We start from the raw sequence: 56877 nt of genomic DNA, 5'->3' as shown, positions 1-56877 counted from the left end.
CCTCACGCTCCATGCTGGTCAACACGGTCACGCCAATCAGCAACGGCTGCGGGCCGCTGCGCTTGTCCAGCTCTTCACGGCAGGCCGCCATCATGCGCAGACCGCCGGAGCAGTGAACGTTGACCATCCACACGCCCATCTCGGCAGCGGCCTTGACCGCCATCGCCGTGGTGTTTGGGATGTCGTGAAATTTCAGGTCGAGGAACACTTCAAAACCCTTGTCGCGCAGGGTGCCGACGATTTCCGAGGCACAGCTGGTGAACAGTTCCTTGCCCACTTTGACCCGGCACAGTTTCGGGTCCAACTGGTCGGCCAGCTTCAGTGCGGCGTCACGGGTGGGGAAATCCAGGGCGACGATGATAGGAGTCTGGCAGGCGGACATGGATGGGCTCTCAGGCAAGTCGAAATCGGCGCGCATTGTAGCGGAACCGGCGGCGGCGCGGCACCCGATGATCGGTAAATCGTCGCGCCGGACGTGATCAGCATAGCCTTGCAGGGTATTGTGTCGAAGCCGATACACAACCGACACGCCGACAACATGCGTCCGCGCTAGCCTCGCCAGCCGCAACATGTCCTTACAGCAGCCCTTCCCGCCTCACGGCCGGACGCCTATGCTGAAACCACAACCTCGCAGCCTATCTTTGTGGTTGGCGGCTTACTGGCAGATGAACAGCCTCATGCACAACTCCCAAGTCTCCGTGAATGAAGAGCAGAAAGACGACAAGCGCTGGAGCATCCGCGCCCTGATCGTCGACGATGATGTGCCGATCCGTGAACTGATGATCGACTACCTGGCCCGTTTCAACATTCACGCCAGCGGTGTCACCGACGGCGCAGCCATGCGCCAGGCGATGCAGGCCGAACATTTCGATGTGGTGGTGCTCGATCTGATGCTGCCCGGCGAAGACGGTCTGTCGCTGTGCCGCTGGCTGCGCGCCGAATCGGACATCCCGATCCTGATGCTCACCGCCCGTTGCGAGCCTACCGACCGCATCATCGGCCTGGAACTGGGTGCCGATGATTACATGGCCAAACCGTTCGAACCCCGGGAACTGGTGGCGCGGATCCAGACGATTCTGCGCAGGGTGCGCGACGACCGCACGGAACAGCGTGCGAACATTCGCTTCGACAACTGGCGCCTGAACAGCGTCCTGCGCCAGTTGATCGCCGACGATGGCCTGGTGGTGCCGCTGTCCAACGCCGAATTCCGCCTGCTCTGGGTGTTCATCGAACGACCGCGCCGGGTGCTCAGCCGCGAACAGTTGCTGGACGCTGCCCGTGGCCGCTCGATCGAAGCCTTCGACCGCAGTATCGACCTGCTGGTCTCGCGTTTGCGGCAAAAACTCGGTGACGACCCGAAAGCCCCGCAGTTGATCAAGACCGTACGCGGCGAAGGTTACCTGTTCGACGCCAGGGACATCGGCTGATGCGGGGGCGCTTCGACACGCTGTTCGGCCGCCTGTTCGGCGTGCTGTTCGTGGCGATCGTCCTGGCGCACTTGCTGGCTTTCGCCTGGTTCCACCATTACGGCCCGCCTCCGCCCCCTCCGCCGCCGGAATTTTCCCAGGGCGTCGAAGGGCAACGTCCGCCGCCGGATCCGCGCTTCGCCCATCGACCGCCGCGCCCCTGGTTCGGCGGGCCGCTGGTGCCACTGACCTTTCAGTTCATCTCGCTGATGATCGCTGCATGGTACGGCGCCAAACTCCTGAGCCGGCCGATCCAGCGTCTGAGCGACGCCGCCGAACGCCTCAGCGAAAACCTCGACAGCCCGCCGCTGGAAGAGTCCGGCCCGCGAGAGGCCCGGCAGGCGGCCCATACCTTCAACCTGATGCAGCAGCGGATTCGCGAACAGGTTCAGCAGCGCGCACGCATGCTCGGTGCCGTGTCCCATGACCTGCGCACGCCACTGTCGCGGCTGAAACTGCGCCTGGAAAAGATCGACGACGACAAACTCCAGGGCCAGATGCGTCAGGATCTGAACGACATGATCGGCATGCTCGACGCCACCCTCACCTACCTGCACGAACAACGCACCAGCGAAGCACTGCAGATGATGGACGTGCAGGCGCTGGTCGAATCCCTATGCGAGAACGCCCAGGATCAGGGCGCCGACGTGCAGGTCAGCGGCCATTGCGCACCACTGGCGGTTCAGCCGATGGCCCTGCGCTCGTGCATCAACAACCTGATGGACAACGCCTTGCGCTACGCCGGGCAAGCACACATCGAACTGCAGGATCAACGCGAACACCTGCTGATCCGCGTGATCGACCACGGCCCGGGCATCGCCGCGGACAAACGCGAAGCCGTGTTCGAGCCGTTTTTCCGCCTGGAAGGCTCGCGCAACCGCAACTCCGGCGGCGTCGGCCTGGGCATGACCATCGCCCGGGAAGCCGCGCAACGCCAGGGTGGCCAGTTGAACCTCGAAGAGACACCTGGCGGTGGCCTCACCGCCGTGATTCGCCTGCCACGACTGTAAACCCGACTGTGTACCGTCCGGTACAAAACCCACATACCTGCGACACCTCACGCCTTGAGTCTGCAAGCGCCGGTTCATGAACCGGTTTTCCATTACAAGGAGTGAGCCCATGATCGGTAGCGTCAGCAACTACACGAGCTATACCAGCACCAGCAGCACTTCCACACAAAACGCCCGCAGCCAGCAACTGCAAAAGGAACTGTTCGCCAAACTCGACAGCAACGGCGACGGCGCGGTGGATCAGGACGAACTGAACAGCGCCCTGTCGCAAAAATCCAGTGACGGGTTGCTGGTCAGCCTGAGCAAACAATTCGGCGACCTGGACAGCGACAGCAACGGCAGCCTCAGCGCCGAAGAAATGGCCGCCATGGCCCCACCGCCACCACCCGACCACAACCAGGCCCCCAACACCGACCTCGCCGACGCCCTGATCAAAGCCCTCGACACCGACGGCGACGGCGCCATCAGCGGCGACGAACTGAGCAGCGGCCTGACCAGCGCCGGCAGCACCGCCGACAGCAGCAAAATCTTCTCGGCCTTGGACAAGAACAAGGACGGCGTCGTCAGCCAGGACGAACTCACCGCCAGCCTCACCCCGCCACCGCCACCACCCCGGGTTTCCAGTGACGAACTGTTCAGCCAGCTCGATGCGGACGGTGACGGCAATGTGACGGCGACCGAGTTGAGCAGCACGCTGCAAGCCAGCGACAGCACCTCATCCTCCAACAGCGACAGCAGCGCGGCGCTGCTCAAGGTGCTGGATAGCGACAGCAGTGGTGGCGTGAGCAGTGATGAGTTGAAGGCCGCGTTACAGGCAGGACGCCAGCGTCCGAGCGATGAACAGACCGCCAGTACCACTCAAACCACGACCGAAGCGTTGAACCGGATGATTGCCAATCTGAGCAAGCAGTATTCGCTCGGTAGTACGGCGTCGGTGGGCAAGTATTTGAATGTGGCGACTTGAGATTGGGTGAGGATTTGAGGGACGACTGAGGTTGGCTGGGTGAGTGACTTGCTTTGATTTAGCGGTGTGTCATCAAAGCGGCCCTCACTAAAAGCGTGTTGGACGCTAATGGCGGACTTGTTGTGTACCTTGCCGGTGAACCCAAAAATGATGATGGTGGCCTGCTGACCTTTGATTGGACGGTAGCTAACGAGGCAAGTGCGCTTGCCTCGAATTACACACCGGCACGCCAGCTGAAGATCGTCACATCTCTCAAAGCCATGTCGGACAAGATATCCGAAGAACAGCGAATGTTCATTCGGCGACTGCAGGCTAAGAAGTTCGCTGAGATCAGCTATATCGATGATGACCTTGTGACCGGCGGCAATATCGAGGATGAGCAAGTCGAGGTGGCCCCAGCCATAATTGCCTGCGGGATTCAGGATGAAACGCCGCATCGGCGCTCTGCGAACCATATCCACTATTGGACGACGATCCGGGACAGACACGATGGCCCGGTTTCGTGTGCGATCGCTTCGCTTGGTTCGGCAGGTAATGTGAACGCGGGGTCACTACCCAGCTTTTGTCCGAGCTGAAGCCGAAAAAGCGCTGATGATGGGCATCGCTGGTGGCCTGCGAGGGAAGATGACCTTGGGTGAAGCCATCGTACCGGAACGCGTTGTGTATTACGAAAGCGCTGCCGCGTTGGCAGATAGTGTCCTGGCGGCGCAACCTGAAATGCAACGGCCTGGAATGGCGACACTTCAGGATCTCAGCACCTGCTTCTCTTCTCCTTCACTCTCCGACCGCTTGCAGGAGCGCGCAAAGGCGCTCGGTGTGAGCTTGCCGAAAGAGTTCGCAGCTGGTGAAGTCGCACCAAAATTCAAAGCTTCCACTGCAACGATCGTGTCTGGGGAAAAACTCATCAGAGACTCCGAGTTCTTCGCACGGCTGCGACAGATCCACGATAAAGCCTGCGTCGCAGAAATGGAGGCTTATGGCGTCGTGGTGCCTGCGAGAAACAAAACGTTCCGGTCTTGGTCGTCCGAGGATTCAGCGATTTCGGCGACGACAAAAAAGGATGATCTTTTCCATAACGTCGCGTCCGACGCTGCTGCCATTGTGGTCGTTGACTACATCATTCACGGCTGGAGCCGGCTTCAAGGTCACTGAATAGCCAGGTCCGAAATGTCGAACGCCCCTAGACGGGGCGCTCGGTTCGAATGTACGTCGATTGCGGATCTTCCGCCACCACCCATACCTAAGTGTCGATGGTGGCATCTGCCTCTAGTCAGGCGCCCTCAACCCTTTCGTACGAAAATGAAGGATGGAGGGGTGAATGCATCTGCGTTCTTATTGTCCCGACCTTCATACACCCACTCCCCCTCAAACGCCTGCGGGCCTGCGACGATAAGAGCATTCTCAGGATTCTTTAGAACATCGCCCATCGGGCGCGCCTCTTCAGGCATGAAGCCGACGAGTTTAGCCTCCGAGGTGTTCTCCACATGCAGCTTTCCTTCTTCTGTCAGACAGCCTCGAAGCACGCCCAGTCCGGTGTTGTGAACCAACAGTGTCTCCCACTTTACGTCCATGCATCTCTCCTTAATGTTCGTGGTGTACGTCTACCAAGGCATGTTGCCCTGCCGCCGCCCATCGCTGGAACACCATTCGTCCAAGTTAGTAGGCAACGAGACCATCCGATATTCGTTAGGTGCAAGCATGACCTTGTAGACCGGAATGTTGATGTCACGACAGATCTTCAAGATCTTGAGCGCATCATAATCCGAAATTCTCGCTCCGAGATGAACCGCCTTCAGAGGTGCCGCAACGTTAATGCCTTTACCATCACGACTGCCTGGCACAACCAAGCGCCACTCTCGCTCATATTGCCAGTCGATCGCCTTACACAACGAAGCAGCAATACCATAAAGCTTGTTATAGCCATCGCCCCGGCGCTTAGCCCTAAGGATGTGCGTGATATCAAACAATTGCTTTGAGTACGCCACAGGCCAAAGCGAGGTTGTCGACATTCTGCTTCGATTTTGCCCCGTGAAGTCGTACTCCATTGCGAATCCAGTGTGGTTGAGACCATAGTGGCTCCACATCAGTACTGAGTCGACACGTTCGCTCAAGCTGCAAATTTTGTAGCTGCTTTTAAATTCGTCGATGAGGGTAGGGAGCTGCCCAGCTTGGTGATTCGGCGCCAGAATCCTAACTTCGTGAAGCCATTGATCAACGTTCAAGAGGCATGGTTCTTGGGCCGATGCCAGTGCTACTACTGCTGCAATGGGGTCATCGGACGCAAGAGCAGTAGTGACCTGGTCATCACTGAAGCCAAGCTCATCGAGCTTTTCCCACACGGCGAGCTTTCGGTAGTCAACCCAGAAGGCTGTGTCGTAGGGGTCGTTAAATTTTTTGGCTACGCTCAGGAAAAGGGTTTTCTCAGCCAGATTCTCCAGAGGCAAGTCACTGCAGGCTCTGATTTTGAACAGCCGATTGGGCGTATTCTGATGCCGGTTATAGATCAGCTTCAGGATGTCCATCTCACCAACAGTGGCCGATGAAAGATTCCAAATCAGATCCCTTACCCATTCCCTTTCCACACGATTTCCTTTGTCTACGTGTCTCGCTTGAGCCGAAAAAATTACCACATCTAGAGCCACGTTCTCCCTCACCGCTGGCACCCCCTAGGCGAACTCGGTTTTTGAAACACATAAGTCCACTCCTACCTAAGCACCAGCACCCACTTTCGCTTTCCACCACTCAACACGATGAGCGTTAGCTCAAGTACCGCTTTTGACGTACCGGCCCCGTTGAGAGGCTGAGTGGAGGGATTTATCCGGGGGTGGGCGCGAAGCGCCGTTTGGCGAAGCCAAACACATCGAGAGGAGGTGCAGCGAAGCAAACCGGAGGCGATGCCCCCGGATGAATCCCGGAGCGAAGGGACGCCGAGCCACAGCGAGGCGCCGAACGTTGGGGCCAAGCCTTTTGGTTCCTTTTTGGCGTCTGAAAAAGGGACTCGCCGTAAGGGCGAAACCGCCAGCCGCAACACCCGAAGAAACGGATATTCACCCAAAACAACCCAAAGCCTGGCCGGCCCAAAGGCCGCCAAGGCCGCCAAGGCCCACCGTCAACGCCGATCCTCAACCCGCCCCTGACTCTTGCTCCAATCCGTCAACAAACTATAAGCCACCGCCAACAGCGTAGGCCCGATAAACAACCCGATAAACCCGAACGCAATCAACCCGCCAAACACCCCGAGCAACACAATCACCAGCGGCAGATTCCCGCCACGGCTGATCAGGTACGGCTTGAGCACGTTGTCCACGCCACTGATGATGAACGTCCCCCAGATCCCGAGAAACACCGCCATCCCGTACTCACCCTTCCAGGCCAGCCAGGCCGTGGCCGGAATCCACACCAGCGGCGGCCCCATCGGAATCAGGCTGAGCAGGAACGTCACGATCCCCAGCACCAAAGCCCCCGGCACCCCGGCAATCAGGAACCCGATCAAAGCCAGGATCGCCTGCGCCGCCGCTGTACCGATCACCCCGTTCACTACCCGCTGTACGGTGCCGGCCACCAGTTCGATGTAATACCCGGCACGATCGCCGATCAACCGCTCCAGCAGACTGTGCACGAACGCCGCCAGCCGCGGCCCGTCACGGTAGAAAAAGAACACGAAGACAATGCTCAGGGTCAGCTCGAGAATCCCGCCGCCGATCTGCGCACTGCGCGCCAGCAGCCAGTTGCCCACCTGCCCCAGATAAGGCTTGAGCGACACCATCAACGCCGCCCCCTGCTGATCGACACTGTTCCAGAAACCGACCAGCCGCTCCCCCACCAGCGGAATCGTGCCAAGCCAGGCCGGCGCTTCCGGCAGACCGTCAACCTGCACATCCTTGATGAACACCGTGGCATCGCGCACGTGATCAGCCAGGTTGAACCCCAGCCATACCAGCGGTGCCGCCACCAGCAGCATCCAGCCCAGGGTCAGGATACTTGCCGCCAGTGATTCGCGTCCGCCGAGCCAGCGCGTCAACAGACGCATCAGCGGCCAACTGGCGAACGCCAGCACCGCGCCCCAGAACAGCGCCGACCAGAACGGCGCCATCACCCAGAAACTGGCGCCGAACAACACCAGCAACAGGATCTGCACCAGCAGACGATCATTATTGGGCATGTGAAATCTCGAAAAAGTCAGTCAGGCAAAGAGTAGGCGAACACGCCGGGCGTGTCCGCCGCAGACACCTTATCGCAACAGATCGATGCGCAGGCCGGCACCTTCGACATTGCCGGTCTCCATGCGTGCGGCCCGCACACCCTGCGTGATCAACGCCTGACGCCAGACTTCGGCCTTGGGCCCGGAAACCGTCACCCGCAACGTCGTGTCGAGGTTCAGGCCACGGGACAGCAGACGCAGCCAGGTGTCGTCCGGATCGCCAGCCAGCTTCGGCAATTTCAGCTCGCCGGTGTCTTTCAACTGGCGCAACAGGGTCGCGGACGTCGGCAGCAACTCCCCCAACGGCGTGGAGGCCTCGAACTGCTCGACATGCAGATAGGCTTTGCGATTGCCGCGAGTGATGCTGTAGAGCGCCACCAGCGTGTTGTCACGAGGTGCCGCCAGTCTCAGCAGCAGATAGGCCTGTTGCTCGTCGGCACCGTACAGCTTGGCATTGCCGAACACTTCGTTGGCCCACAGGCTGCTTTCGCCGCAATCCCTGGCCTGACACCAGAACAACAGTTCGGCGTCCTGTTTTTGCAGGGCCTCGCGGGCGACGGTGAAGGCTTCATTGGCGGAATGTTCGGGCGGCAGTTCGTAGGTGACCGAGGTGGTCTGCCCACGGGCGCCGACCTGGCCGTCGAAACGCAGCTGGCCGCTGATCTTGCGGATCGAGCCCATCGGGTAGATCCGCTCCAGCGTCGCGGCCGGGCGATAGTCGACGATCTGCGCATCGGCCAGACGCGGCACGATCGGCAGATCCTGACTGCCCGGCAGGTCGGCAGCGAGCAACACGGGACTGAAACAGCACAGCGCCAGCAGACTGAAAGATCGCATGGACAGGCTCATCGGATCGGCATGGCCGGGGCGCCTTTCTGGCTATTCGGGTTCGCAGCGGTGTAGAAATCCATTGTGGTTGTCTCCCATTTCAACCCGCCCAGCCTCGACAGTTGCCCGGGGCAAGTCAAGGAATGGCGAAGAACCGATTGAAACAGTCTGCGACAAGGACCGCACCCGACTCGTCGTTCAGGTGCAGATGGTGCCCGCCCGGCAGCTGTTCCCGGCTAAAGGGTAGACGCTCCAGCAGCTCGGGGTGTTTGGCCAGCATACCGTCGGCCGCCACCACCAATTGCGTCGGACAGGCAATGCGCTGGATGAAGGCCATCGCCTGTTCCTGGGTCAGACGCAGCGGCGATGGCAGGGTCAGACGGTTGTCGGTGCGCCAGGTGTAACCCCCGGGCACCGGCATCAGGCCACGTTGCGCCAGCAGTTCGGCGGCTTCACGGCTGACCGCCACCAGACCTTTCATGCGCACTTCAATGGCCCGGTCGAGGGTCGCGTAGACCGGTTTGCGCTTTTCCCGCAAATCAAGCTGTGCCTGCAGCGCCATGCCCATGCGTTCGGCGGCGTTTTCGCCTTTATCTGTAGGAGGAATCACACCGTCGATCAATGCCAGATGGGTGATGCGCTCCGGTAACGACCCCGCCAGCACCAGCGAAACAATCGCCCCCAGCGAATGCCCGAGCAGGCCGAAGCGCTGCCAGCCCAGCTGTTCGGCGACTTGCAGCACGTCATGGGCGTAGTCCCACAGCGCGTAACCCGCGCCGACCGGACGATGCCCCGAATAACCATGACCGGCCATGTCCAGCGCAACAATGCGCAAGCCTTTGAGCTTCGGCGCCAGGCGAGCGAAGCTGTTGGCGTTATCCAGCCAGCCATGCAGTGCAATCACCGGCAACCCGTCTTCCGGGCCGAAAATGTGTGCCGCCAGCTCGATATGCGGCAGGCTCAGGCGCACTTCTTCGACCGTCGGGCTCATGCGCAATCCTTGTGCTGGCGGTTTTCCCAGCGAGTGAACAGGTTTTTCAACAACTGCGCAGTGTCCTGCGGCCGCTCAAGAGGAAACATGTGACCGCCAGGCACGGTCAGTGATTCGCCCTGTGGCAGACGGCCGACGAACCGGGTGTGATGGTTCATCACCACGCGACTCTTGTGCCCGCGCACTACCGCCAGAGGCACCTGAAGCTGTCGGGTTCGTCCGGGGCTGGTGTGCGGCACACCGCGATAAATACTGATCTCGGTGGCAGGATCGAAACGCAGGCGCAACTTGTCGCCAACCTTGTGTAAGCCATGTTGCAGGTAGGCGTCGAAGCATTCTGGATCGAATCCACGGAACAGGGTCTTGCCGGCAAAATAGCTGCGAGCGCTGTCGAGGTCGGCGAATTCTTCGCGTCGTCCCAATGTGCGACCGGCCGGAGTGAGTTTATCGATGAAGCCAAAACGCTTCGCTGCGCGGATCACCCAGCGATCGGTGCGGGTCAGCACCGGCGAATCGAGCATCACCACCCCGCGATACAGCTCAGGGCAGCGCAGTGCGGCGTGCAGGTGCAGCATTCCGCCGAAGGAATGGCCAACGCCCCACACCGGCTCGTCCTGTTGTTGCAGGTGGTGAATCAGCTCGTCGACCAGGTGGTACCAGTTGTCACCCGCCGGGAAACGCGGATCGTGGGCATGCTGCTCCAGATGCGTCACCCGGAACTCGGGCGCCAGCGCCGAGAACAGCTTGCCGTAGGTGCCGGAAGGGAAACCATTGGCGTGGGCGAAGAAGATCGGTTGCGACATACGGGCAAATCCATGGGCGGTAAACGTGGCGTTGATTGTCCGTAAGACCGCGTTCCACAGCAATGACCGTAACTGCCAGGAATGATGACAGTCCGGTCAAGGCTATGACGGATCGGTCAGCGTGCCGGCGGTTGCTCGCCCAGCGGCACCACGGCCATGGTCAGCCGCGACACGCAACTGGCCTTGCCTTCATCGCTGGTCAGGCGGATGTCCCAGACATGGGTCGTGCGACCGATGTGAATCGGCTTGGCCACCGCCGTCACCCGTCCGCTGCGCAGGCCGCGCAGGTGGTTGGCGTTGATCTCCAGCCCCACGCAATAGAACTTGCTGGCATCGATGCACAGGTAACTGGCCATCGAGCCGACGGTCTCGGCCAGCACCACCGAGGCGCCGCCGTGCAGAAGGCCGTAAGGCTGATGGGTGCGATGGTCGATGACCATGCTGGCCGTCAGCGATTCCTCGTCGAAGGACTCGAAGCGGATGTCCAGCACTTCGCCGATGGTGTTTTTCTGGATTGCGTTCAACTGCTCGATGTTCGGAGTGGTGCGCCACAAGGTCATCGCAGGCTTCCTTTGTTGTTTTGATCGACGCTCAATCCTGCCACAGCACCGCCTCGCTGCGCTCGCTCCATTCTTCGAAGCGCGCGCCGTAAGTGTCTTCGATGACGTTGCGTTTGATCTTCAGGGTCGGCGTGAGAAAGCCGTTTTCCACCGCCCAACTGTCCTTGACCACCACCAGACGGCGCAGCCGTTCGTGCTTGTCGAGGACCGCGTTGACTTCCTCCAGCAGCTTTTCCAGGCTCGAATGCAGTTGCGGCCGTGCGTCTTCATGCCCGGCTGCCGAGATCACACACAACCCCAGCGGTGCACTCAGACCATCGCCGACCACGCAGACCTGCTCGATCCTTGTATGCACGGCGAGACGGTTTTCAATTGGCGCCGGGGCGACATATTTGCCCTTGCTGGTCTTGAAGATTTCCTTGAGTCGCCCGGTCAGGCGCAAACGGCCTTCGGCATCCTGTTCGCCCTTGTCGCCGGTGCGCAGGAAACCGTCTTCGGTGAGGGTCTCGGCGGTTTTCTGCGGCTCCTTGAAATAGCCCAGCATGTTGGCCTGGCTGCGCACCTGCACTTCGCCGGACTCGTCGATTCGCACCTCGACGTCAGGACATGGCCGGCCGATCCAGCCTTCCTTGTATTGCCCCGGCAGGCAGATATGCGAATAGCCGCAGCTCTCGGTCATGCCGTAGACCTCCAGCACGTCGAGCCCGAGCTTCTGATACCAGCGCAACAGTGTCAGCGGCACCGGCGCCGCTCCGGACAGCGCTACGCGCAAGGCATCCAGCCCCAAGCCGGCCAGCACCTTGTGGCCGATCCGTTTGCCGATGAAAGGCAGACCGAGGAGGAAATACAGGCGTTTCGCCGGGATCTTGCTGTAGACGCCCATCTGGAATTTGGTCCAGATCCTCGGCACGCCGAACATCGCCGTCGGCCGCGCCCTCCTCAAATCGTCGAGAAAAGTATCGAGACTCTCGGCAAAGAACACCGTCTGCCCGGTATAGATCGACGCCAGTTCGACGAACATCCGTTCAGCCACATGACACAGCGGCAAATAGGAAAGCAGTCGGTCGTTTTCATTGAGGCCGAACAACTGCGTGCCACGGGTGGTGGCGAAACCGAGATTGGCAAAGCTGTGCATCACGCCTTTGGGCAGGCCGGTGGTGCCGGAGGTGTAGATGATGGTCGCCAGTTGCTCGGTAGCAGGTCGCGGATCGTCCTGGATCGGTGAATAGCGTTGCAGGTCGCCCCAGTTGAAATCGAACTCGCCTGGTGGGTGCAGCGGCAGGCTGATAGTCGGCAAACCCGCCGGCACACCGGTCGACATCCCCGGCCAGTCATCCAGTTTGCCGATGAACGCCAGCACGCTTTCGGAATGGCTGAGGACCTGATTGACCGAGTCGGCAGTGAGGTTGGGATAGAGCGGCACGGAAACATGCCCGGCCATCCAGATCGCCAGGTCGGCGATGATCCAGTGCGCACAGTTTTTCGAGATCAGGGCAATGTGGCTGCCCTGGGGCAACTCACGGGAGCGCAGCCAGTGCGCAGCGCAGCGGGCCTGATGGCCGACGTCGGCCCAGGTCAGCGTCTCGACCTGCCCGCCGCCAATGGGCTGCACCAGAAAGCGTTGGCGCGGGTGCCGGGCCTCGCGCTCGTAGAACACGTCCAGCGGCAATCGAAAAGCAGCAGACATGCGACTCGCTCCTTTCTTTTTGGGATGGAGCAAGCGTAGTCAACCAAGCAAGTGCTTGGTTGACTATTTCATACAAAAAATTTCACGGATGCTTGAGGCTGTTGAGCGTCATCGAACCGATCAGCAACTCGCTGTGCTCAAGCTCGGCGAGCCCGGCGGTGCTGACCTTTTCCGGCGGATAACCCGCGCCGTGTTGCAGGTAGCTGAGCAGATGCCCGACCAGCGGATTGTGGCTGACCAGCAGCACGTTGCTCACCGACACCAGTTGCTCGGCGACGCGGTCCGGATCGACTTCCGGTGTCAGCCATTCGACCGTGCGGATCTCCGGCTCGAAACCCAGCGCCTCGCGCACCAGCTGCGCAGTCTGCTGCGCACGCAAGTACGGGCTGGCGTAGATCGCCGTCAGTGGCTGGCCCATCAACCGGGCGGCGCTGCTGAGCACTTCCTTGCGGCCGTGAGCGGTAAGTTCCCGCTCCGAATCGGGGCGCGAGCCGTAGGGCTCGGCCTCACCGTGACGCAATACCCAGAGTTTCATAGCTTGGGTTCCTCATCCCGGGCCGGATGCGGTGCCGGCGCGACGACGTGTGGCGCTTCACCTTCCGGGGTACGCGGCGCCGGCCAGTCGGCGAACGGCCAGGGTTTCTGGTCGCTGTGGAAGCTGCCGAACCGGCCGATCTGGGCCAGGAACTGGCTCAGGCTGTCGCCGAAATTCATCAGACCGGCGCTCGGAGCGCCATAAATCAAACGATAGATCAACTGCACCAGCACCACCGCGCCGAGGATGAACTGCGCCACCTGCCAGACCACGATGTAGACGATCATCCACAACACCCGCAGCAGGATGGATTCGTACTTGGCTTCGGTTTTCGGATCGTTCATGTCTAGCTCCCCTGCCCTGAAACAAAAGGCAATCAGTTGAAACCACTGGTGGAAATGAAGTCGACGTCGGTCTTCGGCTCGGCGCGCATCAACAGGCCGATCACCTGTTCCAGCGTGCGCCCTTCGAACAGGATCGCGTGGAGCCCGGCGACCAGCGGCATGTACACGCCAACCTCCTGGGCTTTGGCCTTGAGCACTTTCAGGGTGTTGACCCCTTCGGCCACTTCACCGAGGCGCGATACCGCTTCGTCGAGGCTCAAACCCTGACCGAGGGCGAAACCGACCTGATAGTTGCGGCTTTTCGGCGACGAGCAGGTGACGATCAGGTCGCCGACCCCGGCCAGACCGAGGAAAGTCATCGGGTTGGCACCCTGATTCACCGCAAACCGGGTCATCTCGGCTAGGGCGCGAGTGATCAGCATGCTCTTGGTGTTTTCGCCCATCTCCAGCGCCACCGCCATGCCGGCAATGATCGCGTAGACGTTTTTCAGCGCGCCGCCCAGCTCCACGCCGAAGCGGTCGGCACTGGCGTAGACGCGGAAGGTGCGGCCATGCAGCGCGGCCTGGACCTCCTTGCACAGTTCTTCGTCCTCGCTGGCGACCACCGTGGCGGTCAGCGCGTGCTCAGCGATTTCCCGTGCCAGGTTCGGCCCGGACAGTACGCCGATGCGCGCCTGCGGGGCGATTTCTTCGAGGATCTGGCTCATCAGTTTGAAGGTGTGGGCTTCGATTCCCTTGGTCAGGCTGACCAGCATCTTGCCGCTCAGACGCTCGGCATGCGCCGCCAGTACCGTGCGCAGCGCGCTGGATGGCAATGCCACAAAACACAATTCACAGGCATCGAGGGTTTCCTGCAGGTCGGTGACGGCCGTCACGCCCGGCAGAATCTTGATGCCCTTGAGATAACGCGGGTTCTCGCGATTGACCCGGATGGCCTCGGCCTGCTCGGGGTCACGCATCCACTGCCGGACTTGATGGCCGTTCTCGGCCAACAGATTGGCCACGGCGGTACCGAAACTTCCGCCTCCCAGGACCGCAATCGGGCGCTGTTCAGTCATATGTAATCCGTTAATCCATACCAGTGGCGATGCGGGCATTATACGGAGCGGCCCCTTCTCGGACAGCCCCGGCGTCAATTACCCGCACTTGTAGGAAGAAGACCAATAAAACCGAGGAAAATGCCCGCAACGTGACTGGAAAAGTCACTGTCCTCGGTTAACATGCGCGCCAATTCTTTGCTATCAAGGCTGCGTCGTGTTTTCTGGCACTCCCTCCCCGCGTTCGTCCCTGCTGCTGGCGCTGCTGTTCAGCCCGATGTTGCTGGCGGACGACCTGTTTCTCGACAGCGAGGCCTTGCCCCAGATCCTCACGGCCACGCGCCTGAAACAGTCGCCGGCGGAAGTCCCCGGCAGCATGACCGTGATCGACAGCGAACTGATCAACGCCAGCGGCGCCCGGGACATCAGCGAACTGCTGCGCCTGGTGCCCGGGATGATGGTCGGTAACATCAGCGGCAATCAGGCGGTGGTGAACTATCACGGCACCAACGCCACCGAAGCACGGCGCATGCAGGTGCTGATCGACGGCCGCTCGGTGTACCGCGCCGGTCTGGCCACGGTGGACTGGAGCGACATCCCGGTGGCCATGGAAGATATCGAACGCATCGAAGTCTTTCGCGGGCCGAACACCGTCAGCTATGGCGCCAACGCGCTGATGGCAGTGGTCAACATCATCACCCGCAACCCGGCCGACAGCCACGGCACACGGCTGAAAATCACCCGTGGCCAACGGGGTATCAACGACTTCTATGCCAGCCAGGGAACGGGCTGGAATGGCGGCGACCTGCGTCTGTCGCTGTCCGGCCAGGAAGATGACGGTTTCGACAGCGACCGCACCGGCGCCGATTACCGTGACAGCCGCCGCTTGAACCGCTTCAGCCTCGCGGTCAGCCAGACCCTCAGCGACAACCAGAGCGTGGACTGGCAGCTCAACGCCAAGGACGGAACCAACCAGCGGCCCTATACCTACCGCCCGGTGTTCTCGGGGATTACCGCTGCCGGGAATAATTCCGACGTGATCGCCAAGGATTACGCCGGCTCGGTGCGCTGGAACCTGGACATCAACCCCGACCACAGCCTTTATGTACAAGGCTCTGCGCAACACTGGGATCGCCAGCAAACCTGGCGCGCCTGTGATGCCGAGGTGTCGTTCAGTCCGCAACTCACGGAGCTGTGGCAACTCAATCCGAACTACACCGAGCAACTGGCGCGCAACATCACCCGCTACACCGGCCCCGGTGCTGCACCCGGCACGCCAACGGAAATGGCCCTGGCCAATCAGGTGCTCGATCAATGGCGCAACGGCGCCAGCCGGACGCTGTGCGGCGACATCGACCAGAGTGCCCGGGAGTCGCGCTATGACCTGGAATTGCAGGACACCCTCAGCCTGTCCGACAGTCTGCGTCTGGTCAGCGGCCTGAACTATCGTTACGACCGGGCCGATTCCGAGACCTATTTCAACGGAACCCTGGACGACACCACGTGGCGCGCCTTTGGCCAACTGGAATGGCGCGCCAGCGAGCACTGGCTGTTGCAGGGCGGCGCCATGTTTGAAAACACTCAGTTGATCGGCAGTTCGCTGACGCCCAGGTTTGCCGTCAATTACCTGATCAACCCGCGCCACAGCCTGCGTGCGGTGTACTCGGAAGCGATCCGTTCGCCGGACATGTTCGAGAACAACGTCAACTGGAGTTATCAGGTGACCAACCTGCGCCCGTCCGCCTATGGCCAGTCTTCGGCCCGCTACTTCGTCAAGACCCGGGGCCCCGGCGATCTGGACCAGGAGCACATGCGCTCGCGGGAACTCGGCTACAACGGCTTTTTCCCGGAATGGGGCGTGGCGCTGGACGTGAAGCTGTTCTACGACGAAATCACCGGGATGATCAGCGAGCCGCTGCGCAACAATCAGTACATCGCCAGCAACGCCAACGACTCGCGCTTTCGCGGCACCGAAACCCAGTTGGACTGGCGCTTGAGTACGGCCGATCGACTGCGCCTGACTTACGCCTACGTCGACGCCGAGGCGAGCAACCCGCTGGACCAACAGTTCACCGCGCGCAACAGTGGCTCGGCCGGCTGGCTGCGCGATTGGGGCCAGGGCTGGAACAGTGCCCTCTTCTATTACGGTGACAACGCACTCAACGGCTATCGCTTCGAGCGGGTCGACACGCGCATCGCCAAACGCATCCCGCTGGGCAAGGCCCAACTGCAACTGGCCGGCGTGCTGCAACAGCGTCTGGACAATGAGCCGACCACCTTCGTCGACAACAATTACGACGAACGCCGGGTGATGTACTTCAGCGCCGAGCTGGAGTTCTAGATGCGTTACGCCATGTCACGGAAGATGCCAACGGCCGCCCAATGGCTGGCCGGACTGTGTCTGTTCCTGACAGCCTGGCTGCACGGCGTGGCGGTGCAGGCGGCCGACATTCTGCTGACCGGCGCCGAGGAAAGCCCAGGCGTGCAATCGTTCGTCCAGGCCCTGAGCGAACTGCGTCCCACCGATCGCGTACATTTCCAGCCACTGGCGAGTCTGCCGGCGCCGGGCAAGTTGCCGTCCAGTCTGCGCCTTATCCTGCTCGATCTGCCCAGCCTTGACTGGCGCATGCAGGAACCCCAAGGACCGGCGACGTTGGTCCTGCGCATCAGCCGCCTGCAGGCCCGTCAACGCTTCGGCACCGCACAACCGCCGCACTTGAGCCTGCTGTGGAGCGATCCGCCACTGAGTCGTCAGTTGCAACTGATCCGGCGGATCCTGCCCCAAGCTCAGCGGGTCGGCGTGCTGTTCGATCAGCACAGCGAATTCCTGCTCAAGGAACTGCAATCGGCCGCCCGGCCGCTGAATCTGCAAATCGTCCCGCAGCGCTGGGACAACACCCACGACAGCCGCCCCTTGCAGACCGTGCTGAAAAACAGCGATGTGTTGCTGGGCCTCGACGACCCCGACCTGTACAACCCGAGAACCGCGAAGAACCTGTTGCTCAGCAGTTATTCGCGGCAACTGGCGCTGATCGGTCCGAACGTCTCGTTCGTGCGCGCCGGCAGCCTCGCCAGTACTTACAGCGACCAGAGTGACTGGCTGACGGTGCTCGACGAATTGCTCGACCGCCCACCGGCCGCCTGGCCGAGAGCGCTCTATCCCGAGCGTTTTAAAGTATCAAGCAATGCGCAGGTGGCTCGTTCATTAGGAATTGAACCGATAAACGAAACGTCTGTTGCCGAAGAGCTGGCCGAAGGAGAGCGCCGCCCATGATTTTCCGCCGTTGGGACATCAATACCCGCACCCAGTTGATCAGCCTGGGCCCTGCGCTATTGCTGACCTTGCTGTTGATCAGTTTTTTCACCTTCGTGCGCATCCAGGATTTGCGCCAGGAGCTGAATCACACCGGCCAACTGATCGCCAACCAGCTCGCGCCCGCTACCGAGTACGGAGTGATTTCCGGCAACAACGAAGTATTGGAAAGCCTGCTGAAAGCCACACTGGCCACGCCAAATGTGCGCTTTCTCGAAATCCAGGACAGCGCCAACCGGATTCTGGCGTATGTCGAACAACCGTCGGACACCCACAAGCGCCCGCATCAGGTCGAAGTGTTCCAGTCGCCAGTGCGGCTGCAACGGATTGCCTTGCACAATGATTTCTTTCAGGACGGCAAGACCAACAATGGCGGTGCCAGCGAGGATTATCTGGGGCGGGTGATCGTCGGCCTGTCCAACGATGCGTTCAGCCAGCGCCAACAGGAAATCCTGCTCAAGGCCGGGATCCTGGCGCTGTTCGCCCTGCTCTTCACCTTCGTTCTGGCGCGGCGCCTGGCCGGCAGCCTGTCGCAGCCGATCCGCGACATTGGCAATGCGGTCAAGGCGATTCAGGACGGCGACTACAAGACGCCGTTGCCGATTGTCGATGACACCGAGCTGGGGGCCTTGTCGCAGCACATCAACAATCTGGCCCAGGCACTGGAACAGGCCAGTCGCGAACAGCACCAGGCCATGGCGCAGCTGATCCAGACCCGCGAAGAGGCGGAAAAGGCCAACAACGCCAAGTCGGACTTCCTGGCCATGATGAGCCATGAACTGCGCACGCCAATGAACGGTGTCCTGGGCATGCTGCAGTTGCTGGAAACCACCGAGATGACCGAGGAGCAGATCGAGTACGCGGCGCTGGCTTCCGAGTCCACCGAGCATTTGCTCAAGGTGATCAACGACATTCTGGATTTCTCGCGCATCGAGCGTTCGGAACTGGAGCTGGAGCACATTCCGTTCAACCTCGCCGACCTGATCGGCGCTTGTGCGCAATCGTTCCAGCACAGCGCGGCACAGCGTGGCCTGGAGTTGCAACTGCGGATTCCCGAAGACCTGCGCGGCTTGCAGGTGCAGGGCGATCCGACGCGGATCCGGCAGATTCTGGTCAATCTGGTGGGCAATGCGCTGAAATTCACCGAACAGGGGCGCGTCAGCATCGAGGCGCAGTGGCAGTCGCTGGATCACGAATTGCTGTGGTTCACCTGCTCGGTGCGCGACAGCGGCATCGGGATTTCTTCGGAAAGCCTGGAATTGATGTTCAACGCGTTCCAGCAGGCTGACAGCTCGATCTCGCGTCGTTATGGCGGGACCGGCCTTGGCCTGCCGATCGCCCGCACCCTGGCCGAACGCATGGGCGGCACCTTGCGCGCGCAAAGCGAAGAAGGTCGCGGCTCGGTATTTACCCTGGAAATTCCGCTGGCTCTATATAAGCAGGCATTGCCGATGCTGGCAGCGCCGCGCGCAATCGATGGCAATGCTCACGGCGAAGGCCGCAATGTCCTGCTGGTGGAGGACAACCCGGTCAACCAGACCGTGATCGAGGCCATGCTGCGCAGCCTGGGCTTCACTGTCAGCGTTGCCACCGATGGCATGCAGGCTGTACGCAGTGCCGGAGGCAGTCGTTACGAAGCGATCCTGATGGACTGCCGTTTGCCGATCATCGACGGTTACGAAGCGACCCGACAGATACGCCGCCTGCCCGGCTGCGGCCATGTGCCGATCATCGCCCTGACGGCCAACGCGTTGCAGGGCGACCGGGAAAACTGCCTGTCGGCGGGCATGAACGATTACCTGGCCAAGCCATTCAAACGCAATGACCTGCAGCAGATTCTGCAGCGCTGGGTGCAGTAGAGAGGCCCTTTCGAGCATCTGCGACTGGCGTGAAAAGCGAAAGTGCGGCAGTCTTAGGCACCCGAACGAGCCTCAAAAGGGGCTTGAATAAAAATTTCAGTGCACAAGTGTACATTCATGTCCTTGGTGCTGTGACTTTCACCACAACGCAATAGTCTATGAGTAGGCTGCCGGTTCGAGGCATGAACGCGTCAATCGGTCGGGAAGATTTGCCCCACCTGCCGCATGGGATTATTGAGGAGCTCGCATGACCAAACAAAACGCCTTTACTCGGGAAGACCTGCTGCGCTGCAGTCGCGGTGAGCTGTTCGGCCCAGGTAACGCGCAACTGCCCGCCCCGAACATGCTGATGGTGGATCGCATCACCCTGATCAGCGAAGAAGGCGGCAAGTACGGCAAAGGTGAATTGGTCGCCGAGCTGGATATCAACCCTGACCTGTGGTTCTTCGCTTGCCACTTCGAGGGCGATCCGGTGATGCCGGGCTGCCTGGGTCTGGACGCCATGTGGCAACTGGTCGGTTTCTTCCTGGGCTGGCAAGGCCTGCCGGGCCGCGGCCGTGCGCTGGGTTCGGGCGAAGTGAAATTCTTCGGCCAGGTCCTGCCGACCGCCAAGAAAGTCACCTACAACATTCATATCAAACGCGTCCTCAAGGGCAAGCTGAACCTGGCCATCGCCGACGGTTCGGTGACTGTCGACGGTCGCGAAATCTACACCGCCGAAGGCCTTCGCGTCGGCGTGTTCACCTCCACTGACAACTTCTAAGGGTTATTCGCATGCGCCGCGTCGTTATCACTGGTCTGGGCATCGTTTCGTGCCTGGGCAATGACAAAGAGACCGTCTCCGCTAACCTGCGTGCAAGCCGCCCTGGCATCCGGTTCAACCCGGAATACGCCGAAATGGGTCTGCGTAGCCAGGTTTCCGGCTCCATCGACCTCAACCTTGAAGAACTGATCGATCGCAAGATCTATCGTTTCGTCGGCCACGCAGCGGCTTACGCCTACCTGGCCATGAAAGACGCCATCACCGATTCCGGTCTGACCGAAGAGCAGGTGTCCAACCCGCGTACCGGTCTGATCGCAGGTTCCGGTGGTGCATCGACCCTGAACCAGATGGAAGCGCTGGACATCCTGCGCGAGAAAGGCGTCAAGCGCGTTGGCCCATACCGTGTAACGCGGACCATGAGCAGCACCGTTTCGGCGTGCCTGGCCACGCCGTTCAAGATCAAGGGCCTGAACTACTCCATCGCCTCTGCCTGCGCCACCAGTGCTCACTGCATCGGTACCGCCATGGAACAGATCCAGATGGGCAAGCAGGACATCGTGTTCGCCGGGGGCGGTGAAGAGGAGCACTGGAGCCAGTCGTTCCTGTTCGACGCAATGGGCGCCCTGTCCAGCAAGCGCAACGACACCCCGGAAAAAGCCTCCCGTGCCTACGACGCCGACCGTGACGGTTTCGTCATCGCTGGCGGTGGCGGCATGGTCGTGGTCGAGGAGCTGGAACACGCTCTGGCCCGTGGCGCGAAGATCTACGCGGAAATCGTCGGCTACGGCGCGACTTCCGACGGCTACGACATGGTGGCTCCAAGCGGCGAAGGCGCCATCCGCTGCATGCAGCAGGCGCTGTCCACCGTCGACACCCCGATCGACTACCTGAACACCCACGGTACCTCGACTCCGGTCGGCGACGTCGCGGAAATGAAAGGTGTGCGTGAAGTGTTCGGCGACAAGGCCCCGGCCATCAGCTCCACCAAGAGCCTGTCGGGTCACTCCCTGGGCGCCGCCGGCGTTCACGAAGCGATCTACTGCATGCTGATGATGGAAGGCAACTTCATTGCCGGTTCCGCCAACATCGACGAACTGGACCCTGAAGTGGCCGATCTGCCGGTGCTGACCAAGACCCGCGAGAACGCCACCATCAACACCGTGATGAGCAACAGCTTCGGCTTCGGTGGCACCAACGCCACCCTCGTGCTGAAGCGCTGGGAAGGCAAGTAATTCCCTTCCGCTGAGCCGCACATGAAAACGCCCCGACTGGTTCGGGGCGTTTTTTTTCGTCTGGAGAAAAGCGCTTTTCAGCCGCGACAAGATGAAACTTCTGTCATGCAACTTACCGCCCTGCGACTGAATGTCGCGTATTCAAAGGGCTCCAGCGCTGTTGCAGATTTCGCAAGAATACATTGCACAAATCGAGCGTTTACTTAGCAGGCTAACAAATTTTATAAAAGAGTCCTGCACACGCCTTGCTGCAGATAACAGAGATTGGAGCTAGCAGATGACTGTAAAAGTAACTGAACGCGACGATTCACACATGTCCCATGAAGGCGTAGCCGCCGGCGTACGGATCTGGGATGTGCATCAACAAGACTTGCTGGTCGGCATGTTCCACAACGAGATCGACGCCCACAACTACAAGGCCGAACTGGAACTGCAAGAACGGCAGCGGGATCTGAAATCCGCCTGAACCGAAACCACAGCATTAAAAACGACAAACCCCGCCATTGGCGGGGTTTGTCGTTATGGGGTGTTTCAGGGCCGCTTCGCAGCCCGGCGGGACCCGCTTACCACATCAGATCGTCAGGGATCACATACGCCGCGTACGGATCATCCTCAGTACTGACCTCTTCGACCTTCTCGTTGAGCTGCACGATGCGCTGTGGATCGCGCTCCTGAATCTTCAGGGCCGCTTCACGAGGAATCACTTCATAGCCGCCGGCATGGTGCACGATTGCCAGCGAGCCGCTGCTGAGCTTGTTGCGCATCAGCGTGTTGACGGAGATGCGCTTGACCTTCTTGTCGTCGACGAAGTTGTAGTAGTCCTCGGTGGTCAGCTTCGGCAGACGCGAGACTTCGATCAACTGCTTGACCTGCGCCGCGCGGGCCTTGGCCTCGGCCTTCTCCTGCTGCTGACGGTTCAGCTCCTGGTCGCGCTTGACCTTCTCGGCCATGGCTTCCTGGGCAGCACGCTGCTGGGAGTCATCCAGTTCGATCTGGCCTTTGTGGGCCAGGCGCTGTTGCTTCTGTTTGTCTTTGCTGACCTGTTTGGCCTGCTTTTGGTTGACCAGTCCTGCCTTGAGCAACTGGTCGCGAAGGGAAAGGCTCATTGATGCTTACTCACTTGGGCAACGGCTCAGCCGCAGCTGGGCAAATTCTTTTCCTGACGTTTGGCTTCACCCCACAGGGCGTCCAACTCTTCGAGGGTGCAATCTTCCATGGGGCGGTGGGTGTCGCGCAATGCCTGTTCGATAAAACGGAAGCGTCGTTCGAACTTGCCATTGGCGCCACGCAGTGCGGTTTCCGGATCGACCTTCAGATGCCGGGCCAGATTGACCACGGAAAACAGCAGGTCACCGATCTCGTCCGCCACCGCTTGCGGGTCATTTTCGGACATGGCTTCGAGCACTTCATCGAGCTCTTCGCGCACCTTGTCCAGCACCGGCAAGGCGTCCGGCCAGTCGAAACCGACCTGCCCGGCGCGCTTCTGCAATTTGGCCGAGCGGGACAAGGCCGGCAATGCAGCCGGCACATCGTCGAGCAGTGACAGTTGCTGCGGATCGGCGGATTTCTCGGCGCGTTCTTCGGCCTTGATCTCCTCCCAGCGCTGCTTGACCTGCTCTTCGCTCAGACGCGGCACATCCAGCGGTGCATAAAGATCGCCGGTCGGGAAGACATGCGGGTGACGACGAATCAGCTTGCGGGTAATGCTGTCGATCACACCGGCAAATTCGAACCGCCCTTCTTCCCGGGCCAGCTGGCTGTAATACACCACCTGAAACAACAGATCGCCCAACTCGCCCTGCAAGTGATCGAAGTCGCCGCGCTCGATGGCGTCGGCGACTTCGTAGGCCTCCTCGAGGGTGTGCGGGACGATGGTCGCGTAAGTCTGCTTGATGTCCCACGGGCAACCGTACTGCGGATCCCGCAGACGGTTCATCAGGTGCAACAGGTCTTCAAGGCTGTAGGTCGGTTTCATGGAGTCCGGTTACGCCGCGTCTCGATGATGTTCGGCAACTGGGAAATCCGCCCCAGCAACCGGCCCAGTGCGTCCAGCCCCGGAATCTCGATGGTCAGGGACATCAGCGCCGTGTTGTCCTCCTTGTTCGAACGGGTGTTGACCGCCAGCACGTTGATCCGCTCGTTGAGCAGCACCTGCGAAACGTCACGCAGCAGACCGGAACGGTCGTAGGCGCGGATGACGATGTCCACCGGATAGGTGAGCACCGGCACCGGGCCCCAGCTGACCTGGATGATCCGCTCCGGCTCGCGCCCGGCCAGTTGCAGCACCGAGGCGCAGTCCTGACGGTGAATGCTCACGCCACGCCCTTGAGTGATGTAACCGACGATCGCATCCCCCGGCAACGGCTGGCAGCAGCCGGCCATCTGGGTCATCAGGTTGCCGACGCCCTGGATCTGGATGTCGCCGCGCTTGCCCGGCTTGTAGCCGGTGGCCTTGCGTGGAATCAGTTCCAGCTGTTCGTTGCCGCGTTCCGGCTCGACCAGTTGCTGCGCCAGGTTGACCAGTTGCGCCAGACGCAGGTCGCCGGCCCCGAGGGCGGCGAACATGTCTTCGGCGGTTTTCATGTTGGCCTTCTCGGCCAGCTTGTCGAAATCCACCGCCGGCAGACCGAGGCGATTGAGCTCGCGTTCGATCAGGGTCTTGCCCGCCGCGACGTTCTGATCGCGAGCCTGCAGCTTGAACCAGTGAACGATCTTCGCCCGCGCCCGGGATGTGGTGACGTAACCGAGGTTCGGGTTCAGCCAGTCGCGGCTCGGCGTGCCGTGCTTGCTGGTGATGATCTCGACCTGCTCGCCGGTCTGCAGGCTGTAGTTGAGCGGCACGATGCGCCCGTTGATCTTCGCACCACGGCAGTTGTGACCGATTTCGGTGTGCACGCGGTAGGCGAAGTCCAGCGGCGTCGCGCCCTTCGGCAAGTCGATGGCGTGACCGTCCGGGGTGAAGATGTAGACCCGGTCCGGTTCGATATCGACCCGCAGCTGTTCTGCGAGGCCACCGATATCGCCCAGTTCTTCGTGCCACTCGAGCACCTGACGCAGCCAGGAGATTTTCTCTTCGTAGTGGTTCGAGCCGGATTTGACGTCGGTGCCCTTGTAGCGCCAGTGCGCGCAGACGCCGAGTTCGGCCTCTTCGTGCATCGAATGGGTACGGATCTGGACTTCCAGCACCTTGCCTTCCGGACCGATCACCGCCGTGTGCAGCGAGCGGTAGCCGTTCTCTTTCGGGTTGGCGATGTAGTCGTCGAACTCTTTCGGGATGTGCCGCCACAGGGTGTGGACGATGCCGAGCGCGGTGTAGCAGTCGCGCATTTCCGGCACCAGCACGCGCACCGCACGCACGTCGTAGATCTGGCTGAATTCCAGACCCTTGCGCTGCATTTTGCGCCAGATCGAATAGATGTGCTTGGCCCGGCCGCTGATGTCGGCGTCGACGCCGGTGGCCTGCAATTCGTCCTTGAGCTGGGTCATCACATCGGCGATGAAGCGCTCGCGGTCGAGCCGCCGCTCGTGCAGCAACTTGGCGATCTGTTTGTACTGGTCGGGTTCCAGGTAACGGAAGGACAAGTCCTCCAGTTCCCATTTGATATGACCGATGCCGAGACGGTGGGCGAGCGGCGCATAGATGTCGAAGACTTCCCGGGCGACCCGGTTGCGCTTCTCGTCATCGGCGGTTTTCACCGCACGGATCGCGCAGGTGCGTTCGGCGAGTTTGATCAGCGCGACGCGTACGTCGTCGACCATCGCCACCAGCATCTTGCGCAGGTTTTCCACCTGGCCCTGGGTGCCCATCACCATCGACTGGCGCGGGCTGAGACTGGCACTGATCGCGGCCATGCGCTGCACGCCGTCAATCAGTTTGGCGACCACCGGGCCGAAGCGCTGGCTGACTGCTGCCAGTTCGATCTGGCCTTCGCGCACGCCACGGTAAAGCACCGCCGCGACCAGCGAATCCTGATCGAGCTTGAGGTCGGCGAGAATCTCCGCGATCTCGAGGCCGGTGCTGAAACTGCCGCTGCCTTCGGACCAGAGATTCTTCGCCGCGTTGGACTGTTGCTCGGCCTGTCGAGCGTACTCACAGGCCTCCTTCAAGGCTTCGCGATCCAGTGCCAGATCGACACTGACCGCATGATCGAGCCAAGCCTCGAGATTGATACTGCCGTCGGTGTTGATCGGCTGGTGTGCTCTCACCTGTACCATCTTGCTTTACCTTCCCTACGACGCAGACTCAATGCGTCAAATCACTGACCTTGATTGCCCGTCCGCACTCGCGGGGCTAAGACGAGTGCTGCACAGGCGGACCAGTCGGATCAGACGAGCCATCCTAGCTCGCTTCAAATAACGCCATGGCCTCGACATGTGCCGTCTGAGGAAACATATCGAGAATCCCGGCACGTTTTAACCGGTAGCCCTGCTTGATCAATTCGACCGTATCGCGCGCCAGAGTTGCAGGGTTGCACGACACATACACCAACCGCTCGGCACCCAGGGTCGCGAGCTTGCGCACCACCTCGAAAGCACCGTCACGCGGTGGGTCCAAGAGTACCGCAGAAAAGCCGTTTCCGATCCATTCGGCATCGGTCAAAGGCTGAGATAAATCGGCCTGAAAAAACTTTGTGTTATGCAAATTGTTACTGGCAGCGTTGGCGGCGGCGCGATCGACCATGGTCTGCACACCTTCGACCGCCACCACTTCGCGCACGGTTTTGGCCAGCGGCAAGGCAAAGTTGCCGAGACCGCAGAACAGGTCGAGCACGCGCTCATCAGCGGTCGGTTTCAGCCACTCCAGCGCCTGGGCGACCATCGCTTCGTTGACCCCGGCATTGACCTGGATGAAATCCCCCGGCCGCCAGGCCAGTTCCAGATCCCACTGTTCCAGGCGATAGCCCAGCGACTGCGTGGCATCGACCGGCTGTGGTTCACCTTCGCCGTGCAGCCACAACTGCGCTTCATGGAATGCGCAGAAATCCTTGAGGATCGTCAGATCAGCCTCGGACAACGGCGCCATGTGACGCAGCAGAATGGCCAGGGACGAGCCACTGAACAACTCCACATGCCCCAACGCCTGAGGTTTGCTCAGGCGACGGAGCATCTCCGGCAAGCGGGTCATGATCGGCTGCAAGGGCTGTACCAGCACCGGGCATTCGTTGATCGCCACGATGTCCTGACTGCCGGCAGCGCGGAAACCGACTTCAAGGGTTTTGGCCTTGCTGTCCCAACGCACGGCAATACGGGCGCGGCGACGATAGCCGAATTCCGGACCGCTCAAGGGTGCGGCCCATTCCTCGGGCTCGACGCCGGCAACTCGTGAAAGCTGTTCGGCGAGCATGCGCTGTTTCAGGGCAAGCTGTTCGCCGTGGGGCAAATGCTGAACGCTGCAACCGCCGCAGCGACCGGCGTGCTGACAAGCTGCCGGGCGACGCAATTCGCTGGCGGTGAACACACGCTCGGTGCGCGCCTCGACCACTTTGCCGTGGGCGCCAAGCACCCGCGCTTCGACTTCTTCACCCGCCAGGGCGCCGAGAACGAACCAGGTTTTGCCTTCAAAAAACGCGATGCCGCGACCGTCATTGGCCAGCCGCTCGATCTTCAAGCGCTGCTTTTTGCCGGTCGGGAGTTGCGGGGCCTTGCTGCCGCCGGTGGGCTGGAAGCGCAGGCCTCTCTCGTGCTTGGCCATCAGTTGGCCGCGTCGAAAATGCCGGTCGACAGGTATCGGTCGCCACGGTCACAGATGATCGCGACGATCACCGCGTTTTCAACTTCTTTGGACAGGCGCAGCATCGCTGCTACCGCACCGCCCGAGGACACGCCACAGAAGATGCCTTCTTCCCGGGCCAGACGACGGGTGACGTCTTCGGCTTCGCTTTGCGCCATGTCGACGATGCGGTCGACACGATCAGCCTGATAAATCTTCGGCAGGTATTCCTGCGGCCAGCGGCGGATGCCGGGAATGGCCGAGCCTTCCATCGGTTGCAGGCCGATGATCTGCACGCTGTCGCTCTGCTCTTTCAGATAGCGCGACACGCCCATGATGGTCCCGGTGGTCCCCATGGAGCTGACGAAATGGGTAATGGTGCCCTGGGTCTGACGCCAGATTTCCGGGCCGGTGGTGGTGTAGTGCGCTTCGGGGTTGTCACCGTTGGCGAACTGATCCAGCACCTTGCCACGGCCTTCGGCTTCCATCCGCTGGGCCAGATCGCGAGCGCCTTCCATGCCCTCTTCCTGGCTGACCAGAATCAGCTCCGCGCCATAGGCAGTCATCGCCGCCTTGCGCTCGGCGCTGGAGTTGTCCGGCATGATCAGGATCATCTTGTAACCCTTGATCGCGGCAGCCATCGCCAGGGCGATCCCGGTGTTGCCCGAGGTCGCTTCGATCAGCGTATCGCCGGCGTGGATCTGCCCGCGCAACTCGGCACGGGTGATCATCGACAGCGCCGGACGATCCTTCACCGAACCCGCAGGGTTGTTCCCTTCGAGCTTGAGCAATAGGGTGTTGCTGGTGACACCGGGCAGGCGCTGCAAACGCACCAGCGGCGTGTTGCCGACGCAATCGGCGATGGTTGGGTACTGCAAGGTCATGGCGTTTTTCGCAATCCGGACAGCGGGGGCGCCTATCATACCGGCAAACCTGCGCGGCCCATATCACGCAAAGTGCGGTGCTTATGGTTTCTTGGAATAAGCAGCAAAAGTCGCGACGGTGGTACAACTTTTACTGCTCACACAATTCGCGGGTGACTCATGTCCACTGTGGGAGCTGGCTTGCCAGCGAAGGCGCCGGAATGGGCGGCGCTGTCATCCGCCACCAACCGCAGATTCAATCGCAATCCCGACTGGCCATTCTCGGCCCATAAAGTCCCGCCCTGGCGCTGCACCGCATTCCTCGCGATGCTCAACCCCAGACCGAAACCACCATCCCCCGGCCGCGAGCCGTCGAGTCGGGTGAACGGCGAGAAGATTCGCTCCAGATCCGCCTCGGCCACGCCGCCGCCCTCATCCTCCAGCCATAGATGCCAGTAATCCCCGTCACGCCTTCCATCCAGCCGCACGATGCCGCCGCTGGGCGAATGACGGATCGCATTGCGCAGGATGTTTTCCAGCGCCTGGGCCAGGGTATTGAGATTGCCGCGCACCCAGCACGATGCATCCACCGCACATTGCAACTGCCCTGTCGGACAGCAACTTTCGTAACAGGCGTTTTCCGTGAGCATTTCCCACAGGGCCTGGATCTGGATCGCTTCATCCGGCAACGGAGCACGCTCGGTTTCGAGCCAGGCCAGTTGCAGGGTGTCTTCGACCAGCCGCTGCATGCCATCGACTTCGCGGCCGATGCGTTCGCGCAACGGCAACAGTTCTTGCTCGCTTTCGCTGGCCACCCGCAGGCGGCTCAGGGGGGTGCGCAGTTCATGGGACAGGTCGCGCAGCAATTGCTGTTGCAGGGCAACGGTCGATTGCAGGCGTTCGGACATCGAATCGAAGGCCCGGGCCAGCTCGCCGAGTTCGTCCGGGCGCTGGGTGATGCCGCTCGACAGACGCACATTCAGTTGATCGGCGCGCCACGCGTTGGCCTGTTCGCGCAGGTTGTTCAACGGCACCACCAGCAAGCGATACAGGCCCACGCACAGCAACAGGGTGAACAGACCGGGAATCACGCCGTTGGTGATCACTCGCCAGAACACTCGGTACTTGCCCGGCAGGAAGCGTTCAGGCAGTTCGATGACCAGGCTGCCGGCGGCCGGTTCTGTGGGGAATGGCACGCGCAGCCACGGCCGACCTTTCTTGTGAATCGGCCAGTCGAGACCGCGCAGAAAGGTCAGGTGCTGGATTTCCTGTGCGTTCAGCGGATCACTGCTCAGCGACTGCAGGTTGCCGCCGATCACGCCAACCCAACCGGCCTCGCGCAATTCCATGCTTTGCAACCAGCGGTCAATGCCAACACGCTGATCGCGCTGCCACGCCTCCTCGGCTTCGGCGGCATAACGCGCCAATGTGCCGCGCGCCTCGTCGGAGAGGAACTGGTTGCGCTCCTCCATATAGCGGCCCCAGGACCAGCTCAACCAGATCATCAGCAGACAGAACGCCACCAGCAGACACGCCAGTTTCCAGAACAGCGAATGCCGGCCCGGCAGGTCAGACACCTTCATCGACGGCGCTCAGAACATAGCCCTTGCCCCACACTGTGCGCACTTCCCGCTCGGTGTAGCCAATCGATTTGAGTTTGCGGCGGATCTGGCTGATGTGCATGTCGAGGCTGCGGTCGTGGGCTGCGTAGCCGCGCTGGAGCACGTGCTGATAAAGGAAGGCCTTGCTCAGCACCTCGTCATCATTGCGATTGAGGGTTTCGAGCAAGCGATATTCACTGCGGGTCAGGCCGGCGGGCTGATTGAGGTAGGACACCTCGCACTGCTCATCGTCGAAGTGCAGACCGCCCGCCGCTACGGGCTCAGCGCTGATTGCCGGTCGCCGATCGAGGGCGACCCGCCGCAGGATCGCTTCGATCCGCACATGCAGCTCGGCCATGCTGAACGGCTTGGGCAGATAGTCGTCGGCCCCCAGACGGAAACCGCTGATGCGATCGGCTTCGGCCCCCAGCGCGGACATCAGCAGCACCGGCGTGGAATGACTCTGACGCAGTTGCGTCAGCACATTCAGGCCGTCGAGCCCCGGCAGCAGAATGTCCATCAACACCACATCGAACGGCTGGCGCCGGGCGATGCTCAGGCCTTCGCTGCCGCTCTGGCACCAGGTGACCTGGAAGCCGCTGCGCCCCAGTTGCTCGTGAACATAGGCACCGAGTACGGGATCGTCCTCGATGGAAAGAATGCGTGGCTGGCCAACAGAGACAGGAGTCATGACTATCTGCAAATAATTCTCAGTTGGGCGATTATTCAAGATTGCCCGCCGCCCGGCAACCCAAGGTTGACCTGCCGGACAAATGACCGGCATCGAAACGACCGATCACGACATGATTTTTCCCGGGAATGCCCGCAAGCAAATCGCTACACTGCGCCCATGCCGCGTGCCGGAAGCACGCAAGAGTCAATGATCAGCGGGATGCAGGAGATAGGCGTGCTCAAGAAACTGGGAATCAAAGGTCGCGTGTTGCTGCTGACCCTGTTGCCGACCAGCCTGATGGCGCTGGTGCTGGGCGGCTATTTCACCTGGACGCAGCAGTCCGACCTGCAGGCCCAATTGATGCAGCGCGGCGAAATGATCGCCGAGCAACTCGCTCCGCTGGTGGCGCCGGCCATGGGCCACGGCGATGCCGAACTGCTTGAGCGCATCGCCACCCAGTCCCTTGAACAGCCGGACGTGCGCGCGGTGACCTTCCTCGCGCCCGACCGCTCGCCGCTGGCCCACGCCGGCCCGACCATGCTCAACCAGGCCCCCAGCGGCGACAGCACACAATTGCTGCGGCGCAGCGGCAACGACGCCACCCGCTATCTGATGCCGGTCTTCGGCAAGCATCGCAACCTTGCCGGCGAACTGATCCCTGAAGAGTCCGACCGCCTGCTCGGCTGGGTCGAGCTGGAACTCTCACACAACGGCATGTTGCTGCGCGGTTACCGCAGCCTGTTCGCCAGCCTGCTGCTGATTGCGGCGGGACTGGCCGGCGCCGCATTGCTGGCGCTGCGCATGGGCCGCACGATCAATCGCCCGATCAGCCAGATCAAACAGGCAGTCGCGCAACTCAAGGACGGTCATCTGGAAACCCGCTTGCCGCCCCTCGGCAGTCAGGAGCTGGATGAACTGGCATCCGGCATCAACCGCATGGCCGGCACCCTGCAGAACGCCCGGGAAGAATTGCAGCACAGCGTCGATCAGGCCACCGAAGACGTGCGCCAGAACCTGGAGACCATCGAGATCCAGAACATCGAGCTGGACCTGGCCCGCAAAGAAGCCCTGGAAGCGAGCCGGATCAAGTCCGAGTTCCTCGCCAACATGAGCCACGAAATCCGCACGCCGCTCAACGGCATTCTCGGTTTCACCCACCTGTTGCAGAAAAGCGAGCTGACCCCGCGCCAGCTCGACTATCTGGGCACCATCGAAAAATCCGCCGACAGCCTGCTGGGGATCATCAACGAAATTCTCGACTTCTCGAAGATCGAGGCCGGCAAACTGGTGCTCGACCATATCCCGTTCAACCTGCGCGATCTGTTGCAGGACACCCTGACCATCCTCGCCCCTGCCGCCCACGCCAAGCAGCTGGAACTGGTGAGCCTGGTCTATCGCGACACGCCGCTGTCGCTGGTCGGTGATCCGCTGCGGCTCAAGCAGATCCTCACTAACCTGGTGAGCAACGCGATCAAGTTCACCCGCGAGGGCACCATCGTCGCCCGTGCCATGCTCGAAGAAGAACACGAAGACAGCGTGCAATTGCGCATCAGTATTCAGGACACCGGCATCGGCCTGTCGAACCAGGACGTGCGCGCGTTGTTCCAGGCGTTCAGCCAGGCTGACAACTCGCTGTCGCGCCAGCCCGGCGGCACCGGTCTCGGTCTGGTGATTTCCAAGCGTCTGATCGAACAGATGGGCGGCGAGATCGGCGTCGACAGCACCCCGGGCGAAGGCTCGGAATTCTGGATCAGCCTGAGCCTGCCCAAGACCCGCGACGATGCCGAAGACCTGCCCGCCGCGCCATTGCTCGGGCGCCGGGTGGCGGTGCTGGAAAACCACGAACTGGCGCGTCAGGCCTTGCAGCATCAACTGGAAGACTGCGGACTCGACGTCACGCCGTTCAATACCCTGGAAAGCCTGACCAATGGCGTCACCGGCGCCCATCAGACCGATCAGGCCATCGATCTGGCGGTGCTCGGCATCACCAGCAACGACATGCCGCCGGAACGCCTCAACCAGCACATCTGGGATCTCGAACACCTCGGCTGCCGGGTACTGGTGCTGTGCCCGACCACCGAACTGACACTGTTCCATCTCTCGGTGCCCAACCCGCACAGCCAGCTCCAGTCCAAACCGGCCTGCACCCGCAAGCTGCGCCGGGCACTGTCGGACATGGTCAACCCGCGCCAGACGCGCAGCGAACCCGGCGAACCGCTGTCGAGCCGCGCGCCGAAAGTGCTGTGTGTCGACGACAACCCGGCCAACCTGCTGCTGGTGCAGACATTGCTCGAAGACATGGGCGCCAAGGTGCTCGCCGTCGAAAGCGGTTACGCCGCGGTCAAGGCTGTGCAGAGCGAAGCCTTCGATCTGGTGCTGATGGACGTGCAGATGCCGGGCATGGACGGGCGCCAGAGCACCGAGACGATCCGCCAGTGGGAAAGCGAGCGCCATTGCACGCCGCTGCCGATCGTCGCCCTCACCGCCCACGCCATGGCCAACGAAAAACGCGCACTGCTGCAAAGCGGCATGGACGACTACCTGACCAAACCGATCAGCGAGCGGCAACTGGCGCAAGTAGTACTGAAGTGGACCGGCCTTGCGCTGCGCAATCAGGCACCGGACCGTGGCGGTGAAAGCCTGGTGGGGCATCAGGACCTGCCGGTACTGGATCACGAGGAAGGCTTGCGCCTGGCCGCCGGCAAGGCGGATCTGGCGGCGGACATGCTGGCCATGTTGCTGGCTTCGCTCGAGGCCGACCGTGAAGCCATTCGCACGGCCCGCGACAATCAGGATCAGAACGGCCTGCTCGAACGGGTACATCGCCTGCACGGCGCCACCCGCTATTGCGGCGTTCCACAATTGCGTGCCGCCTGCCAGCGCAGCGAAACCCTGCTCAAGCAGGAAGATCCCAAGGCCTCAACCGCACTGGATGAACTGGAGCGGGCGATCAATCGTCTGGCGGCGCAGGCGAAGATCAGCGCCTGATCCACGGCAATGCGGGTTAACGCCGACGCGGCTAAAGTGGTCGCGGGTGATTCGCGCCCGCGTCGATGCTTCAGGAGGATTGCATGCGCACGATCGTTTTCAGCAGCCAGACCTACGACCGCGACAGTTTCCTTGCCGTCGATTGCCCGGCCGGCATCGAACTGCACTTTCAACCGGCCCGACTGAGTCTCGACACGGCGCCACTGGCCGACCGGCACGAGGTGGTCTGCGCCTTCATCAACGACGACCTCAGCGCTCCCGTGCTGGAACGTCTGGCAGCCGGCGGAACCCGACTCATTGCCCTGCGCTCGGCGGGTTACAACCATGTCGACCTGAACGCCGCCAAACGCCTGGGGCTGGTGGTCGTGCGCGTTCCGGCCTACTCGCCCCACGCGGTGGCCGAACATGCAGTGGCACTGATTCTTGCGCTCAACCGCCGCCTGCACCGGGCCTACAACCGCACCCGTGAAGGCGATTTCAGCCTGCACGGCCTCACCGGTTTCGATCTGGTGGGCAAGACCGTCGGCATTGTCGGCACCGGCCAGATCGGCGCCACATTCGCGAAAATCATGCACGGTTTCGGCTGCGAGCTATTGGCCTTCGACCCATATCCGAACCCGGCCGTCGAAGCCCTGGGCGCGCGCTATCTCAGTCTGCCGCAACTGCTGGAACAATCGCAGATCATCAGCCTGCACTGCCCGCTCAACGAGCAAAGCAAGCACCTGATCAACCGTGATTCGCTGGCGCACATGCAGCCAGGCGCGATGCTGATCAACACCGGCCGCGGTGGCCTGGTGGACACGCCGGCGCTGATCGACGCCCTGAAGGACGGTCAGCTGGGTTATCTGGGGCTGGATGTTTACGAAGAAGAGGCGCAGCTGTTTTTCGAAGACCGCTCCGACCTGCCGTTACAGGACGACGTACTGGCGCGGCTGCTGACCTTCCCCAACGTGATCATTACCGCGCATCAGGCGTTCCTGACCCGCGAAGCATTGGGCGCGATTGCCGCTACCACCCTGCATAACATCGCGACCTGGGCGGCGGGATCACCGCAGAACCAGGTCGAGGGCTGAACGATCAGGCGTCAGGCAGGAGGCGGCGTCGGAGAAATCGCCACACACAGAATCAACAGACCGAGCCAGCCGAAGCCGATCAGTCGCTGCTGGAAGGAATGCCCCCGGCGCAGCAGGAACCAGACAAAGATCATCGGCATCAGGAACGCCATGATCTTCAACCAGCCTTCGACCGGACGCACGCCGTCGGCATTCAACCGAGGTTCGGCCGCTCGCTCGGCCTGTTGCCGGCGCCGGCGTCCGGCAGCGGCGGGCATGACTTTGGGTTCCGGGGCAGGCGCGGGGGCTGCGACGAAAGCTTCGGGAACCGCCTTGTTCCGGGGCAGACTGCCAAAAGAAATCGTTGATGCAACGGAGTTCGCCTTTGCCGGTACCTGCGCGCCCGCCATCGGAGCCCCGCAATGAACGCACGTCTTCGCTTCGGGACTGATGCTCCGCTTGCATTCATAACATTCGATCAGCGCCATGTTCCGTTCCTTAGAGATGAAGGCGGCAGTTTGCCACGACTGCGGTGTCGATTTGAACCGGATCGAAGGTCGCACGTGCGCGTTATTCTGCAATCAAGCCCGTGCTAGCATGTCGCGCATATTTGGAGGACCCATGGTCGAACACGATTTCCGCTACACCCTGATGAACCCGCAACACACCCTCACCGAATGTCGCGCCCTGGTACCGGGCCGTTATCAGGTCACCGGCAACGGTGGCTCGATCCGTATCGGTGACGTGCTGGTCGTGACCCTCAAAGGCAGCAAGGACTTGTCCATGCGCCTGACCGTCGACACCGTCCGCCATCTGATCAACCCGCCAGGTCAATGGACCGCGATGACCACCGGCCCGGTGTTCGGCGAACTGGCGATCCATACCTGGCAAGTCAACTGCGACAGCTGCGCCAAGGAGCTGAGCTTCGAATTCGCCGTGGACGCCAAGCTCGGCAAACCGGCAGAGAAACCGGCCGCCACGGCGCGCATCGCCGAGCTGGGCTGGAAAGCCGTCGGTGACAAGCACCTGTGCCCGAAATGCCAGGAGCCTGCATGATGAAACACCTGGCCCTGACCGCCGCTGTCGGCGCCGGCCTGATGGGCTGCGCCGCGGAGCCCGTGCAACTGCAACAGAACCGCAGCTACATTCTGGAATGGATCGGCGAGCGGCCACTGATGGATTACAGCCACCTGACCGTGACCCTCGGCGATGATGGCCGGGCCTATGGCAATGGTGGCTGCAACCACTGGTTCGCGCCCTACACCCTGGAAGGCGACCAGCTCAGCTTCGGCAAGATCGGCAAGACCCGCAAACTCTGCGCTCCAGCGCTGATGGAACAGGAACAGCGTTTCCTGCAGGCCCTGGAGAAAGTCGAGCGCTGGGACGTTTCGCCCATCGAGCAGATGCGCTTCTGGCCTGCCGAAGGCAAGCCATTGCGTTGGTGGCTGGAAGAAGGCTGAGCCTTCTGATCGTTCCCGCGCATCGCGTGGGAACGATCCTCAATTGCTCGCCTTCAACGCCTCAAGCTTCGCCATCACCCCCGCCGCCGTCTGCTCGCCCATCAACTGTTCCCGCACCTTGCCCTTGTTGTCGATGATGTAGGTCACCGGCAAGGCTTCGCTGCGCGGCAGTTCGAACAGATCCGCCGGATCCTGCGCCAGCACGGTGAACTTGATGCCGAGCTTCTCGCTGGCACCTTTCAGCTCTTCGCCCTGCACATTGTCGAAGTTGACCCCGAACACCCCGATCTTCTTGCCCTTGAGCTCTTCGGCCAGATGATTGAGTTCCGGGATTTCCGTGCGGCACGGACCGCACCATTCGGCCCAGTAATTGAGTACCACCCATTGCTTGTCCAGGCGCTCGGACGCGACTTTCTGCCCGTTCTGATCGATGCCGTAGTCGTTACCGCAGCCCCCCAGCATCAACGCCCCGATGATCGTCAATGCCGCTGCCAGTCGCCGTGTCATGTCATGTTCCTTGTGAAAAATTGAATGCGCCTGCGACCCATCGCCTCCCAAGGTTCTGGATTGCGCGCTGCACAGTTAGAATAGCCGCCACTCTACGCAAGAAGCGACCCGCCCATGACCGATCTGACGCTTTATCACAACCCGCGCTGCTCGAAATCCCGCGGTGCGCTCGAACTGCTCGAAGCCCGTGGCCTGACGCCAAACGTCGTGCGCTACCTCGAAACGCCGCTGGACGCCGCGCAAATCAAGGCCCTGCTCGACAAGCTGGGGATCAGCGCCCGGCAACTGCTGCGCACCGGCGAAGACGAATACAAGACCCTTAATCTGGCCGATGCCAGTCTCACCGAGAAACAATTGATTGAAGCCATCGCGGCGCATCCGAAGCTGATGGAGCGACCGATTCTCGAAGCCGGCGACAAGGCCGTCATCGGCCGCCCACCGGAGCAGATCCTGGAGCTGTTGCCGTGAGTGCGCCGTACATTCTGGTTCTGTATTACAGCCGCAGCGGTTCGACCAACGAGATGGCCCGGCAGATTGCCCGGGGTGTCGAGCAGGCCGGCCTCGAAGCGCGCCTGCGCACCGTGCCGGCGATCTCCACCGAGTGCGAAGCGGTATCGCCGGACATTCCGGATGAAGGCGCGCTGTACGCCACGCTGGATGACCTGAAGAACTGCGCCGGCCTGGCCCTCGGCAGCCCGACCCGTTTCGGCAACATGGCGGCGCCGCTCAAGTACTTCCTCGATGGCACCAGCAACCTGTGGCTGACCGGCGCGCTGGTCGGCAAACCGGCCGGCGTGTTCACGTCCACCGCCAGCCTGCATGGCGGCCAGGAAACCACCCTGCTGTCGATGATGCTGCCGCTGCTGCACCATGGCATGTTGATCACCGGCCTGCCCTACAGCGAATCGGCGCTGCTCGAAACCCAGGGCGGCGGCACGCCGTACGGCGCCAGCCATCACGCCGGGGCTGACGGCAAAAGCGGTCTCGATCAGCACGAAGTGGCGCTGTGCCGCGCACTGGGCGCACGTCTGGCCAAAACGGCCCAGAAGCTGGGGAACTGAGATGGCCCGAAAGCCGAAAGTCCTGCCTGCCGTCGAATGGCTGGAGCCACGGGTGCGGGCAATGCGGGTGATCAGTCTGCTGTGCTTTTTCGGCCTGGCCGGACTGCTCGCCGCGTATTACCTGGTGTTCGCCGACCTGCATGGCGCACGGCCGTGGGTGATTCTGCTGATCGAGCTGATCCCTTGGCTGGTGCTGGCACCGGGCATGATCATGGGCAGCGCACGGGCGCATTCATGGATGTGCTTTGTGGTGAACCTGTATTTCATCAAGGGCGCACTGGCGGCGTATGACCCGAGCCGCCAGCTGTTCGGCGTGCTGGAGATGATCGCCAGTCTGGCGGTGTTCTGCTCGGCGCTGCTGTATGTGCGCTGGCGGTATCAGTTGAACCGCAAGCTGGCCGGCGAAGGCGAAGTCTCCGTCGCCTGACAGCTGTCCCGAGATCGTTCCCACGTTTTGCGCGGGAACGATCACTCGGTCTCAATGGTTAACGGTGTAAGCCAGCATCATCGAAATCTGGCTCATCGGCCGCCCGCCACTCTCTTCATGCCACTGGTTGAACGCGTTCTGCACCGTGGCCAGATCCCGCAGACTGCTCGGCGCCTTGTCGACGATCTTCTGTGCATTCAACGCCGCGACCACATCGTAGCTCGGCACGAACGTGTCCTTGCCGACCATGCGCAGGAAGCGTGGCGCCGACAGGCCGCCCAATTGATGGCCGTGCTTTTTCAGGTAGGTCCACAGGCCGACGATATCGGTCACCGGCCAGTCGGCCAGCAACGCGCCGAAACTGCCCTTCTCTTTCTCGACATCCAGAATGAACTGCGCATTGCGCGGCACGCTTTTCAGTTTGCCCAGGTGACGGATGATCCGCGCGTCCTGCATCAACCGCTCAAGGTGCTCGGCGCTCATCAGCACCACTTTTTCCGGGTCGAACTTGAAGAACACTTCTTCGAAGGCCGGCCACTTGGCGTCCACCAGGCTGTGTTTGAGCCCGGCACGAAACACCCGCAGGGCCATGGTCGAGAGATAACGGTCGTCGCTGATCTGGCGCAATTGCGCCGGGGTCTTGGGAACGGGCAGATGGGCTTCCAGTTCAGCCGCCGAACCGAAGCGGTTCAGACAGTATTCGTGCAGCCACTTGTAGTCGCGCATGCCCTCTCCTAAAAAACGAATTGAAAACGGCGCCCGCGAGCGCCGTTTTTTTTTCAAGCGATCGGATCGCTTACAGGTTCACCACGTTAACGAATCGCGAAGCGGCGGTTTCATCAATCTTCAGGCTGGTGAAATCGAACAGGTTACGGTCGGCCAGTTGCGACGGGATCACGTTCTGCAGGCTGCGGAAAATGCTCTCGGTACGCCCCGGGGTCTTGCGCTCCCAGTCCACCAGCATTTCCTTGACCACCTGACGCTGCAGGTTTTCCTGGGAGCCGCAGAGGTTGCACGGGATGATCGGGAATTGCTTGAAGTCCGAGTAGGCCTGGATGTCTTTCTCGTTGCAGTAGGCCAGCGGACGGATCACCACATTGCGGCCGTCGTCGGCGCGCAGCTTCGGCGGCATCGCCTTGAGGGAGCCGTTGAAGAACATGTTGAGGAAGAACGTCTCGACGATGTCATCGCGGTGATGACCGAGGGCCATTTTGGTCGCACCGATTTCGTCGGCGAAGGTGTACAGCGTGCCGCGACGAAGGCGCGAGCACAGCGAACAGGTGGTCTTGCCTTCAGGAATCAGCTCCTTGACCACCGAGTACGTGTCTTTCTCGACGATGTGGTACTCGATGCCCAGCTCTTTCAGGTAGGCCGGCAGCACGTGCTCGGGGAAGCCCGGCTGCTTCTGGTCCATGTTCACGGCGACGATCTCGAACTTGATCGGTGCAACCTTCTGCAGGTGCATCAGCACGTCGAGCATGGTGTAGCTGTCCTTGCCTCCGGACAGGCAGACCATGACCTTGTCGCCGTCTTCGATCATGTTGAAGTCGGTGACTGCTTCGCCGGCCAGGCGGCGCAGGCGCTTTTGCAGTTTGTTCTGGTTGACCGTAAGAGTGCCCATGACGCGAAATCCGTGAGGTGTGACGAAAGGCGGGCATTTTACGCAAAAACACCGGGGTTGTGGCCACAGGTTGTCGCCCCCTCGAATGCCCGCTCGCACAGACCCCGACGCGATTACCCCGCCGGTTTACAGCGCGATTTGCTCTAAGACCCCAATACCTGTGCGGTTAAGACCTTCCTATACTGCGACATAAGGTCGCACGCAATCTGAAGACCTGTATTTGCTCGGCCACATTGGCCCGTAGGCGCTCCGCTGGGGGGCGATGGCAATAACGAGAGGAGTGACTGGCATGATCCATCACGTAGTGGGACTTTTTACCCACCCCGATCAGGAATGGAAGGAAATCCGTGGCGACCAAGAGGAAAGCATCAGCCACATGTACCTGACGCACACGTTGATTCTGGCGGCGATCCCCGCTATTTCGGCGTTTATCGGCACGACTCAGGTCGGCTGGGTCATCGGCAGCCGCGCCCCGGTGATGCTCACCGTCGAAAGCGCGTTGTGGATGACCATCATGTCGTACCTGGCGATGCTCGGCGGAGTCGCGGTCATGGGTGCCTTCGTGCACTGGATGGCCCGCACCTATGACGCCAACCCGAGCCTGGCCCGTTGCGTCGCGTTTGCCACCTACACCGCAACGCCGCTGTTCGTCGGCGGCCTGGCGGCGCTCTATCCGCATATGTGGCTGGGGATGATCGTCGGTACGGCGGCCATCTGCTACACGGTGTACCTGCTGTATGTGGGGTTGCCGACCTTCATGAACATTCCGTCTGACGAGGGTTTTCTGTTTTCCAGCTCGGTACTGGCGGTAGGTCTGGTGGTGCTGGTGGCTATCATGGCGTTTACCGTGATTGTCTGGGGACTGGGCGTGGGGCCTGTCTACACAAATTAGAGAGCCACCAATCAACTGGCTGCACCGCCGAGAAGAACAAGATCCGCCAACACAGGCCGCCGCAAGGCGGCCTTCTCATGCCAGGGAAAAGCGCCACGACCATTCGGCAGTTCGGCGATACGCAAGGCCGGACGGTTGCGGCATACTCCGACTCTCTGGAGATCCATCAAGCATGCCCGAGCAACTCAATACCCGCGTCGAAGACTGTTTCCAACTCGCTGAATCCTTTTTCAAACGTCCTTTCAAACGCCCCGTGGTGAGCCTCAAGCTGCGCGGGCAAAAAGCCGGGGTCGCACATCTGCACGAGAACCTGCTGCGCTTCAACCCGCAGCTGTACCGGGAGAACACCGAGCATTTCCTCAAGCAGACCGTGGCCCACGAAGTCGCGCACCTGATCGCCCATCAACTGTTCGGCGACCGCATCCAGCCCCATGGCGAGGAGTGGCAACTGATCATGCGCGGCGTCTACGAGCTGCCGCCGGACCGCTGCCACACCTACGAAGTCAAACGCCGCAGCGTGACCCGCTATATCTACAAATGCCCGTGTGCCGACAGTGATTTTCCGTTTTCGGCGCAGCGCCATAGTCTGGTCAGGCAAGGCCGGCGGTATTTGTGCCGCCGATGCCGGAACACATTGGTGTTCAGTGGCGAGATGCGGGTCGAGTGAGTCAGGCGATCACCTTGGCTCGCCGCAATTCGGCAATGCGCTCAACACTCAAGCCCAACTCCCCCAACACCTGATCCGTATGCTGCCCCAGCGCCGCGCCGACATGTCGCGGCGCCGGCAAGGCTTCGGAGAACTTCAGCGGGCAAGCGATCTGCGCCTGCGTCGAGCCATCCCCACGGGGCACCTGCGTCACCAGCTCCCGCACCTGCAACTGCGGATGCTGCACCGCCTCGCCCAGATTCAATACCGGTTCGACACAGGCATCAATCCCGGCGAACAGCTCGCACAGTTCGGCAAAGTCATGCTTCTCGAACTCGACCTTCAAGGCATCCTTGAGTGCGCGTTGCTGCTCAGGCTTGGGTGACAAGCCCTGCGCCGCCAGTTCCGGCCGCCCCAGCGCCGCACACAGTTGCTGCATGAACGCCGGCTCCAGACTGCCCACCGACATCCAGCGCCCGTCGCGGGAGCGGTAACAGTCGTAGAAGCTGCCGCCATTGAGCATCTGATCCTCCCAGCCCGGCTCCTCGCCGCAGGCCAGATACCCGGCACCGGCCATGGCATTCAGGCTGAAGGCGCAGTCGGTCATGCTCACGTCCAGGTGTGTGCCCTGCCCCGTCTGTTGGCGAGATATCACCGCAGCCAGCAGGCCGATCACCCCGTGCAGCGAGCCACCCGCGATATCCGCCACCTGCATGCCCAGCGGCAACGGCCCGCTGTCGGCTCGCCCGGTGTAACTGGAGAGCCCGGCCAGCGCCAGATAGTTGATGTCGTGGCCGGCGCGATCCTTGTACGGCCCGGTCTGGCCGTAACCGGTGATCGACACATAAATCAGCTTCGGATTAATCGCCTTCAGCGCCTCGTAGCCCAGCCCCAGCCGCTCCATCACGCCGGGGCGGAACTGCTCCAGCACGATGTCGTAATCCGCCAGCAACTGCTTCACCAGCTCCAGCGCCTCGGGCTGCTTGAGATCCAGCGCCAGGCTGCGCTTGTTGCGGTTCAGATAAGCGTGGCTGGCCGAGACGCCTTGATCGTGAGGCGGCAACACCCGCAGCAGATCGAGGCGGGTCGGCGATTCGATGCGCAGCACCTCGGCGCCCATGTCCGCCAGCAGCAGCGAGGCGAACGGTCCCGGCAGCAGGGTCGAGAAATCCAGAATCTTCAGTGAGGCCAGCGGTGCAGACATGGGCGATCTCCATCAACGATGCATGCAGCCTAGGCAGCCATGAACGATGGGGCAATTACCGGATGCGTCAGTTACGCTGACCGTTGTGCTCAAATCGTGCACTTAAATCGCAGACATGAAAAAACCCGCCGAAGCGGGTTTTTCCATTCAAGCGATGCTTACTTCACATTGCTCGGGGTCGGGCCTTCGGCCACACCCAGGTCGTCTTCGTGACGCTGGTCGACGATACCGCGACCGCCCGAGGCCAGCTCGGCGTCCAGTACGTCGGTGTCCAGTTCCTTGACCCACTTGGCCACAACGATGGTCGCAACGGCGTTGCCGACCAGGTTGGTCAGGGCGCGGGCTTCGGACATGAAGCGGTCGATACCCAGGATCAGTGCCAGACCGGCCACCGGCAGGTGACCTACCGCCGACAGGGTGGCGGCCAGCACGATGAAGCCCGAACCGGTCACACCGGCGGCGCCTTTGGAGGACAGCAGCAACACCACCAGCAGGGTGATCTGGTGAGTGATGTCCATGTGGGTGTCGGTCGCCTGAGCGATGAACACGGCCGCCATGGTCAGGTAGATCGCGGTACCGTCGAGGTTGAACGAGTAACCGGTCGGGATCACCAGACCCACTACCGATTTCTTCGCGCCCAGACGCTCCATCTTGATCAGCATGCGTGGCAGTACCGATTCCGACGAGGAAGTGCCGAGTACGATCAGCAGTTCTTCACGGATGTAGCGGATCATCTTCAGCACGCTGAAGCCGTGCATGCGGGCGATGGCACCCAGCACGATCAGGATGAACGCCAGGCAAGTGATGTAGAAGCAAGCCATCAGTTGACCCAGCTGCACCAGCGAGCCGACACCGTAGGCACCGATGGTGAAGGCCATCGCACCGAAGGCACCGATCGGCGCAAGCTTCATGATCATGTTGATGATGTTGAACATCACGTGGGCGAAACGATCGATGAAGTCCAGGATCGGCTTGCCGTAGGCACCCAGGCGGTGCAGGGCGAAACCGAAGATCACCGAGAACATCAGCACTTGCAGGATGTCACCGGTGGCGAACGCGCCGACGATGGTGGTCGGGATCACGTTGAGCAGGAAGCCGACAACGCTCTGGTCAGCGCCTTGTTGCACGTAGGTGGCGACTTTCGAGGCGTCGAGGGTGGCGACGTCGATGTGCATGCCGTTGCCCGGCTGCACGATGTTGACCACGATCAGGCCGACCAGCAGGGCGATGGTCGAAACGATTTCGAAGTACAGGAGTGCGTAACCGCCGGTCTTGCCGACCGACTTCATGCTCTGCATGCCGGCGATGCCGCTGACCACGGTGCAGAAGATGATCGGGGCGATGATCATTTTGATCAGTTTGATGAACCCGTCACCCAGTGGCTTAACGGCCACGCCGAACTGCGGGTAGTAGTGGCCGAGCGCAATACCGATACAGATTGCGACGATCACCTGGAAATACAGGGATTTGTACAGTGGCTGACGAGTCGTCATTGCAAAGTTCCTCAAGAGTCCCGCGTGGCAACATCCATCTGTTGAACGCGACACTTGAATTGCGAACCCTCCTGCACTGGAGGGATTTGTTGTGTCGAACGACGCTTTCCGGACCGGCTCGGCGCACGCTTCTGTCGCTCTTATCGCAAACGTCGTGCCACTTTGGTGCAAATCGCTGCAAGCCTTTTGATATCAGGGGATGCAGGTTTTTCTGTGTCACCATCTGGTTACTCAAGTGTGGCGGATTTCCGCCAACGCACCCGCTCTCGTCCTACAATTTGGCGGAAATCCGCCTTGTTGCCGATCAGAGCCGCCGGCTACCATCGGTCGCCAGAGGAAGGATTTGCCGCTTATGCGCGAACGCACCATCGCCAGTCACTTCGCCCGTGCCGCCCTCGTCGGCGCACGCCGTCGCGGATTCGATTATTCGGGCCTGCTGCTGCAACTGGGCATCAGTTCCGAACTGCTCGACGAGCCCCGTGCGCGGATCGCCCCGGAACTGTTCACCCAACTGATCCAGAACCTGTGGCTGGCCCTGGACGACGAATGCCTGGGTTTCGGCAACGCGCCCAGCAAGACCGGCAGTTTCGCCATGATGTGCCACGCCATCATCCATTGCCGCAGCCTGGAAAAGGCTCTGCAACGCGGCTTATTGTTTTATAGCCTATTCCCCGAGGCCCCGCGCCTGAGCCTGACCCATGAAGACGAATGGGTGCGTCTGAGCCTCGACGATTCGCAATTGTGGGACCCGGATCACTTTCTCTCCGAGAGCCTGCTGGTGATCTGGCACCGCCTCGGCAGCTGGCTGATCGGCCAGCGGATTCGCCTGGAACAGGCAACATTCAGCTACCCGAAACCGGCGCACGGGGCGGAGTACGATTTGCTGTTCTCGTGCCCGCTGGCGTTTTCGGCGCCGCAAAGCAGTCTGGTGTTTCACAGTCGCTATCTGCACATGCCGCTGTTGCAGGACGAACGTACGCTCAAGCATTTCCTCGAACGCTCCCCCGCCGACCTGCTGTCTCGCCCGGACGACGGCAACAGCCTCAGCAGCCGATTGCGCCGCCTGCTCAGCCATGACAGTGCACGCTGGCCGGACCTGGAAGCCGTGGCGGCGCATCTGCACATCAGCCCGCAAACCCTGCGCCGGCATTTGCGCGAGGAAGGCACCAGTTTTCAGGAGTTGAAGGATCAGTTGCGCCGGGACATTGCGATCTACCACCTGGGGCGGGCCGATCTGTCGTTGCAACAGATCGCCGAACAGCTCGGGTTCTCCGAGCCGTCGGCGTTTCATCGAGCGTTCAAGAAGTGGACGGGGCTGACGCCGGGGGCGTATCGGGCGCAGGAACAGTAGGCGATCACACCGCCGGAAAATGAATCCTGAACACCGCCCCGCCCATCGGCGAATCGCCCAGGGTCAATTTGGCGTTGTAGCTCTCGATGATGTCCTTGACCACCGCCAGACCGATCCCCTGCCCCGGGTGCTGGCGATCCAGTCGTTCGCCACGCTCAAGAATCCGCGCCCGCTGATGTTGCGGGACGCCGGGACCGTCGTCTTCGATGCACAACTCGATCCCGGCCAGGGTTTCACGCACGCTGATGCGCACTTCGCCCAGGCACAGGCGATAGGCGTTTTCCAGCAGGTTGCCCAGCATTTCCAGCAAGGCGCCCTGCTCGATTGGCAGGTAGCAATGTTCCGGCAGGTCGAATGCTACGCGCACGCGCTTGTCGCGGTAGACCTTGTCCAGGGTGTCGCACAGGCTTTTGAGCACCGGGCGCAGGCGCACCTGATGGCGCACCAGGCCGCTTTTGCGCAGGCTGGCGCGCTGCAGTTGATAGCTGATCTGCTGGCTCATGCGTTCGATCTGGGTTTGCAGCACCCAGGCCTGATCGCGATCTTCAGGGCGCTGGGCCATGTCTTCGCTGACGCCTTGCAAGACCGCGAGCGGCGTTTTCAGGCTGTGGGCCAGATCGTCGAGGGAGTCGCGGTAACGGCTGCGCTGCTGGCGCTCGCTGTGCAACAAGCGGTTGAGCGAGCCGGTCAGGCGCAACAGTTCACGGGGGTGCTGTTCGGTGAGACTTTCGCGGGTGCCGCTTTCGATTTCGTCCAGTTCCTGACTGAGCCTGCGCAAGGCTTTCAGGCCCCAGGTCAGGCCGATCCACAGCAACGAAAGCAAGACCAGCAACGCAGCGCCGAAGCCGAGGTAGAGGTTTTCCCGCAGGCCTTCGAGGGTGGTTTCGTATTCACGCACCGGTTGCAGCGCGACGATGCTGAACGCCGCGTTCTTGCCGCCGAGCAGTTTGACTTCGACGTCGTAGACGAAGAACTCCTGACCGCTGGCTTCGCGAATCCGCGCAAACTCGCTGCCCATTCCGTCGTAACGCGGTTTGTAGTTGATCTGTTCTTCCTGGGTCGCTTTCGAGCGCCAGACCAGATGACCTTCGCGGTCGTAGATGTAGCCGAGCAAACGGAAGTCGGCGAGGTTGAAACGCTCGTCCGGCAACTGCATCGGCATCACCAGCCGACCGTTTTCAATCCGTGCAGCAGAAATCAGTGTGGTGACATCCGAGGCCAGGCGCTGCTCGATGGAATCCTGCAGCGCCAGGCTGAACGCCCCTTGCATCGCCGGAAGCAAGGCGAGCATAAAGAACACCGCCAGCGTCGTGGCGGCCAACATCAAGCGAACACGAAGCGAACGGATCAAGTGCAGCGCTCATTGAACAGGTAGCCGAGCCCGCGCACCGTGTCGATCGGCTTGAACCCGGCCGGGCCTTCGAGCTTGCGCCGCAGACGTCCGACCAGCACTTCGATCACGTTCGGATCACGCTCGTCGTCGTCCGGGTACAGCTGTTCCATCAGGCGATCCTTGGGCACCACTTGCTGGTGGTGACGCATCAGGTACTCGAGAATCCGGTATTCGTAGGCGGTCAGCGCCAGCGGCTGTTCATCGAGGGTCGCCTGCTTGCGATTGAGGTCAAGCAGCAGCGGCCCGGCAACGATGGACGACTGGGTGAAGCCGCTGGAGCGACGCAGCAGCGCATTGAGCCGTGCTTCCAGCTCTTCGAACTGGAACGGCTTGACCAGATAATCGTCGGCGCCGGCGGCCAGGCCTTCGACCTTGTCCTGCCAGTTGCCACGGGCGGTGAGGATCAGGATCGGAAAGCTCTTGCCGTCCTGGCGCAGCTGGCGGATCAGATCGAGCCCGCCCATGCCCGGCAGGCCGAGGTCGATCACCGCCAGGTCAAAATTGAATTGCCCGGTCTGGTACAGCGCCTCTTCGGCATTGGCCACGGACTCGACCACGTGACCGCTTTCCGTCAGGCGGGTTTGCAGGTGATGGCGCAACAGCGCTTCATCTTCGACGACCAACAGTTTCATGACACTCTCCCGGGCCAATCAGCATCTCCAACAGCATACCTGCGACAACGGTGTACTGCCGCTTTTGAGGGTCCTGTTCATTACATCCCTCGGACGTGGTTCAAGATTACTGAACCCGGCCTGTACCTGCCCTGAACGCACCCTGAACCCGGGCGCAATCAAATGAACTAGGCTGTCTTGACCTTTTATTGTCAGGAGACCCGATCATGCGCCTGTTCCTTGCCCTCACCCTGCTCGCCTTCAGCAGCCTCAGCGCGGCTGCGATCAAAACCGAGGAAATACCTTACCAGAGCGCCGACGGCACGAAACTGATCGGTTATTACGCCTATGACGACGCGATCAAGGGAACTCGCCCCGGTGTGGTGGTGGTCCATGAATGGTGGGGGCTGAACGACTACGCCAAGCGCCGCGCCCGGGATCTCGCCGGGCTTGGCTACAGCGCTTTGGCCATCGACATGTACGGTGACGGCAAGAACACCGAACACCCGAAAGATGCGATGGCGTTCATGCAGGCGGCCACGCAGAACGCCGATGCCGCCAGCAAACGCTTCGAGGCCGGCCTCGACCTGCTGAAAAAACAGCCACAAACCGACACCGGCAAACTGGCCGCCATCGGTTATTGCTTTGGCGGCGGTGTGGTGTTGAATGCCGCTCGCCAAGGCGTACCACTGGCTGGCGTGGTGAGCTTCCACGGCGCACTCGCCACCAAGACCCCGGCGACGCCCGGCAGCGTCAAGGCGAAAATCCTCGTCGAGCACGGCGCGCTGGACAGCATGGTCACCGCCGACAACGTCACGGCGTTTAAGTCTGAAATGGACAAGGCCGGCGCCGACTACAAGTTCGTCAACCTCGACGGCGCCAAGCACGGTTTCACCAACCCCGATGCGGATCGCCTGAGCCACGGCGATCACGGTGGCCCGGACATCGGCTACAACAAGGCTGCGGATGAAAAATCCTGGGCGGACATGCAGACCTTCTTCAAGAAAATCTTTGGCTGAACCCACTCGTTCCCGCGCCCTGCGCGGGAACGTTCCACACCTGCGCACTATCCAGCCACAAAGCAACCCGGCAAAATGCCCGCCATGAATTCCAGCCCTCTCCTCCCCGCCTGCTGTACCCCGCTCGATGCCCACTGGCCATTGCCGACCGTGCTGCCGGACACCGTGCTGCTGAGCACCCACTTCGATCCGTCGCAACTGCTTGGCAATGACTTCCGCCGCAGCGCCATCGAGCCACCGCCGAGCATCCAGCGTTCGGTGGCCAAGCGTCAGGCGGAGTTTCTCGCCGGGCGGGTCTGCGCCCGGGCTGCGTTAGAGCAGCTGGAAGGCTCAAGCAGTGTTCCGGCCATTGGCGAAGATCGCGCACCGGTGTGGCCGGCACATATTTGTGGCTCGATCACCCACAGCACCGGCCGGGCAGCCGCGATTGTCGCCAACAAACGACACTGGCGTGGGCTGGGCATGGATATGGAAAACCTGCTCAACGCCGAACGGGCCGAACGGCTGGCCGGGGAGATTCTGACGCCAGCGGAGTTGAAGCGCATGGCGGCTGGTTCCCGCGATCAATTGGCGTTGTGGGTGACACTGACGTTTTCGGTGAAAGAAAGCCTGTTCAAGGCGCTGTACCCGATCGTCCAGAAGCGTTTCTATTTCGAGCACGCCGAAGTGCTCGAGTGGACCGAGCAAGGTCATGTAAGACTGCGCCTGCTGACGGACCTGTCCAGCGAATGGCGCAACGGGACCGAACTGGATGCACAGTTCGGGGTGCACGACGGGCAGTTGTTGAGCCTGGTCAGCATCCAGGCTTGAACGCTTTCAGCGCCGCTCCTGATTCCGCGGCCAGCTCAGACTGAAACACGCCCCGCCCAGACTCTTGCTCTTGCCGATCAGCGCCCGGCCGTCATGCCAGTGGATGATCCGCCGCACAATCGACAAGCCCAGGCCGTGCCCACCGGACGCCCGGGTACGGCTGTCGTCCAGCCGTAGAAAGGGCGTGAAGATTTTCTCCCAGGCACTCTCCGGCACACCCGGGCCGTCGTCCTCGACATCCACCCGGCAACGCATCTGCCCGACCTGATAACTGACCGTGACCTTCGAGCGCGCATGGCGCATGGCGTTGCCCACCAGATTCTGCAAGGCGCGATGCAGATATCGCGGCTCGGCCTCGACCCAGGCATCGTCGCAATCAGCCGCCGACAGGCACAAGCCGCGTTGCACCGTGACGTCGGCGCGCAGTGGCGCCAGTTCTTCGATCACCTGATTGACCAGTGCATCGAGGTCGATGCGCTGGAAGGTCAGCGCCGGCGAGCCCTGCTCCAGCCGCGCATAGGTGAGCATTTCGTCCACCAATTTATCGAGGTCCTCGATGTCGTGGTCCATGCCCTCGCGGTACTTTTCCAGTGCTTGCGGGGTGGTGGCCGAGCCGATCATTTCCAGACCGAATCGCAGCCGCGCCACCGGCGTGCGCAACTCATGGGACACCGCACGTACCAGCTCACGCTGGATCGCCAGCAACTGTTGCAGGTGCTCGGCCATGCCGTTGAACGCCGCCGCCAGTTTGCCCACCGAGTCGGCACCGCGTGCCGGAACACGGGTTTCCAGGCTGCCCTTGGCGATGCGCGTGGCCGCTGCTTCGAGACCGCGCAAACGCCGTTCGAGCTGACGCACCAATAAATAGACGATGAGGCCGATCAGGGTCAGACCCAATGCGGCGATCAGCACCAGCCATTGCGGCGGGTACGGATTCATTTGATAGAGCGGACCGATTTCCAGCACCCACGGCGTGCCGACCATTCCGGCAAACACCCGGATCGAATCGCCGCCCTTGCCCAGCGCCATCACCGTATCGCCTTCCGAGACGCGACGACTCTGGTCTTCATCCATGTCGGCCTCGTCCACGGTGACCAGTCGCAGGTCGAAGCCGAAGCCTTTCTCTTCCTTTAGTTGCGCGAGGCGTTTGGGCTGCTCGCCCACCGGCACCCGCACCAGTTCATCGGCCAGCAGGTAGATGGTCGCCCGGGCCAGTTGCTCGCTGATCTGTTGCACCTCGCCGACCAGCACCAACTGCTCCTTGTCGCTGACCAGGCGGTAGACCTTTGCCGCGTGCGGCCCGGTCTGCTCCACCAGGGCCTGGCCGCGCTGCACGCGGGTACGCTGGGTCAGATCGAGATCGGTCTGGGTGAACGTCTGCAACGTCAGCGGAATCCCCAGCAACCGCTCCCACACCAGCAAGGCGCGGTGACGCTCGGTCTCGTTCATCGGTTGCAGGTTGTCGGCCATCAACGAAAACGTGCCGTGGGCCAGACGTTCGCGGTATTGCTCGCTGCGCACCTGGTTGAGCAGGTGCAGCGCCAGCACGCCGAGAACCGCCACCAGGATCAGCGCCGCGCACATGCCGCCATAGATGCGCAGGAAGATCGAATTCACAGCGGCAGTTCTACGCAAGCTTCAGGCACGAACAGATAACCTTTACTGCGCACGGTCTTGATCAGGCGCGGGTGATCGGGGTCATCGCCGATCTTCGGGCGGATGCGCGAGATGCGCACATCGATCGAACGGTCCTGGCCGTCGTAGCCGATGCCGCGCAACGCGGTGAAGATTTCTTCCCGCGACAGGATCCGTCCGGCGTTGGACACCAGCAGCCACAGCAGATCGAATTCGGCGCTGGTCAACTCGATGCCGCTGTCGCTCAGCCAGGCTTCGCGCAAGGCGTTGTCCACCACCAGCGGGCCGAATTGCAGACGACGTGGCCTGCCCGCCGCCGGCTCCGGTGCGTCACTGCGTCGCAACAGCGCCTGGATGCGCGCCAGCAACAGACGCGGGCGCACCGGTTTGCACACGTAATCATCGGCACCGATGTCGAGGCCGAGGATCTGGTCGGCGTCGTCGGTGCGCGCGGTCAGCATGAGGATCGGCCCGTCGTACTGGTCGCGCACCTTGCGGCAGATGCTCAGGCCGTCTTCACCGGGGAGCATCAGGTCGAGGATCACCAGATCCGGCTGGTCCTTGATGATCCGCGCCGCCGCCAGCGCCCCGTTGCCTTCGATCTCCACACGCAATCCGTTGGCTTGCAGGTATTCGCGGGTCAGTTCGGCCAGACGCTGGTCGTCCTCGACTATCAATACCTGCCAGGCTTCTTGCTCCACGGGTGACCTCTGCTTGCCGATGCTGCGAATAAAGGAAGGATCCTCCCGTCTTTTTGTCATCTTTAAGGAGGATAAGAATGCGTGCGTCAGGGCCGATTGTATAAACGGCGTACAGCGAGAACACAAGTCGGTAAATGCGTTCGGACAAGGCCGTTTTTTGTGATAGGGTTCGCGCCCTTAAAAATCCGCTGAAGCGTTTTTCCCGGCGAAAAAACAGTGACAAACGGTCTAGCTCAGCAGGTTCACGGCCTACAAAGGTTTTCCCTGTTTCGCACACAATTTACGCACAGGGTTATCCACAGGCTGTCCGTTGCAATCGCCCCCCAAAACGCATTATCTTGTAGCCCGCGCTCAAAAAAACCCTACATGTAGGGGTTCGCGCCAAAAACCAAACACAAACCGGACAGTGAATTCAAGGCTTTTTATTGCCATTGTCGGGTTGAACCAAACGTATTTTCAGAAGCCCAAACCGCGCCTGCGGATGGCTACCGTTTTTCAGCCGATCACGGCGTAAACGGTACGGGTGTTGCAGTCCGAAACTGCTCCCCGAAAGGAATGCGGTTTCACGCGTATCGCGCGAACCGAAGACTTCGGCATGGAAGCGGCGCCCACAAGGCCCACTTCCTGAACTGTCCCGAAGTCGTTACCCGGCGCTGGCCGGTCGTAGTGCTTCAGGACGGAACGGTGGGCACCGTGATGGTGCCCAAACAAACATAGAGAACGTGGAGACACCCATGCAAACCGACACAACTCGCGAGAACCCGCAGGGCACCTTGCCGCAGGCCGCCGATTCGAATTCGGATCTGGCTGCCACCGCGCCTGGTCAACTGCGTGTGATCAAGCGTAATGGCACTGTCGTTCCTTACACCGATGACAAGATCACCGTCGCTATCACCAAAGCGTTTCTCGCAGTTGAGGGCGGCACCGCTGCCGCTTCGTCGCGAATCCACGACACCGTTGCCCGCCTGACCGAACAGGTCACCGCGACCTTCAAGCGTCGCATGCCTTCGGGCGGCACCATCCACATCGAAGAAATCCAGGACCAGGTCGAACTGGCCCTGATGCGTGCCGGCGAGCAGAAAGTGGCTCGCGACTACGTGATCTACCGCGACGCCCGTTCCAAGGAACGCGCCACCCGCACCACCGCCGACGCACCGGTACAAGCGCACCCGTCGATCCGCATCACCCGCGCCGACGGCAGCCTCGCGCCGCTGGACATGGGCCGCCTGAACACCATCGTCACCGAAGCCTGCGAAGGTCTGGCTGAAGTCGACGGCGACCTGATCCAGCGCGAAACCCTGAAGAACCTGTACGACGGCGTGGCCCTGAACGACGTCAACACCGCGCTGGTGATGACCGCCCGTACCCTGGTCGAGCGCGAGCCGAACTACTCGTTCGTGACCGCCCGCCTGCTGATGGACACCCTGCGTGCCGAAGGCCTGGGCTTCCTGGGCGTCGCCGAGAGCGCGACCCACCACGAGATGGCCGACCTGTACGCCAAGGCGCTGCCGGCCTACGTCGCCAAAGGTATCGAGTTCGAACTGCTTAACCCTGTGCTGGCCTCCTTCGACCTGGAAAAACTGGGCAAGGCGATCAACCACGAGCGCGACCAGCAATTCACCTACCTGGGCCTGCAGACCCTGTACGACCGTTACTTCATCCACAAGGATGGCGTGCGCTTCGAACTGCCGCAGATCTTCTTCATGCGTGTGGCCATGGGCCTTGCGATCGAAGAGAAGCAGAAAGAAGACCGTGCGATCGAGTTCTACAACCTGCTGTCCTCGTTCGACTACATGGCTTCGACCCCGACCCTGTTCAACGCCGGTACCCTGCGTCCACAACTGTCGAGCTGCTACCTGACCACCGTTCCGGACGACCTGTCGGGCATCTACCACGCGATCCACGACAACGCCATGCTGTCGAAATTCGCCGGTGGCCTGGGCAACGACTGGACCCCGGTTCGTGCACTGGGTTCGTACATCAAGGGCACCAACGGCAAGTCCCAGGGCGTGGTTCCGTTCCTGAAAGTGGTGAACGACACCGCCGTTGCCGTTAACCAGGGTGGCAAGCGCAAAGGCGCTGTCTGTGCCTACCTGGAAACCTGGCACATGGACATCGAAGAGTTCATCGAACTCCGTAAGAACACCGGTGATGATCGTCGTCGTACCCACGACATGAACACCGCCAACTGGATCCCTGACCTGTTCATGAAGCGTGTCTTCGATGACGGCAAGTGGACCCTGTTCTCGCCGTCCGAAGTACCGGACCTGCACGACCTGACCGGCAAGGCCTTCGAAGAGCGCTACGAGTACTACGAAGCCCTGACCGAGTACCCGGGCAAGGTCAAGCTGTTCAAGACCATCCAGGCCAAAGACCTGTGGCGCAAGATGCTGTCGATGCTGTTCGAAACCGGCCACCCATGGCTGACCTTCAAGGACCCGTGCAACCTGCGCAGCCCGCAGCAGCACGTCGGCGTGGTCCACAGCTCGAACCTGTGCACCGAGATCACCCTGAACACCAACAAGGACGAGATCGCGGTCTGCAACCTGGGCTCGATCAACCTGCCGAACCACATCGTCGATGGCAAGCTGGACACCGCCAAGCTCAAGCGCACCATCGACGTCGCCGTGCGCATGCTCGACAACGTAATCGACATCAACTACTACTCGGTACCGCAGGCGAAGAACTCCAACTTCCGTCACCGTCCGGTCGGCCTGGGCATCATGGGCTTCCAGGACGCGCTGTACCTGCAGCACATCCCTTACGGTTCCGACGCTGCCGTCGAATTCGCCGACAAGTCGATGGAAGCGGTCAGCTACTACGCGATCCAGGCTTCCTGCGACCTGGCCGACGAACGCGGCTCGTACGAGACGTTCCAGGGTTCGCTGTGGTCCAAGGGCGTGCTGCCGCTGGATTCGCAACAGATCCTGATCGAAGCACGTGGCCAGAAGTACATCGACGTCGACCTGACCGAGTCCCTGGACTGGGCACCGGTTCGCGCCCGTGTACAGAAAGGCATCCGTAACTCGAACATCATGGCCATCGCACCGACCGCCACCATCGCCAACATCACCGGCGTATCGCAGTCGATCGAACCGACCTATCAGAACCTGTATGTGAAATCGAACCTGTCGGGCGAATTCACCGTGATCAACCCGTACCTGGTTCGCGACCTGAAGGCTCGCGGTCTGTGGGACTCGGTCATGATCAACGACTTGAAGTACTACGACGGTTCGGTTCAGCAGATCGAGCGCATCCCGCAAGAACTCAAAGAGCTCTACGCGACCGCGTTCGAAGTGGACACCAAGTGGATCGTTGACGCCGCCAGCCGTCGTCAGAAGTGGATCGACCAGGCCCAGTCGCTGAACCTGTACATCGCCGGCGCATCGGGCAAGAAGCTGGACGTGACCTACCGCATGGCCTGGTACCGTGGTCTGAAAACCACCTACTACCTCCGTGCCCTGGCCGCGACCAGCACCGAGAAGTCGACCATCAACACCGGCAAGCTGAACGCTGTTTCCAGCGGCGGCAACCACGGTGACGATTCGGTCCTGGCAGCGCCTGCCGGCCCTGCTCCAGTACCGAAGGCTTGCGCCATCGACGAGCCGGATTGCGAAGCTTGCCAATAAGCTGAGCTGAATCGGGCGTTGCGAAACGCCTGATTCCTCCAGACAAAAGAAAACCCCCGACAGACTTCTGGTTTGTCGGGGGTTTTCTTTTGGCCGGTGAAAAAATCCAGGCAAAAAAAACGGCGAACCCTGAATCACAGGTTCGCCGTTTTTTGCGAGTAGCGACTTACCGTCAGACCATCGACAGCTCAGCCGATGCCTGTCCTACCACCGGAATGGTGAAGGAATCGCCGTTGTTGGTGTAGAAGGTTTCGATTGTGTTCCCACCCTTGTACCAGTCCTTGAGGAACACGCCGGAATCCAGGTTGCCGCTTTGCAGGTCGGCCGCGTTGAAGATGTAAGCACCCAGATCATTTTTGACGATCCGGACCTCACTGAGGCTCTGGATGTTCTTCAGGGTAACGGTATCGATGCCCGTGCTCCCCAGGTCTTGAATACCAACCATAGTTTTGGAGAAGACGATGTAAGCATCACCACCCTCGCCTCCCAAAGCGTCACCCGAACCACGCAAGTTCAACGTATCCGAACCCGCCCCACCCTGAAGCACATAGCCATACCCCGTGCCGGTCAATGTATCGTTGCCGTCACCGCCATCGGCAATTGCGGACGACACAGTGATATTGTCATTCCCGGACTCGCCATATAGAACGCTACCAGCATCATCGTCAGCGCTTCGCATTGTGTCGTTGCCGTTACCACCGTAGAGCATATCGGCTTGAACGCCTCTGATTGGCAAGCCACCGAAAGCGCTGGTATCGGTGGCAGTACCGCCATAGATAAAGTCATCGCCGTCACCGCCGTAAATAACGTCGTTACCGGCTCCACCTTCCAGCTTGTTCGAATAGGCATTCCCCGTCAGCGAATCGTTGAAGTTCGACCCCATCAGATTATCGATATTGATTAATACATCATCTTGAGCGTCACCGCCTGAAGCAGTTCCATCCAGCAAATTGATTTGCACGCTCCCTGCACTTGTCAGGTACCAGGCACCATCACCTCGCCCCACGCCCGTCAAAAGATCCGCGCCCGCGCCACCGACAAAGTTTTCCGCTGCTGCCGCGCTGCCGGTAAAACTGTCAGCCTGAGAAGTCCCCTGGAATATTTCGATGGACGAATAGATATCGCCCGCCGCAATCCCGGTCAGAACCGGCGCACTCAAATCAAGAACAATGCCGGTACTTTCGTCGGCGAAGCTCAGCATGTCCATGCCGGTACCACCGTCGAAGCGGTTGATCCCCGCGTCTCCGACAAACACATCACTGAAGTTCGAACCAATGATGGCTTCAATACTGGAGTAGACATCGCCGGCCGCAATTCCGGTATGAAGACCGGTTTTCGTGTTGATGGTTAATCCTGTCGTGCTATCGGCATAACTTACTGTGTCGAAACCCTCTCCACCATTGAACTGGTCGGCACCTGCGCCACCCTTCAGGGTGTCATTGCCGGCACCGCCGGTAATGATGTTATCGGATGCGTTACCCGTACCGATAAAGTTGCCAGTCCCGGTGAACGTCAGACGCTCGACCTCTGGCGCGAGGGTGATGATGTTCTGATTGGTACGCACTTCATCATCACCACCACCGGCCATTTCCACCACGTTCTGGCTGGCCGAACCGTTGATGATGTACACGTCATTGCCGGCGCCACCGTAGAAGGTTGTAGTGCCAGCCGAAGCGGTAAACACGTCGTTGTAGTTCGTACCGATGATGTTTTCGAAGTCGGAAAAGGTGTCGCCCTGAGCGTCGCCACCCAGACCGGTACCCGACCGTGCGGCCGTCATGGTGATGTTGATGCCCTGCTCCGACTGCGCGTAACTCAGCGTGTCGATGCCGTTGTAGCCGTCGAGGTTGTCGGCCGCTGCACTGGCGTAGAACGTATCGTTGTAGTTCGAGCCTCGATAGCTTTCGATACCGACAAAAGTATCGCCTGCCGCGAAG

At 61.2% G+C, this 56877-nt stretch carries 53 protein-coding genes and 1 pseudogene (1 of these 54 only partly in view); 24 read left to right on the top strand and 30 right to left on the bottom strand.

Annotation, left to right across the window (positions count from 1 at the left end; all coding sequences use genetic code 11):
- A protein-coding gene (pyrF, locus tag M5B44_RS18440; RefSeq protein ID WP_162803507.1) for an orotidine-5'-phosphate decarboxylase crosses the window boundary here: on the bottom strand, positions 1-382 show its 5' portion. Its footprint begins 317 nt before the window's first position; the window shows 382 of its 699 coding nt (coding positions 1-382); its start codon is at positions 380-382; its stop codon lies beyond the left edge, outside the window.
- 283 nt (positions 383-665) lie between these two features.
- Here pyrF and M5B44_RS18435 point away from each other — a divergent pair, with 283 nt between their 5' ends.
- The 5 genes from M5B44_RS18435 (at position 666) to M5B44_RS18415 (ending at position 4592) form a co-directional block, all read left to right on the top strand.
- Positions 666-1427 carry a response regulator gene (locus M5B44_RS18435; RefSeq protein ID WP_371320993.1) on the top strand — a complete coding sequence of 254 codons (762 nt, stop codon included), beginning with the start codon at positions 666-668 and terminating at the stop codon, positions 1425-1427.
- Complete coding sequence (locus tag M5B44_RS18430; protein ID WP_248740101.1) at positions 1427-2476, top strand: sensor histidine kinase; 1050 nt, start codon at positions 1427-1429, stop codon at positions 2474-2476. Before M5B44_RS18435 ends, M5B44_RS18430 begins: the two co-directional genes overlap by 1 nt.
- Before the next feature lie 109 nt (positions 2477-2585).
- The gene (gene xopAW / locus M5B44_RS18425) at positions 2586-3440 is read left to right on the top strand and encodes an EF-hand domain-containing protein (protein ID WP_248740100.1); all 855 of its coding nucleotides are present in this window, start codon (positions 2586-2588) and stop codon (positions 3438-3440) included.
- Between the two features lie 122 nt (positions 3441-3562).
- Entirely contained in the window at positions 3563-4015 is a 453-nt protein-coding gene (locus tag M5B44_RS18420) for a hypothetical protein (RefSeq protein WP_248740099.1), read from the top strand.
- 55 nt (positions 4016-4070) lie between these two features.
- Positions 4071-4592 carry a hypothetical protein gene (locus M5B44_RS18415; RefSeq protein ID WP_248740098.1) on the top strand — a complete coding sequence of 174 codons (522 nt, stop codon included), beginning with the start codon at positions 4071-4073 and terminating at the stop codon, positions 4590-4592.
- A 128-nt stretch (positions 4593-4720) separates the two neighbouring features.
- Here the strand turns inward: M5B44_RS18415 and M5B44_RS18410 are convergent, their stop codons facing one another.
- The 11 genes from M5B44_RS18410 to M5B44_RS18360 form a co-directional block, all read right to left on the bottom strand.
- A complete protein-coding gene (locus tag M5B44_RS18410; RefSeq protein WP_248740097.1) occupies positions 4721-5011 on the bottom strand; it encodes a hypothetical protein in 291 nt (96 codons plus the stop codon).
- Between the two features lie 30 nt (positions 5012-5041).
- On the bottom strand, positions 5042-6022 hold the full coding sequence (locus M5B44_RS18405) for a DUF2971 domain-containing protein (RefSeq protein WP_248740096.1): 981 nt from the start codon (positions 6020-6022) through the stop codon (positions 5042-5044).
- Between the two features lie 527 nt (positions 6023-6549).
- A complete protein-coding gene (locus M5B44_RS18400) occupies positions 6550-7602 on the bottom strand; it encodes an AI-2E family transporter (RefSeq protein WP_119429759.1) in 1053 nt (350 codons plus the stop codon).
- A gap of 69 nt (positions 7603-7671) precedes the next feature.
- On the bottom strand, positions 7672-8478 hold the full coding sequence (locus M5B44_RS18395; RefSeq protein ID WP_248740095.1) for a DUF4892 domain-containing protein: 807 nt from the start codon (positions 8476-8478) through the stop codon (positions 7672-7674).
- A gap of 127 nt (positions 8479-8605) precedes the next feature.
- Complete coding sequence (locus M5B44_RS18390) at positions 8606-9460, bottom strand: alpha/beta hydrolase (RefSeq protein WP_248740094.1); 855 nt, start codon at positions 9458-9460, stop codon at positions 8606-8608.
- A complete protein-coding gene (locus M5B44_RS18385) occupies positions 9457-10263 on the bottom strand; it encodes an alpha/beta fold hydrolase (RefSeq protein WP_248740093.1) in 807 nt (268 codons plus the stop codon). The genes M5B44_RS18390 and M5B44_RS18385 overlap by 4 nt, the downstream gene beginning before the upstream one ends.
- Positions 10264-10379: 116 nt before the next feature.
- Positions 10380-10823 carry a hotdog fold thioesterase gene (locus M5B44_RS18380; RefSeq protein WP_007957810.1) on the bottom strand — a complete coding sequence of 148 codons (444 nt, stop codon included), beginning with the start codon at positions 10821-10823 and terminating at the stop codon, positions 10380-10382.
- 31 nt (positions 10824-10854) lie between these two features.
- Positions 10855-12510, bottom strand: a complete 1656-nt coding sequence (locus M5B44_RS18375) for an AMP-binding protein (RefSeq protein ID WP_248740092.1) — start codon at positions 12508-12510, stop codon at positions 10855-10857.
- Positions 12511-12592: 82 nt separating this feature from the next.
- On the bottom strand, positions 12593-13045 hold the full coding sequence (sixA, locus tag M5B44_RS18370) for a phosphohistidine phosphatase SixA (RefSeq protein ID WP_085710970.1): 453 nt from the start codon (positions 13043-13045) through the stop codon (positions 12593-12595).
- Complete coding sequence (locus M5B44_RS18365) at positions 13042-13389, bottom strand: DUF4389 domain-containing protein (RefSeq protein WP_085710971.1); 348 nt, start codon at positions 13387-13389, stop codon at positions 13042-13044. Before M5B44_RS18365 ends, sixA begins: the two co-directional genes overlap by 4 nt.
- Before the next feature lie 32 nt (positions 13390-13421).
- Positions 13422-14447, bottom strand: a complete 1026-nt coding sequence (locus M5B44_RS18360) for an NAD(P)H-dependent glycerol-3-phosphate dehydrogenase (RefSeq protein ID WP_114884804.1) — start codon at positions 14445-14447, stop codon at positions 13422-13424.
- A gap of 256 nt (positions 14448-14703) precedes the next feature.
- Here M5B44_RS18360 and M5B44_RS18355 point away from each other — a divergent pair, with 256 nt between their 5' ends.
- The 6 genes from M5B44_RS18355 to M5B44_RS18330 all read left to right on the top strand — a co-directional run bounded on the left by M5B44_RS18355 (position 14704) and on the right by M5B44_RS18330 (position 22059).
- Positions 14704-16767 (top strand): TonB-dependent receptor domain-containing protein, encoded by a 2064-nt coding sequence (locus tag M5B44_RS18355; protein ID WP_263860238.1) that lies wholly within the window; start codon positions 14704-14706, stop codon positions 16765-16767.
- Positions 16768-17700 carry an ABC transporter substrate-binding protein gene (locus tag M5B44_RS18350; protein ID WP_248740090.1) on the top strand — a complete coding sequence of 311 codons (933 nt, stop codon included), beginning with the start codon at positions 16768-16770 and terminating at the stop codon, positions 17698-17700.
- Positions 17697-19598 (top strand): ATP-binding protein, encoded by a 1902-nt coding sequence (locus tag M5B44_RS18345; RefSeq protein WP_248740089.1) that lies wholly within the window; start codon positions 17697-17699, stop codon positions 19596-19598. Before M5B44_RS18350 ends, M5B44_RS18345 begins: the two co-directional genes overlap by 4 nt.
- A gap of 247 nt (positions 19599-19845) precedes the next feature.
- Positions 19846-20361 carry a 3-hydroxyacyl-[acyl-carrier-protein] dehydratase FabA gene (gene fabA / locus M5B44_RS18340; protein ID WP_003227150.1) on the top strand — a complete coding sequence of 172 codons (516 nt, stop codon included), beginning with the start codon at positions 19846-19848 and terminating at the stop codon, positions 20359-20361.
- A gap of 11 nt (positions 20362-20372) precedes the next feature.
- On the top strand, positions 20373-21593 hold the full coding sequence (gene fabB, locus M5B44_RS18335; RefSeq protein ID WP_007974551.1) for a beta-ketoacyl-ACP synthase I: 1221 nt from the start codon (positions 20373-20375) through the stop codon (positions 21591-21593).
- A gap of 277 nt (positions 21594-21870) precedes the next feature.
- The gene (locus M5B44_RS18330) at positions 21871-22059 is read left to right on the top strand and encodes a hypothetical protein (protein WP_007957795.1); all 189 of its coding nucleotides are present in this window, start codon (positions 21871-21873) and stop codon (positions 22057-22059) included.
- A gap of 97 nt (positions 22060-22156) precedes the next feature.
- Here the strand turns inward: M5B44_RS18330 and M5B44_RS18325 are convergent, their stop codons facing one another.
- The 7 genes from M5B44_RS18325 to M5B44_RS18295 all read right to left on the bottom strand — a co-directional run bounded on the left by M5B44_RS18325 (position 22157) and on the right by M5B44_RS18295 (position 30458).
- A complete protein-coding gene (locus M5B44_RS18325; protein WP_248740088.1) occupies positions 22157-22699 on the bottom strand; it encodes a DUF2058 domain-containing protein in 543 nt (180 codons plus the stop codon).
- 26 nt (positions 22700-22725) lie between these two features.
- The gene (gene mazG, locus M5B44_RS18320) at positions 22726-23568 is read right to left on the bottom strand and encodes a nucleoside triphosphate pyrophosphohydrolase (protein ID WP_248740087.1); all 843 of its coding nucleotides are present in this window, start codon (positions 23566-23568) and stop codon (positions 22726-22728) included.
- Positions 23565-25808 (bottom strand): GTP diphosphokinase, encoded by a 2244-nt coding sequence (gene relA / locus M5B44_RS18315; protein ID WP_248740086.1) that lies wholly within the window; start codon positions 25806-25808, stop codon positions 23565-23567. The genes mazG and relA overlap by 4 nt, the downstream gene beginning before the upstream one ends.
- Positions 25809-25932: 124 nt before the next feature.
- Complete coding sequence (rlmD, locus tag M5B44_RS18310) at positions 25933-27285, bottom strand: 23S rRNA (uracil(1939)-C(5))-methyltransferase RlmD (RefSeq protein WP_248740085.1); 1353 nt, start codon at positions 27283-27285, stop codon at positions 25933-25935.
- Positions 27285-28187: a cysteine synthase CysM gene (gene cysM / locus M5B44_RS18305; protein WP_114884822.1), complete on the bottom strand. Its 903-nt coding sequence runs from the start codon at positions 28185-28187 to the stop codon at positions 27285-27287. The genes rlmD and cysM overlap by 1 nt, the downstream gene beginning before the upstream one ends.
- A 137-nt stretch (positions 28188-28324) precedes the next feature.
- A complete protein-coding gene (locus M5B44_RS18300) occupies positions 28325-29749 on the bottom strand; it encodes a sensor histidine kinase (protein ID WP_248740084.1) in 1425 nt (474 codons plus the stop codon).
- Positions 29736-30458: a response regulator transcription factor gene (locus M5B44_RS18295; RefSeq protein WP_248740083.1), complete on the bottom strand. Its 723-nt coding sequence runs from the start codon at positions 30456-30458 to the stop codon at positions 29736-29738. The genes M5B44_RS18300 and M5B44_RS18295 overlap by 14 nt, the downstream gene beginning before the upstream one ends.
- Positions 30459-30674: 216 nt before the next feature.
- Between M5B44_RS18295 and M5B44_RS18290 the strand changes: the two genes are divergently transcribed.
- Both M5B44_RS18290 and M5B44_RS18285 read left to right on the top strand, forming a co-directional pair.
- The gene (locus M5B44_RS18290; protein ID WP_248740082.1) at positions 30675-33428 is read left to right on the top strand and encodes a response regulator; all 2754 of its coding nucleotides are present in this window, start codon (positions 30675-30677) and stop codon (positions 33426-33428) included.
- An 83-nt stretch (positions 33429-33511) separates the two neighbouring features.
- The gene (locus tag M5B44_RS18285; protein WP_248740081.1) at positions 33512-34501 is read left to right on the top strand and encodes a 2-hydroxyacid dehydrogenase; all 990 of its coding nucleotides are present in this window, start codon (positions 33512-33514) and stop codon (positions 34499-34501) included.
- An 11-nt stretch (positions 34502-34512) separates the two neighbouring features.
- Here M5B44_RS18285 and M5B44_RS18280 read toward each other — a convergent pair whose 3' ends face one another.
- On the bottom strand, positions 34513-34968 hold the full coding sequence (locus M5B44_RS18280) for a hypothetical protein (RefSeq protein WP_248740080.1): 456 nt from the start codon (positions 34966-34968) through the stop codon (positions 34513-34515).
- Positions 34969-35101: 133 nt separating this feature from the next.
- On the opposite strand from M5B44_RS18280, the gene M5B44_RS18275 reads away from it, so the two are divergent.
- A complete protein-coding gene (locus tag M5B44_RS18275) occupies positions 35102-35536 on the top strand; it encodes a hypothetical protein (RefSeq protein ID WP_007957770.1) in 435 nt (144 codons plus the stop codon).
- The gene (locus tag M5B44_RS18270) at positions 35536-35940 is read left to right on the top strand and encodes an META domain-containing protein (protein ID WP_248740259.1); all 405 of its coding nucleotides are present in this window, start codon (positions 35536-35538) and stop codon (positions 35938-35940) included. The genes M5B44_RS18275 and M5B44_RS18270 overlap by 1 nt, the downstream gene beginning before the upstream one ends.
- A gap of 39 nt (positions 35941-35979) precedes the next feature.
- On the opposite strand, the gene M5B44_RS18265 is transcribed toward M5B44_RS18270, so the two are convergent.
- Entirely contained in the window at positions 35980-36447 is a 468-nt protein-coding gene (locus M5B44_RS18265) for a TlpA family protein disulfide reductase (protein ID WP_085710986.1), read from the bottom strand.
- A 114-nt stretch (positions 36448-36561) separates the two neighbouring features.
- Here M5B44_RS18265 and arsC point away from each other — a divergent pair, with 114 nt between their 5' ends.
- The 3 genes from arsC to M5B44_RS18250 are packed head-to-tail and all read left to right on the top strand — an operon-like array spanning position 36562 to position 37935.
- Positions 36562-36915: an arsenate reductase (glutaredoxin) gene (gene arsC / locus M5B44_RS18260; RefSeq protein ID WP_248740079.1), complete on the top strand. Its 354-nt coding sequence runs from the start codon at positions 36562-36564 to the stop codon at positions 36913-36915.
- Positions 36912-37508, top strand: coding sequence for an NAD(P)H:quinone oxidoreductase (gene wrbA / locus M5B44_RS18255; RefSeq protein ID WP_085683574.1), 597 nt, complete (start codon positions 36912-36914; stop codon positions 37506-37508). Before arsC ends, wrbA begins: the two co-directional genes overlap by 4 nt.
- Before the next feature lies 1 nt (position 37509).
- Positions 37510-37935: a DUF2069 domain-containing protein gene (locus M5B44_RS18250; protein ID WP_248740078.1), complete on the top strand. Its 426-nt coding sequence runs from the start codon at positions 37510-37512 to the stop codon at positions 37933-37935.
- 51 nt (positions 37936-37986) lie between these two features.
- Here the strand turns inward: M5B44_RS18250 and M5B44_RS18245 are convergent, their stop codons facing one another.
- Positions 37987-38661, bottom strand: coding sequence for a DNA-3-methyladenine glycosylase I (locus M5B44_RS18245; protein ID WP_085730411.1), 675 nt, complete (start codon positions 38659-38661; stop codon positions 37987-37989).
- Between the two features lie 70 nt (positions 38662-38731).
- Positions 38732-39556 carry a tRNA 2-thiocytidine(32) synthetase TtcA gene (ttcA, locus tag M5B44_RS18240; RefSeq protein WP_064598661.1) on the bottom strand — a complete coding sequence of 275 codons (825 nt, stop codon included), beginning with the start codon at positions 39554-39556 and terminating at the stop codon, positions 38732-38734.
- Between the two features lie 289 nt (positions 39557-39845).
- Here ttcA and M5B44_RS18235 point away from each other — a divergent pair, with 289 nt between their 5' ends.
- A complete protein-coding gene (locus M5B44_RS18235; protein WP_085730410.1) occupies positions 39846-40448 on the top strand; it encodes a Yip1 family protein in 603 nt (200 codons plus the stop codon).
- Between the two features lie 172 nt (positions 40449-40620).
- Complete coding sequence (locus M5B44_RS18230) at positions 40621-41115, top strand: SprT family zinc-dependent metalloprotease (protein ID WP_007957760.1); 495 nt, start codon at positions 40621-40623, stop codon at positions 41113-41115.
- Between the two features lies 1 nt (position 41116).
- Here M5B44_RS18230 and M5B44_RS18225 read toward each other — a convergent pair whose 3' ends face one another.
- Entirely contained in the window at positions 41117-42298 is a 1182-nt protein-coding gene (locus tag M5B44_RS18225; protein WP_248740077.1) for a CaiB/BaiF CoA transferase family protein, read from the bottom strand.
- Between the two features lie 158 nt (positions 42299-42456).
- The gene (locus tag M5B44_RS18220; RefSeq protein WP_085710993.1) at positions 42457-43791 is read right to left on the bottom strand and encodes a dicarboxylate/amino acid:cation symporter; all 1335 of its coding nucleotides are present in this window, start codon (positions 43789-43791) and stop codon (positions 42457-42459) included.
- Positions 43792-44143: 352 nt separating this feature from the next.
- Between M5B44_RS18220 and M5B44_RS18215 the strand changes: the two genes are divergently transcribed.
- Entirely contained in the window at positions 44144-45142 is a 999-nt protein-coding gene (locus M5B44_RS18215; protein WP_248740076.1) for an AraC family transcriptional regulator, read from the top strand.
- Between the two features lie 4 nt (positions 45143-45146).
- On the opposite strand, the gene M5B44_RS18210 is transcribed toward M5B44_RS18215, so the two are convergent.
- Both M5B44_RS18210 and M5B44_RS18205 read right to left on the bottom strand, forming a co-directional pair.
- Complete coding sequence (locus M5B44_RS18210; protein WP_248740075.1) at positions 45147-46493, bottom strand: ATP-binding protein; 1347 nt, start codon at positions 46491-46493, stop codon at positions 45147-45149.
- Positions 46490-47167, bottom strand: a complete 678-nt coding sequence (locus tag M5B44_RS18205) for a response regulator transcription factor (RefSeq protein WP_085710996.1) — start codon at positions 47165-47167, stop codon at positions 46490-46492. Before M5B44_RS18205 ends, M5B44_RS18210 begins: the two co-directional genes overlap by 4 nt.
- 206 nt (positions 47168-47373) lie before the next feature.
- Between M5B44_RS18205 and M5B44_RS18200 the strand changes: the two genes are divergently transcribed.
- Together M5B44_RS18200 and M5B44_RS18195 are read left to right on the top strand one after the other, a co-directional pair.
- Complete coding sequence (locus tag M5B44_RS18200) at positions 47374-48165, top strand: dienelactone hydrolase family protein (RefSeq protein WP_248740074.1); 792 nt, start codon at positions 47374-47376, stop codon at positions 48163-48165.
- Positions 48166-48249: 84 nt separating this feature from the next.
- The gene (locus tag M5B44_RS18195) at positions 48250-48975 is read left to right on the top strand and encodes a 4'-phosphopantetheinyl transferase family protein (protein WP_248740073.1); all 726 of its coding nucleotides are present in this window, start codon (positions 48250-48252) and stop codon (positions 48973-48975) included.
- Between the two features lie 6 nt (positions 48976-48981).
- On the opposite strand, the gene M5B44_RS18190 is transcribed toward M5B44_RS18195, so the two are convergent.
- Together M5B44_RS18190 and M5B44_RS18185 are read right to left on the bottom strand one after the other, a co-directional pair.
- Entirely contained in the window at positions 48982-50592 is a 1611-nt protein-coding gene (locus tag M5B44_RS18190; protein ID WP_248740072.1) for an ATP-binding protein, read from the bottom strand.
- Complete coding sequence (locus M5B44_RS18185; RefSeq protein ID WP_248740071.1) at positions 50589-51311, bottom strand: response regulator; 723 nt, start codon at positions 51309-51311, stop codon at positions 50589-50591. The genes M5B44_RS18190 and M5B44_RS18185 overlap by 4 nt, the downstream gene beginning before the upstream one ends.
- A gap of 734 nt (positions 51312-52045) precedes the next feature.
- On the opposite strand from M5B44_RS18185, the gene M5B44_RS18180 reads away from it, so the two are divergent.
- Positions 52046-54940, top strand: coding sequence for a ribonucleoside-diphosphate reductase subunit alpha (locus tag M5B44_RS18180; protein WP_114884855.1), 2895 nt, complete (start codon positions 52046-52048; stop codon positions 54938-54940).
- A gap of 172 nt (positions 54941-55112) precedes the next feature.
- On the opposite strand, the pseudogene M5B44_RS18175 reads toward M5B44_RS18180, so the two are convergent.
- Positions 55113-56877 (bottom strand): annotated as a pseudogene (locus M5B44_RS18175) (calcium-binding protein); the annotation flags it as partial.

The sequence above is a fragment of the Pseudomonas sp. MWU12-2029 genome (genome assembly GCF_023242425.1).
In the GTDB taxonomy this organism is placed as follows: domain Bacteria; phylum Pseudomonadota; class Gammaproteobacteria; order Pseudomonadales; family Pseudomonadaceae; genus Aquipseudomonas; species Aquipseudomonas kribbensis.
This window is presented reverse-complemented; position numbering and strand designations above follow the sequence as displayed.

Excerpts from the sequence above, each read along its gene's own strand:
- M5B44_RS18435 (WP_371320993.1), top strand. The coding sequence starts at position 666 with ATGAACAGCCTCATGCACAACTCCCAAGTCTCCGTGAATGAAGAGCAG.
- M5B44_RS18430 (WP_248740101.1), top strand. The coding sequence starts at position 1,427 with ATGCGGGGGCGCTTCGACACGCTGTTCGGCCGCCTGTTCGGCGTGCTG.
- xopAW (WP_248740100.1), top strand. The coding sequence starts at position 2,586 with ATGATCGGTAGCGTCAGCAACTACACGAGCTATACCAGCACCAGCAGC.
- M5B44_RS18410 (WP_248740097.1), bottom strand. The coding sequence starts at position 5,011 with ATGGACGTAAAGTGGGAGACACTGTTGGTTCACAACACCGGACTGGGC.
- M5B44_RS18400 (WP_119429759.1), bottom strand. The coding sequence starts at position 7,602 with ATGCCCAATAATGATCGTCTGCTGGTGCAGATCCTGTTGCTGGTGTTG.
- M5B44_RS18395 (WP_248740095.1), bottom strand. The coding sequence starts at position 8,478 with ATGCGATCTTTCAGTCTGCTGGCGCTGTGCTGTTTCAGTCCCGTGTTG.
- M5B44_RS18390 (WP_248740094.1), bottom strand. The coding sequence starts at position 9,460 with ATGAGCCCGACGGTCGAAGAAGTGCGCCTGAGCCTGCCGCATATCGAG.
- M5B44_RS18385 (WP_248740093.1), bottom strand. The coding sequence starts at position 10,263 with ATGTCGCAACCGATCTTCTTCGCCCACGCCAATGGTTTCCCTTCCGGC.
- M5B44_RS18380 (WP_007957810.1), bottom strand. The coding sequence starts at position 10,823 with ATGACCTTGTGGCGCACCACTCCGAACATCGAGCAGTTGAACGCAATC.
- M5B44_RS18375 (WP_248740092.1), bottom strand. The coding sequence starts at position 12,510 with ATGTCTGCTGCTTTTCGATTGCCGCTGGACGTGTTCTACGAGCGCGAG.
- sixA (WP_085710970.1), bottom strand. The coding sequence starts at position 13,045 with ATGAAACTCTGGGTATTGCGTCACGGTGAGGCCGAGCCCTACGGCTCG.
- M5B44_RS18365 (WP_085710971.1), bottom strand. The coding sequence starts at position 13,389 with ATGAACGATCCGAAAACCGAAGCCAAGTACGAATCCATCCTGCTGCGG.
- M5B44_RS18360 (WP_114884804.1), bottom strand. The coding sequence starts at position 14,447 with ATGACTGAACAGCGCCCGATTGCGGTCCTGGGAGGCGGAAGTTTCGGT.
- M5B44_RS18355 (WP_263860238.1), top strand. The coding sequence starts at position 14,704 with ATGTTGCTGGCGGACGACCTGTTTCTCGACAGCGAGGCCTTGCCCCAG.
- M5B44_RS18350 (WP_248740090.1), top strand. The coding sequence starts at position 16,768 with ATGCGTTACGCCATGTCACGGAAGATGCCAACGGCCGCCCAATGGCTG.
- M5B44_RS18345 (WP_248740089.1), top strand. The coding sequence starts at position 17,697 with ATGATTTTCCGCCGTTGGGACATCAATACCCGCACCCAGTTGATCAGC.
- fabA (WP_003227150.1), top strand. The coding sequence starts at position 19,846 with ATGACCAAACAAAACGCCTTTACTCGGGAAGACCTGCTGCGCTGCAGT.
- fabB (WP_007974551.1), top strand. The coding sequence starts at position 20,373 with ATGCGCCGCGTCGTTATCACTGGTCTGGGCATCGTTTCGTGCCTGGGC.
- M5B44_RS18330 (WP_007957795.1), top strand. The coding sequence starts at position 21,871 with ATGACTGTAAAAGTAACTGAACGCGACGATTCACACATGTCCCATGAA.
- M5B44_RS18325 (WP_248740088.1), bottom strand. The coding sequence starts at position 22,699 with ATGAGCCTTTCCCTTCGCGACCAGTTGCTCAAGGCAGGACTGGTCAAC.
- mazG (WP_248740087.1), bottom strand. The coding sequence starts at position 23,568 with ATGAAACCGACCTACAGCCTTGAAGACCTGTTGCACCTGATGAACCGT.
- relA (WP_248740086.1), bottom strand. The coding sequence starts at position 25,808 with ATGGTACAGGTGAGAGCACACCAGCCGATCAACACCGACGGCAGTATC.
- rlmD (WP_248740085.1), bottom strand. The coding sequence starts at position 27,285 with ATGGCCAAGCACGAGAGAGGCCTGCGCTTCCAGCCCACCGGCGGCAGC.
- cysM (WP_114884822.1), bottom strand. The coding sequence starts at position 28,187 with ATGACCTTGCAGTACCCAACCATCGCCGATTGCGTCGGCAACACGCCG.
- M5B44_RS18300 (WP_248740084.1), bottom strand. The coding sequence starts at position 29,749 with ATGAAGGTGTCTGACCTGCCGGGCCGGCATTCGCTGTTCTGGAAACTG.
- M5B44_RS18295 (WP_248740083.1), bottom strand. The coding sequence starts at position 30,458 with ATGACTCCTGTCTCTGTTGGCCAGCCACGCATTCTTTCCATCGAGGAC.
- M5B44_RS18285 (WP_248740081.1), top strand. The coding sequence starts at position 33,512 with ATGCGCACGATCGTTTTCAGCAGCCAGACCTACGACCGCGACAGTTTC.
- M5B44_RS18280 (WP_248740080.1), bottom strand. The coding sequence starts at position 34,968 with ATGGCGCTGATCGAATGTTATGAATGCAAGCGGAGCATCAGTCCCGAA.
- M5B44_RS18275 (WP_007957770.1), top strand. The coding sequence starts at position 35,102 with ATGGTCGAACACGATTTCCGCTACACCCTGATGAACCCGCAACACACC.
- M5B44_RS18270 (WP_248740259.1), top strand. The coding sequence starts at position 35,536 with ATGAAACACCTGGCCCTGACCGCCGCTGTCGGCGCCGGCCTGATGGGC.
- M5B44_RS18265 (WP_085710986.1), bottom strand. The coding sequence starts at position 36,447 with ATGACACGGCGACTGGCAGCGGCATTGACGATCATCGGGGCGTTGATG.
- arsC (WP_248740079.1), top strand. The coding sequence starts at position 36,562 with ATGACCGATCTGACGCTTTATCACAACCCGCGCTGCTCGAAATCCCGC.
- M5B44_RS18250 (WP_248740078.1), top strand. The coding sequence starts at position 37,510 with ATGGCCCGAAAGCCGAAAGTCCTGCCTGCCGTCGAATGGCTGGAGCCA.
- M5B44_RS18245 (WP_085730411.1), bottom strand. The coding sequence starts at position 38,661 with ATGCGCGACTACAAGTGGCTGCACGAATACTGTCTGAACCGCTTCGGT.
- ttcA (WP_064598661.1), bottom strand. The coding sequence starts at position 39,556 with ATGGGCACTCTTACGGTCAACCAGAACAAACTGCAAAAGCGCCTGCGC.
- M5B44_RS18235 (WP_085730410.1), top strand. The coding sequence starts at position 39,846 with ATGATCCATCACGTAGTGGGACTTTTTACCCACCCCGATCAGGAATGG.
- M5B44_RS18230 (WP_007957760.1), top strand. The coding sequence starts at position 40,621 with ATGCCCGAGCAACTCAATACCCGCGTCGAAGACTGTTTCCAACTCGCT.
- M5B44_RS18225 (WP_248740077.1), bottom strand. The coding sequence starts at position 42,298 with ATGTCTGCACCGCTGGCCTCACTGAAGATTCTGGATTTCTCGACCCTG.
- M5B44_RS18220 (WP_085710993.1), bottom strand. The coding sequence starts at position 43,791 with ATGACGACTCGTCAGCCACTGTACAAATCCCTGTATTTCCAGGTGATC.
- M5B44_RS18215 (WP_248740076.1), top strand. The coding sequence starts at position 44,144 with ATGCGCGAACGCACCATCGCCAGTCACTTCGCCCGTGCCGCCCTCGTC.
- M5B44_RS18205 (WP_085710996.1), bottom strand. The coding sequence starts at position 47,167 with ATGAAACTGTTGGTCGTCGAAGATGAAGCGCTGTTGCGCCATCACCTG.
- M5B44_RS18200 (WP_248740074.1), top strand. The coding sequence starts at position 47,374 with ATGCGCCTGTTCCTTGCCCTCACCCTGCTCGCCTTCAGCAGCCTCAGC.
- M5B44_RS18195 (WP_248740073.1), top strand. The coding sequence starts at position 48,250 with ATGAATTCCAGCCCTCTCCTCCCCGCCTGCTGTACCCCGCTCGATGCC.
- M5B44_RS18180 (WP_114884855.1), top strand. The coding sequence starts at position 52,046 with ATGCAAACCGACACAACTCGCGAGAACCCGCAGGGCACCTTGCCGCAG.